63 protein-coding genes, 1 tRNA gene and 1 pseudogene (1 of these 65 cut by a window edge) are annotated in these 55027 nt (G+C 72.4%); 41 read left to right on the top strand and 24 right to left on the bottom strand.

From position 1 onward, the window contains the following. The 6 genes and pseudogenes from TOK_RS06720 to TOK_RS33835 all read left to right on the top strand — a co-directional run. Positions 1–580: the 3' portion of a long-chain fatty acid--CoA ligase gene (locus TOK_RS06720; RefSeq protein WP_098956927.1), read on the top strand. It extends 1247 nt beyond the left edge of the window; the window shows 580 of its 1827 coding nt (coding positions 1248–1827); its start codon lies beyond the left edge, outside the window; it ends in the stop codon at positions 578–580. A gap of 258 nt (positions 581–838) precedes the next feature. Next, positions 839–1867 (top strand): NAD(P)-dependent alcohol dehydrogenase, encoded by a 1029-nt coding sequence (locus TOK_RS06715; protein ID WP_098956926.1) that lies wholly within the window; start codon positions 839–841, stop codon positions 1865–1867. Positions 1868–1920: 53 nt separating this feature from the next. After that, positions 1921–2985, top strand: a complete 1065-nt coding sequence (locus tag TOK_RS06710) for an amidohydrolase family protein (RefSeq protein ID WP_098956925.1) — start codon at positions 1921–1923, stop codon at positions 2983–2985. Next, positions 2982–3695, top strand: coding sequence for an iron-sulfur cluster assembly protein (locus TOK_RS06705; protein ID WP_098956924.1), 714 nt, complete (start codon positions 2982–2984; stop codon positions 3693–3695). The genes TOK_RS06710 and TOK_RS06705 overlap by 4 nt, the downstream gene beginning before the upstream one ends. Positions 3696–3881: 186 nt before the next feature. Then, positions 3882–4142 (top strand): annotated as a pseudogene (locus tag TOK_RS33840) (haloacid dehalogenase type II); the annotation flags it as partial. Between the two features lie 64 nt (positions 4143–4206). After that, on the top strand, positions 4207–4374 hold the full coding sequence (locus TOK_RS33835; protein ID WP_253258225.1) for a hypothetical protein: 168 nt from the start codon (positions 4207–4209) through the stop codon (positions 4372–4374). A gap of 307 nt (positions 4375–4681) precedes the next feature. On the opposite strand, the gene TOK_RS06695 is transcribed toward TOK_RS33835, so the two are convergent. Together TOK_RS06695 and TOK_RS06690 are read right to left on the bottom strand one after the other, a co-directional pair. Then, positions 4682–5410: a bifunctional 2-polyprenyl-6-hydroxyphenol methylase/3-demethylubiquinol 3-O-methyltransferase UbiG gene (locus TOK_RS06695; RefSeq protein WP_098956923.1), complete on the bottom strand. Its 729-nt coding sequence runs from the start codon at positions 5408–5410 to the stop codon at positions 4682–4684. A 10-nt stretch (positions 5411–5420) separates the two neighbouring features. Then, on the bottom strand, positions 5421–6521 hold the full coding sequence (locus TOK_RS06690; protein WP_098956922.1) for a 5-methyltetrahydropteroyltriglutamate--homocysteine S-methyltransferase: 1101 nt from the start codon (positions 6519–6521) through the stop codon (positions 5421–5423). 70 nt (positions 6522–6591) lie between these two features. On the opposite strand from TOK_RS06690, the gene TOK_RS06685 reads away from it, so the two are divergent. Next, entirely contained in the window at positions 6592–7446 is an 855-nt protein-coding gene (locus tag TOK_RS06685; RefSeq protein ID WP_216361876.1) for an LLM class F420-dependent oxidoreductase, read from the top strand. Positions 7447–7456: 10 nt separating this feature from the next. Here TOK_RS06685 and TOK_RS06680 read toward each other — a convergent pair whose 3' ends face one another. Both TOK_RS06680 and TOK_RS06675 read right to left on the bottom strand, forming a co-directional pair. Next, positions 7457–8245, bottom strand: a complete 789-nt coding sequence (locus tag TOK_RS06680; protein ID WP_098956920.1) for an IclR family transcriptional regulator — start codon at positions 8243–8245, stop codon at positions 7457–7459. Between the two features lie 51 nt (positions 8246–8296). Then, positions 8297–8857: a carboxymuconolactone decarboxylase family protein gene (locus tag TOK_RS06675; protein WP_098956919.1), complete on the bottom strand. Its 561-nt coding sequence runs from the start codon at positions 8855–8857 to the stop codon at positions 8297–8299. 126 nt (positions 8858–8983) lie between these two features. Between TOK_RS06675 and TOK_RS06670 the strand changes: the two genes are divergently transcribed. Beyond that, positions 8984–9235, top strand: coding sequence for a DUF2630 family protein (locus TOK_RS06670; RefSeq protein WP_098956918.1), 252 nt, complete (start codon positions 8984–8986; stop codon positions 9233–9235). A gap of 6 nt (positions 9236–9241) precedes the next feature. Then, positions 9242–9901: a uridine kinase gene (locus tag TOK_RS06665; RefSeq protein ID WP_098956917.1), complete on the top strand. Its 660-nt coding sequence runs from the start codon at positions 9242–9244 to the stop codon at positions 9899–9901. On the opposite strand, the gene TOK_RS06660 is transcribed toward TOK_RS06665, so the two are convergent. Continuing rightward, positions 9880–9965 (bottom strand) — tRNA-Leu (locus tag TOK_RS06660). The two genes, TOK_RS06665 and TOK_RS06660, sit on opposite strands and share 22 nt — an antisense overlap. A 196-nt stretch (positions 9966–10161) precedes the next feature. Here TOK_RS06660 and TOK_RS06655 point away from each other — a divergent pair. The 10 genes from TOK_RS06655 to TOK_RS06610 all read left to right on the top strand — a co-directional run bounded on the left by TOK_RS06655 (position 10162) and on the right by TOK_RS06610 (position 22135). After that, the gene (locus TOK_RS06655; RefSeq protein WP_305775554.1) at positions 10162–11379 is read left to right on the top strand and encodes an FhaA domain-containing protein; all 1218 of its coding nucleotides are present in this window, start codon (positions 10162–10164) and stop codon (positions 11377–11379) included. A 57-nt stretch (positions 11380–11436) separates the two neighbouring features. Next, positions 11437–11895, top strand: a complete 459-nt coding sequence (locus TOK_RS06650) for an FHA domain-containing protein (RefSeq protein ID WP_098956915.1) — start codon at positions 11437–11439, stop codon at positions 11893–11895. Between the two features lie 115 nt (positions 11896–12010). After that, positions 12011–13396 (top strand): PP2C family serine/threonine-protein phosphatase, encoded by a 1386-nt coding sequence (locus TOK_RS06645; protein WP_098956914.1) that lies wholly within the window; start codon positions 12011–12013, stop codon positions 13394–13396. After that, on the top strand, positions 13396–14862 hold the full coding sequence (locus TOK_RS06640) for an FtsW/RodA/SpoVE family cell cycle protein (RefSeq protein ID WP_098956913.1): 1467 nt from the start codon (positions 13396–13398) through the stop codon (positions 14860–14862). The genes TOK_RS06645 and TOK_RS06640 overlap by 1 nt, the downstream gene beginning before the upstream one ends. Continuing rightward, positions 14859–16325, top strand: a complete 1467-nt coding sequence (locus TOK_RS06635; RefSeq protein ID WP_098956912.1) for a penicillin-binding protein 2 — start codon at positions 14859–14861, stop codon at positions 16323–16325. The genes TOK_RS06640 and TOK_RS06635 overlap by 4 nt, the downstream gene beginning before the upstream one ends. Continuing rightward, positions 16322–18496, top strand: a complete 2175-nt coding sequence (locus TOK_RS35255; RefSeq protein WP_374754861.1) for a protein kinase — start codon at positions 16322–16324, stop codon at positions 18494–18496. The genes TOK_RS06635 and TOK_RS35255 overlap by 4 nt, the downstream gene beginning before the upstream one ends. Before the next feature lie 108 nt (positions 18497–18604). Further along, positions 18605–20527, top strand: coding sequence for a Stk1 family PASTA domain-containing Ser/Thr kinase (gene pknB, locus TOK_RS06625; RefSeq protein WP_098956911.1), 1923 nt, complete (start codon positions 18605–18607; stop codon positions 20525–20527). Position 20528: 1 nt separating this feature from the next. Further along, positions 20529–21167 carry an aminodeoxychorismate/anthranilate synthase component II gene (locus tag TOK_RS06620; RefSeq protein ID WP_098956910.1) on the top strand — a complete coding sequence of 213 codons (639 nt, stop codon included), beginning with the start codon at positions 20529–20531 and terminating at the stop codon, positions 21165–21167. Between the two features lie 151 nt (positions 21168–21318). Then, positions 21319–21582 (top strand): cell division protein CrgA, encoded by a 264-nt coding sequence (gene crgA / locus TOK_RS06615; RefSeq protein ID WP_098956909.1) that lies wholly within the window; start codon positions 21319–21321, stop codon positions 21580–21582. Positions 21583–21664: 82 nt separating this feature from the next. Beyond that, entirely contained in the window at positions 21665–22135 is a 471-nt protein-coding gene (locus TOK_RS06610) for a PH domain-containing protein (RefSeq protein ID WP_098956956.1), read from the top strand. A 35-nt stretch (positions 22136–22170) separates the two neighbouring features. Here the strand turns inward: TOK_RS06610 and TOK_RS06605 are convergent, their stop codons facing one another. Together TOK_RS06605 and TOK_RS06600 are read right to left on the bottom strand one after the other, a co-directional pair. Continuing rightward, positions 22171–23043, bottom strand: a complete 873-nt coding sequence (locus TOK_RS06605) for a rhomboid family intramembrane serine protease (RefSeq protein WP_098956908.1) — start codon at positions 23041–23043, stop codon at positions 22171–22173. A 33-nt stretch (positions 23044–23076) separates the two neighbouring features. Continuing rightward, positions 23077–23616: a peptidylprolyl isomerase gene (locus TOK_RS06600; protein ID WP_098956907.1), complete on the bottom strand. Its 540-nt coding sequence runs from the start codon at positions 23614–23616 to the stop codon at positions 23077–23079. Positions 23617–23675: 59 nt separating this feature from the next. Between TOK_RS06600 and TOK_RS06595 the strand changes: the two genes are divergently transcribed. Beyond that, complete coding sequence (locus TOK_RS06595) at positions 23676–24101, top strand: hypothetical protein (RefSeq protein WP_141566285.1); 426 nt, start codon at positions 23676–23678, stop codon at positions 24099–24101. Here TOK_RS06595 and TOK_RS06590 read toward each other — a convergent pair. Continuing rightward, positions 24086–25231 (bottom strand): S9 family peptidase, encoded by a 1146-nt coding sequence (locus TOK_RS06590; RefSeq protein WP_253258218.1) that lies wholly within the window; start codon positions 25229–25231, stop codon positions 24086–24088. The two genes, TOK_RS06595 and TOK_RS06590, sit on opposite strands and share 16 nt — an antisense overlap. A gap of 225 nt (positions 25232–25456) precedes the next feature. Between TOK_RS06590 and TOK_RS06585 the strand changes: the two genes are divergently transcribed. The 4 genes from TOK_RS06585 to TOK_RS06575 all read left to right on the top strand — a co-directional run bounded on the left by TOK_RS06585 (position 25457) and on the right by TOK_RS06575 (position 27470). Next, the gene (locus TOK_RS06585; protein ID WP_098956905.1) at positions 25457–26050 is read left to right on the top strand and encodes a hypothetical protein; all 594 of its coding nucleotides are present in this window, start codon (positions 25457–25459) and stop codon (positions 26048–26050) included. Between the two features lie 228 nt (positions 26051–26278). Further along, positions 26279–26431: a hypothetical protein gene (locus TOK_RS32405; RefSeq protein ID WP_172457445.1), complete on the top strand. Its 153-nt coding sequence runs from the start codon at positions 26279–26281 to the stop codon at positions 26429–26431. A 106-nt stretch (positions 26432–26537) separates the two neighbouring features. Further along, positions 26538–27206, top strand: coding sequence for an MT-A70 family methyltransferase (locus tag TOK_RS06580; RefSeq protein ID WP_253258217.1), 669 nt, complete (start codon positions 26538–26540; stop codon positions 27204–27206). Between the two features lie 48 nt (positions 27207–27254). Continuing rightward, positions 27255–27470 carry a helix-turn-helix domain-containing protein gene (locus TOK_RS06575; protein WP_098956904.1) on the top strand — a complete coding sequence of 72 codons (216 nt, stop codon included), beginning with the start codon at positions 27255–27257 and terminating at the stop codon, positions 27468–27470. A gap of 14 nt (positions 27471–27484) precedes the next feature. Here TOK_RS06575 and TOK_RS06570 read toward each other — a convergent pair whose 3' ends face one another. From TOK_RS06570 to TOK_RS06560, 3 genes are all read right to left on the bottom strand, one after another. Then, a complete protein-coding gene (locus tag TOK_RS06570; RefSeq protein WP_098956903.1) occupies positions 27485–28567 on the bottom strand; it encodes a zinc-binding dehydrogenase in 1083 nt (360 codons plus the stop codon). A 69-nt stretch (positions 28568–28636) separates the two neighbouring features. Continuing rightward, a complete protein-coding gene (locus TOK_RS06565; protein ID WP_098956902.1) occupies positions 28637–29077 on the bottom strand; it encodes a hypothetical protein in 441 nt (146 codons plus the stop codon). A gap of 37 nt (positions 29078–29114) precedes the next feature. Next, positions 29115–29651: a MaoC family dehydratase gene (locus TOK_RS06560; RefSeq protein ID WP_253258216.1), complete on the bottom strand. Its 537-nt coding sequence runs from the start codon at positions 29649–29651 to the stop codon at positions 29115–29117. A 127-nt stretch (positions 29652–29778) separates the two neighbouring features. On the opposite strand from TOK_RS06560, the gene TOK_RS06555 reads away from it, so the two are divergent. Further along, on the top strand, positions 29779–30546 hold the full coding sequence (locus TOK_RS06555; RefSeq protein ID WP_098956900.1) for a FadR/GntR family transcriptional regulator: 768 nt from the start codon (positions 29779–29781) through the stop codon (positions 30544–30546). Positions 30547–30690: 144 nt separating this feature from the next. Continuing rightward, complete coding sequence (locus TOK_RS06550) at positions 30691–31242, top strand: dihydrofolate reductase family protein (protein ID WP_098956899.1); 552 nt, start codon at positions 30691–30693, stop codon at positions 31240–31242. A gap of 116 nt (positions 31243–31358) precedes the next feature. On the opposite strand, the gene TOK_RS06545 is transcribed toward TOK_RS06550, so the two are convergent. From TOK_RS06545 to TOK_RS06525, 5 genes are all read right to left on the bottom strand, one after another. Further along, the gene (locus TOK_RS06545; protein ID WP_098956898.1) at positions 31359–31619 is read right to left on the bottom strand and encodes a hypothetical protein; all 261 of its coding nucleotides are present in this window, start codon (positions 31617–31619) and stop codon (positions 31359–31361) included. A 129-nt stretch (positions 31620–31748) separates the two neighbouring features. Continuing rightward, positions 31749–32354 carry a trimeric intracellular cation channel family protein gene (locus tag TOK_RS06540; protein ID WP_141566284.1) on the bottom strand — a complete coding sequence of 202 codons (606 nt, stop codon included), beginning with the start codon at positions 32352–32354 and terminating at the stop codon, positions 31749–31751. 283 nt (positions 32355–32637) lie between these two features. Next, a complete protein-coding gene (locus TOK_RS06535) occupies positions 32638–33924 on the bottom strand; it encodes an RNA polymerase sigma factor (RefSeq protein WP_098956896.1) in 1287 nt (428 codons plus the stop codon). Between the two features lie 39 nt (positions 33925–33963). Continuing rightward, complete coding sequence (locus tag TOK_RS06530; protein ID WP_098956895.1) at positions 33964–34383, bottom strand: YciI family protein; 420 nt, start codon at positions 34381–34383, stop codon at positions 33964–33966. 102 nt (positions 34384–34485) lie between these two features. Then, positions 34486–34821, bottom strand: a complete 336-nt coding sequence (locus TOK_RS06525; RefSeq protein WP_098956894.1) for a VOC family protein — start codon at positions 34819–34821, stop codon at positions 34486–34488. A gap of 87 nt (positions 34822–34908) precedes the next feature. On the opposite strand from TOK_RS06525, the gene TOK_RS06520 reads away from it, so the two are divergent. Then, complete coding sequence (locus TOK_RS06520; protein WP_098956893.1) at positions 34909–36261, top strand: cation:proton antiporter; 1353 nt, start codon at positions 34909–34911, stop codon at positions 36259–36261. Here the strand turns inward: TOK_RS06520 and TOK_RS06515 are convergent, their stop codons facing one another. After that, complete coding sequence (locus tag TOK_RS06515) at positions 36262–36831, bottom strand: GNAT family N-acetyltransferase (protein ID WP_216361875.1); 570 nt, start codon at positions 36829–36831, stop codon at positions 36262–36264. Positions 36832–36956: 125 nt separating this feature from the next. On the opposite strand from TOK_RS06515, the gene TOK_RS06510 reads away from it, so the two are divergent. The 8 genes from TOK_RS06510 (at position 36957) to TOK_RS32395 (ending at position 43029) form a co-directional block, all read left to right on the top strand. Further along, positions 36957–37643, top strand: coding sequence for a phosphatase PAP2 family protein (locus TOK_RS06510; protein WP_253258223.1), 687 nt, complete (start codon positions 36957–36959; stop codon positions 37641–37643). A gap of 140 nt (positions 37644–37783) precedes the next feature. After that, positions 37784–38773, top strand: coding sequence for an acyl-CoA desaturase (locus tag TOK_RS06505; RefSeq protein ID WP_098956891.1), 990 nt, complete (start codon positions 37784–37786; stop codon positions 38771–38773). Between the two features lie 115 nt (positions 38774–38888). Then, positions 38889–39335: a DUF5994 family protein gene (locus tag TOK_RS06500; protein WP_098956952.1), complete on the top strand. Its 447-nt coding sequence runs from the start codon at positions 38889–38891 to the stop codon at positions 39333–39335. A gap of 80 nt (positions 39336–39415) precedes the next feature. After that, complete coding sequence (locus tag TOK_RS32400; RefSeq protein WP_172457444.1) at positions 39416–39565, top strand: DUF6307 family protein; 150 nt, start codon at positions 39416–39418, stop codon at positions 39563–39565. Between the two features lie 156 nt (positions 39566–39721). Then, positions 39722–40738, top strand: coding sequence for an alpha/beta fold hydrolase (locus TOK_RS06495; RefSeq protein ID WP_098956890.1), 1017 nt, complete (start codon positions 39722–39724; stop codon positions 40736–40738). Positions 40739–40912: 174 nt separating this feature from the next. Then, on the top strand, positions 40913–41761 hold the full coding sequence (locus TOK_RS06490; protein WP_098956889.1) for a GAF and ANTAR domain-containing protein: 849 nt from the start codon (positions 40913–40915) through the stop codon (positions 41759–41761). A 4-nt stretch (positions 41762–41765) separates the two neighbouring features. Beyond that, positions 41766–42563 (top strand): GAF and ANTAR domain-containing protein, encoded by a 798-nt coding sequence (locus TOK_RS06485; protein WP_098956888.1) that lies wholly within the window; start codon positions 41766–41768, stop codon positions 42561–42563. Between the two features lie 289 nt (positions 42564–42852). Continuing rightward, a complete protein-coding gene (locus TOK_RS32395; protein ID WP_172457443.1) occupies positions 42853–43029 on the top strand; it encodes a hypothetical protein in 177 nt (58 codons plus the stop codon). 18 nt (positions 43030–43047) lie between these two features. Here the strand turns inward: TOK_RS32395 and TOK_RS32390 are convergent, their stop codons facing one another. Further along, positions 43048–43221, bottom strand: a complete 174-nt coding sequence (locus TOK_RS32390; RefSeq protein ID WP_098956886.1) for an RGCVC family protein — start codon at positions 43219–43221, stop codon at positions 43048–43050. A 424-nt stretch (positions 43222–43645) separates the two neighbouring features. Here TOK_RS32390 and TOK_RS06470 point away from each other — a divergent pair, with 424 nt between their 5' ends. Both TOK_RS06470 and TOK_RS06465 read left to right on the top strand, forming a co-directional pair. Then, positions 43646–44818: a DUF1611 domain-containing protein gene (locus TOK_RS06470; protein ID WP_216361874.1), complete on the top strand. Its 1173-nt coding sequence runs from the start codon at positions 43646–43648 to the stop codon at positions 44816–44818. Then, on the top strand, positions 44815–45963 hold the full coding sequence (locus TOK_RS06465) for an alanine/ornithine racemase family PLP-dependent enzyme (RefSeq protein ID WP_098956885.1): 1149 nt from the start codon (positions 44815–44817) through the stop codon (positions 45961–45963). The genes TOK_RS06470 and TOK_RS06465 overlap by 4 nt, the downstream gene beginning before the upstream one ends. Before the next feature lie 200 nt (positions 45964–46163). Here the strand turns inward: TOK_RS06465 and TOK_RS06460 are convergent, their stop codons facing one another. From TOK_RS06460 to TOK_RS06435, 6 genes are all read right to left on the bottom strand, one after another. Continuing rightward, positions 46164–47282, bottom strand: a complete 1119-nt coding sequence (locus TOK_RS06460; RefSeq protein ID WP_141566282.1) for a hypothetical protein — start codon at positions 47280–47282, stop codon at positions 46164–46166. Positions 47283–47332: 50 nt separating this feature from the next. After that, on the bottom strand, positions 47333–47878 hold the full coding sequence (locus tag TOK_RS06455; protein ID WP_141566281.1) for a hypothetical protein: 546 nt from the start codon (positions 47876–47878) through the stop codon (positions 47333–47335). Between the two features lie 197 nt (positions 47879–48075). Continuing rightward, positions 48076–48687 carry a HAMP domain-containing protein gene (locus TOK_RS06450; RefSeq protein WP_098956882.1) on the bottom strand — a complete coding sequence of 204 codons (612 nt, stop codon included), beginning with the start codon at positions 48685–48687 and terminating at the stop codon, positions 48076–48078. Positions 48688–48845: 158 nt separating this feature from the next. Beyond that, positions 48846–49400, bottom strand: a complete 555-nt coding sequence (locus TOK_RS06445; protein WP_098956950.1) for a DUF2231 domain-containing protein — start codon at positions 49398–49400, stop codon at positions 48846–48848. Between the two features lie 67 nt (positions 49401–49467). Next, the gene (locus TOK_RS06440) at positions 49468–50763 is read right to left on the bottom strand and encodes a cell wall metabolism sensor histidine kinase WalK (RefSeq protein WP_098956881.1); all 1296 of its coding nucleotides are present in this window, start codon (positions 50761–50763) and stop codon (positions 49468–49470) included. Next, the gene (locus tag TOK_RS06435) at positions 50760–51494 is read right to left on the bottom strand and encodes a response regulator transcription factor (RefSeq protein WP_098956949.1); all 735 of its coding nucleotides are present in this window, start codon (positions 51492–51494) and stop codon (positions 50760–50762) included. The genes TOK_RS06440 and TOK_RS06435 overlap by 4 nt, the downstream gene beginning before the upstream one ends. Positions 51495–51973: 479 nt before the next feature. Here TOK_RS06435 and TOK_RS06430 point away from each other — a divergent pair, with 479 nt between their 5' ends. The 4 genes from TOK_RS06430 to TOK_RS06415 are packed head-to-tail and all read left to right on the top strand — an operon-like array spanning position 51974 to position 54973. Continuing rightward, complete coding sequence (locus tag TOK_RS06430; protein ID WP_098956880.1) at positions 51974–52909, top strand: FAD:protein FMN transferase; 936 nt, start codon at positions 51974–51976, stop codon at positions 52907–52909. Beyond that, positions 52882–53451, top strand: a complete 570-nt coding sequence (locus tag TOK_RS06425; RefSeq protein WP_253258215.1) for a ferric reductase-like transmembrane domain-containing protein — start codon at positions 52882–52884, stop codon at positions 53449–53451. Before TOK_RS06430 ends, TOK_RS06425 begins: the two co-directional genes overlap by 28 nt. Continuing rightward, positions 53448–54725, top strand: a complete 1278-nt coding sequence (locus TOK_RS06420; RefSeq protein WP_098956879.1) for an NADH-ubiquinone oxidoreductase-F iron-sulfur binding region domain-containing protein — start codon at positions 53448–53450, stop codon at positions 54723–54725. The genes TOK_RS06425 and TOK_RS06420 overlap by 4 nt, the downstream gene beginning before the upstream one ends. Next, positions 54722–54973: a ferredoxin gene (locus tag TOK_RS06415; protein WP_098956947.1), complete on the top strand. Its 252-nt coding sequence runs from the start codon at positions 54722–54724 to the stop codon at positions 54971–54973. Before TOK_RS06420 ends, TOK_RS06415 begins: the two co-directional genes overlap by 4 nt. Positions 54974–55027: the final 54 nt, after the last annotated feature.

The following is a 55027-nucleotide window of genomic DNA, read 5'->3' as shown; positions in this document are numbered from 1 at the left end:
CGGTGAGGACGGCGAGGTCCTGCTCCGCAGCCCCAGCGTCATGACCGGATATCACAACCTGCCCGACCAGACCGCCGAAGCGCTCGACGACGACGGCTTCCTGCACACCGGCGACATCGGCGAGCTCGACGACGACGGCTACCTGCGCATCACCGACCGCAAGAAGGACCTCTTCAAGACCTCCGGCGGCAAGTACGTCGCACCCCAGCCCATCGAGGGCCAGGTGCTCGCGGTGTGCCCGTACGTCAGCCAGGTCGTCGTGCACGGCGAGGGCCGCAACTACTGCACCGCGCTGCTCACCCTCGACGCCGACGCGCTGCGCGGCTGGGCCGACAACAACGGCCTCGCCGGCCGCGACCACGCCGCGCTCGTCGCGAGCCCGGAGGTCCACGCGATGGTGCAGGGCTACGTCGACACCCTCAACGCCCGGCTGAACCGCTGGGAGACGATCAAGAAGTTCACGATCCTCGACCGCGAGCTCTCCCTCGAGGAGGGTGAGCTGACGCCGAGCATGAAGATCCGGCGCAAGGACGTCGAGAAGCGCCACCGCGCCGCCCTCGACGCCCTCTACGCGGGCTGACCCGCGGCCCGCGATCACGCCTCACCCACCGGACGGGGTGATCGTCCGGCGGCGCGGGTCGCGTGCCGTCCCGCGTCCTCGCGCGCGCTCCACCCCTCACGACCTGCGGAGTTCCGCTTTCGCGTACCCGACGGCTGTCGCAACCGTCTCATGTCCGTTCAGTCCGTTTTCTCGCTCCGTGGAAACCGACCCCTTGTGACCTCACGCACGCCGCAATGGAATCGGAGGCCGAACCCCGAGACCAAGGGAGGTACGGGTGTGAAGGCCGTCCGGGTGCACGAGTATCACTCCGACCCGAAGATCGACGACATCCCCGAGCCCACGCTGCAGGGCCCCCTCGACGTCATCGTCAAGATCGGTGGCGCCGGCGTCTGCCGCACCGACCTGCACATCATCAACGGCGACTGGGCCGAGGCCCAGAACCCGGAACTGCCCTACGTGATCGGGCACGAGAACGCCGGATGGATCGAGGCGATCGGCGACGGAGTCACCAACGTCGCTGTCGGTGACACCGTCATCCTGCATCCGCAGCCGTCCTGCGGCCTCTGCCTCGCCTGCCGGCGCGGCCGCGACATGCAGTGCGAGAACGCGTTCTTCCCCGGCCTGTCGAACCACGACGGGGGCATGGCCGAGTACCTGCGCACCACCGCTCGCGCCTGCATCAAGCTCGACCCGAGCACCAACCCCGCCGACGTCGCCGCACTGGCCGACGCCGGTATCACCGCCTACCACGCGGTGCGCAAGGCCGTTCCGGACCTCTTCCCCGGCACCACCGCGGTGGTACAGGGCGCAGGCGGCCTCGGTCACATCGCGATCCAGGCGCTGGCGGCGATCACCGGCACGCGGATCGTCGTCGTCGACAAGAACCCCGATGCGCTCGCCCTGGCGAAGCAGATCGGTGCCGACGAGACCGTCCTCGCGGACGGCACGCACATCGACGCCGTCAAGGACCTGACCAACGGCCTCGGCGGCAACGTGGTGTTCGACTTCGTCGCCGAACAGGGCGCCGAGCTCGACGCCTGGCAGATGACCGCCCCCGCCGGGTCGCAGTACGTCCTCGGCTACGGCGGCACCTTCACCGCCCCGACGCTCGACTTCGTCGGCGGCGAGAAGAACGTCATCGGCAACATCGTCGGCACCTACGCCGACCTGAGCGAGCTGATGGTCCTGGCCCAGGCCGGGAAGGTCACGCTCCACACCAAGCAGTACCCCCTCGATGCAGCGCTCGACGCGCTGCACGACCTCGACGCCGGCCGGGTCCGCGGCCGGGCGATCCTCGTCCCGTGAGCTTCTGAACAGCGGTTACCAGCACTGACGCTGAGAGAAAAGGACACCACCACATGTACGAGAAGGATGGCGAGAAGTACTTCATCGTCGACTCCCACAGCCACTTCTGGGATGCGTCGAAGGAGAACTGGGTCGAGGGCGCCGAGCAGTACGCCAAGGGCTGGATCGACTGTTTCTACGGCTACCACCAGCTCGGCCCGCCCGAGACCCACTGGGACTGGGAGCACTACCTCAAGCCCTCCGCGGAGGACTTCGAGCGCGACATGTTCGTCGAGGGTCACGTCGACTACGCGATCTTCCAGTCGACCTACCTGCGCGAGTGGTACAAGGACGGTTTCAACACCGCGGCCCAGAACGCGGCGCTCCTCGAGAAGTGGGGCGAGAAGCTGATCGTCAACGGGCGTTTCGACCCCCGTGACGGCCAGAAGGGCCTCGACGAGTTCGACGCCGACATGGCGAAGTACAACCACAAGGGCATCAAGCTCTACACCGCGGAGTGGAACGGCGACTCCCGCGGCTACAAGCTGACCGACCCCGAGTGCTACAAGTTCCTGCAGCACGCGCAGGACGCCGGCGTCAAGAACGTCCACGTCCACAAGGGCCCGACGATCTGGCCGCTCGACAAGGACGCCTTCGACGTCGCCGACGTCGACCACGCCGCGACCGACTTCCAGGGCCTCAACTTCATCGTCGAGCACGTCGGTCTGCCGCGCATCGAGGACTTCTGCTTCATGGCGGTCCAGGAGCCCAACGTCTACGCCGGCCTGTCCGTCGTCGTCGGTGGCCTCATGCACGCCCGTCCCAAGTTCTTCGCGAAGGTCATGGGCGAGCTGCTGTTCTGGGTCGGCGAGGACAAGATGCTCTTCGGCGGCGACTACAACATCTGGACGCCGAAGTGGCAGGTCGAGGGCCTCGTCGACTGGCAGATGCCCGACGACGACCAGTTCTCCGACTACCCGCGCCTCACCACCGCGTCGAAGAAGAAGATCCTCGGTCTCAACGCCGCCAAGCTCTACGACATCCCGGTCCCCGAGGGCCTGGGCCTGCCCACCGAAGCCGGCGAGAACCTGCAGCCGGGCGAGGAGCTCGTCGAGGGCACGGCAGGTGCGCAGGCATGATCGAAGCCCCCGAGGGGGTCTCGCCCGAGATCTGGGCCGCGTTGGACACGGTGCTCGACCCGGAGCTGGACGAGCCCATCACCGGACTCGACTTCGTCGAGTCGTGCACCGTGACCGCCGCACCCGACGGTGACATCGTCACCGTCGGGCTGCGGTTGCCCACGTTCTTCTGTGCGCCGAACTTCTCGTTCCTGATGGTCGCCGACGCCTACGACGCGGTGTCGGCGGTCCCGGGAGTGGCGCGCGCGGAGGTGACGCTGGTCGACCACCACGCGTCCGCCGAGATCAACGGTGGGGTCGCCGCACACGCGGGCTTCGTCGACACCTTCACCGGCGAGGCCACGGCGGAGCTCGACGAGCTGCGCCACATATTCCTCACGAAGGCCTCCGTCGCCGGTCAGGACCGCCTCGCGCGGCCCCTGGTCGACGCGGGGGCGGGACCCGACGAGTTGGCGAGGACGACACTGGGTGAACTCCCGGAGTCCGACGAGCTGACGCGGCTCCGCCGCCGACGCGAGGGCATCGGACTGCCCTTCGACGACGACGCCCCGCTGCTGATCCATGCGGACGGCAGCCGGCTCACCCCGGAACAGGTGCCGCTGCACCTGCGCCGGGCCCGGCTGCAGCGGGTCGGTATCGAGACCAACGGCGAGTACTGCAAGAGCCTGCTGGCTCTCCGGTACGCACCCGGGGCGGCCACCGCGCCCTGAGGGTGACGAGGAACGGCCCCGGCCATCACAGCCGGGGCCGTTTCGCGTGCGCGATCCGAGCGTAGGTACCGAGGTCGGCGCGCTGCTTGGCGGGTCGGCGTCCGCGTTGCCGGGGGTGCGGCGACCGGACAACCTGCGTGACGACGGTGCAGAGCGCGACGGTCGCGCATCGGAACGGTCCTCGACGTGCTGCACCGCGAATCCCTCGACGAGCTGCTCGCCGAGCGCGCCCCCGCCCCCTCCGAGGAGGTCCGGACGGCGCTGGTGCTGGCGTGGCACCGGCTCGACCCGTGGCCCGACGTCGTCGAGGGCCTGACCCGGCTCACGGAGCGGTTCACGATCGGCCCGATGTCCAACGGCAACGTCGCACTGCTCGTCGACATGGCCAAGCGCGCCGGCCTGCCGTGGGACGTCATCCTGGGCGCCGAGGTGGCCCGGCACTACAAGCCCGACCCGGGCGCCTACGACTCCGCGCCCGCCCTGCTGGGCCTGCGCCCGGAGCAGGTGGGGGATGGTGGCCGCACACGTCGACGACCTGGCCGCCGCCCGCACCCGCGGCCTGACGACGTTCTATGTGCACCGTCCCCACGAGTACGGCGGCCTGTTCGTCCCACCGGCGACGGACCCGGCCGCCGCGCTGACGGTGTCGTCGTTCAAAGACCTCGCCGACCGCCTGTGACCGAACGCGTCCAAGCGAACGCGAACGGCGCCGACGCACTGACGACCGAGCGGCCGTCTCCAGGTGTCGGACCCCGCCGGACGACGAGCTGCCCGTCGTCCGCCTTCACGTCGAGTCCCCCTCGGGCACGATCTCATTGAGCCGAGCGGCGAGAGCCTCAGCCAGATCACGGGACGACACCACAACTCAGTCACGCAGAGGTCGAACGCTCCATCGAACAGGTGCCACGTCCACGATTCTCGGGCGAGCTCACACCGAGCCCTGCCCCGGTCATCTCGAACATCGCCCGGGGAAGGCTGCTCGCCACTCAACGAGGGCGTGCCGTCAGCACCCGGAACAGGTTGTCCAGGACGTAGGAGCCGTCGGGCCGGCGGAAGCGGGCCATGCCGTCGAGGATCGCGGTGCGGACGCCGCCGGGACCGCCGCGGCGGGCGGCGGTGCGGCCCAGCCCCGAACCGAGGACCGGTCCGACGAGCTCGTCCTCGTCGTCGTAGCGGAAGGGGCACACGACCTCGTCGACGGAGGAGACCGTGAGGCCGGCCATGCCGACGATCTTCTCCAGCCGGTCGGGCTCGGTGAGCGGGGGCGGCCCGCCGGGGGCCGGCCGGCGAGGGGGCAGCAGGCCGGCGAGGGACTCGCCGATCAGCCGGATGTCGCACTCCGACTCGCGTCCCCACACGGTGACGACGACGGTCCCCGACGACCGGACGACCCGCGCGGCCTCGCGCAACGCCGCGAGCGGGTTCGCGACATGGGTGACCAGCTGGACGAGGGCGACGGCGTCGTAGGAGGAGTCGGGCTGCGCCAGCGACTGGGCGTCGCCGACGGCGAAGACGCCTTCGGGGACGCGGCGGGCGGCGACGGCGACGGCGGAGGCGTCGGCGTCGACGCCCCGCACCGCGTGACCCCGGTCGACGGCAGTGCGCGCGAACTCCCCTGCGCCGCAACCGACGTCGAGCACCGTCGCCCCGGCGGGCAGGGCGTCGAGCACCCGCGCGTACAACGGCGTTCCCCAGCCCTGCGGTCCGTCCGACATGCCCCGAAACCTAGCCCCAGACGTCGCGGGCCACGTCGACGATCAGCCGCAGCTTCGCGACCTGCTCGTCCCGGGTCAGGGAGTTGCCCTCGACGGTCGAGGAGAACCCGCACTGCGGCGAGAGGCAGAGCTGGTCGAGCGGGACGTACTTCGCGGCCTCGTCGATGCGGCGTTTGAGGTCGTCGGGGTTCTCCAGCGCGCCGCGTTTGGTGGTGACGAGCCCCAGTACGACGCGCTTGCCGGGCGGGACGAAGCGCAGCGGCTCGAACCCGCCGGAGCGTTCGTCGTCGAACTCGCAGAAGAAGCCGTCGACGTCGAGCTCGCCGAACAGGGCCTCGGCGACGAAGTCGTAGCCGCCCTCGGCGGCCCAGCTGGAGCGGTAGTTGCCGCGGCACATGTGGGTGGTGATCCGCATGCCGTCGGGACGGTCGGCGACGGCGGTGTTGATCTGGCGGATGTAGCGCAGGTGGTCGGCGTCGCCGTGGGCTTCGCGCTGGGCGGGGTCGTTGAGGTAGGCGAGGCTGGTGTCGTCGAGCTGCAGGTAGCGGCAGCCCAGCTCGCCGATCGCGGCGATCTCGGCGGCGTAGGCGGCGGAGAGGTCGGCCCAGAACTCGTCGACGTCGGGGTAGACGTCTCTGTCGATCGCCGCGGTCCCGCCGCGGTAGTGGACCATGCTCGGCGAGGGGATCGTCAGCTTCGCGGTGGCGGTGGTGGTGAGGCCGGCGAGGAAGCGGAAGTCGTCGGCGAAGATCGGCTCGTCGAGGCGGATCTTCCCGTCGATCGCCAGCCCGGCCGAGGTGAACGCGTTCTCGCCCTCGGCGTTGACCATCCGGACGCGGATGCGTTCGTCGGTCGGGGAGACGCCGCCGAGGCGGTGGATGAAGTCCATGTGCCAGGAGGTCCGGCGGAACTCGCCGTCGGTGGCGGTGCGCAGGCCGAGGTTCTCCTGCATGGCGACGACGTCACGGATGGCGTCGTCCTCGACGGCGCGCAGCCCGGCGGCGTCGAGGGTGCCTGCGGTGTGCCGGTCACGGGCCGCGAGAAGGGCGGGCGGCCGGAGCAGGCTCCCGACGTGGTCCGCGCGGAAGGGAGGCTCTGACAGCGACGTCATGGCCCTGACGCTAGTGCCGACGGGCGGTTCGGTACTGCGGCTGCTTCCGTTGGGTGGAAGGCTCGCGCGTGTGGACACCGGCGTCGTCATCTTCCTCACCGACTACGGGATCGACCCCCTCGACCTGGCGCGGGCCGTCGAGGAGCGGGGTTTCGAGTCGCTGTTCCTGACCGAGCACACGCACATCCCGACGTCGCGGGAGTCGCCGTGGCCGGGTGGCGGGGAGCTGCCGGAGCGGTACTCCCACACCTATGACCCGTTCGTCGCGATCGGCGCGATGGCCGCGGTGACGCAGCGGATCGTGCTGGGGACGGCCGTGTCGCTGGTGAACCAGCACAACCCGATCAACCTGGCGAAGCAGGTGGCCAGCGTCGACCGGATCGCGGGTGGGCGCTTCGAGCTCGGTGTCGGGCCGGGGTGGAACAAGGAGGAGATGGCCAACCACGGCGTCGACCCCCGCACCCGGACCGCGCGGATGCTGGAGACGATCGAGGCGATGACGACGATCTGGACGGCCGACGAGGCCGAGTACCACGGGAGGTTCGTGGACTTCGACCCGATCTGGTCGTGGCCGAAGCCGACGCGGGTGCCGCCGGTCCTGATCGGGGGCGGCGGACCGACGGTGCTCGACCGGGTGCTGTCGCACGGCGGTGGCTGGGTGCCGTTGCGGGTGCCGGTCGACGGGCTGGCGCAGTTCGGTGAGCGGGTCGACGAGCTGCAGCGTCGCGCCGCCGACGCGGGCCGCGGACACATCCCGGTGTCGATGTACGGGGCCGCACGCAGGCCGGAGGCGATCGAGACCTACCGGGAGGCAGGCGTCGACCGGATCCTGTTCGAGCTGACCGACCGGAGCGGCCCCGGGGCCCGCGACGCCGTGCTCGCGGAGCTCGACGAGCTGGGCACGCTGGCGGACCGCGCGCGCTGACCTAGCCCGCTCAGGGCGCGTGCGCGGCGCCCGGCGCCACCATCAGGGCCCGCGACGCACGCACCGCGGCGACCCGGACGGCGTCTTCCAGGTCCCAGCGCCGCGACGCGAAGTCCGACCGCGCGACGACGACGCCGATCGCGGAGGCCGTGTCGCCGCCGGGCCCGCGGACCGGCACGGCGACACCGGCGACGCCGCGCTCGTGCTCCTCGACCTCCACGGCGGCCCCCGCCGACCGCACCCGCATCAGCTCGCGGTCCAGCGCCCTGCGCTCCGAGAGCGTCCGGCGGGTGCTGCGGCCCAGCCCGCTGTGCGCGACGACGACGGTCAGCCGCCCCGGGTCGAGGCCCGCGAGCAGGACCTTGCCGCCCGCGGTGGCGTGCGCCGGCACCGGCTCCCCCACGCGCAGGCCCGGTCCGGGATGGGCACCGCAGTGCTCGACGTGGGAGACGACGACGTCGACGTCGCGGAACGTCACCAGGTAGGCGGCGGCGCGAGCCTCGGAGTGCAGCTCCTGCAGGATCGCGACCACCGCCGGGGACGGCGCGACCTGCGCCGCGAGGACCCGGTGCAGGGCCGAGACCCGGTAGCCCAGCCCGTATCCGCGCACGTCCTGCATGCGGACGAGGTAGCCCTCCTCGACCAGCGTCGCGAGCACCCGGTAGATCGTGGGCAGCGGGCTGCCGAGCCGGCGCGCGATCGCCTTGGCCGTCACCCCGTCGCCGGCGGCGGCCACGGCGTCGACCACCCGCAGGGCGCGCAGCACGGAGCTCCCTGCGCTCGCCTCCTCACGTGCCACGGCTGACAGTCTCGAACAGACGGGCGGCGTCCGCATTGCGCCGATCGGGGGTCACCCGACCCGGAAGACCCGCATCTGCAGTGCGAGCGTCGCGTAATAGCCGACGAGCGTCGTCAGCTCGAACAGTCCCGGCTCGCCCAAGGCGCCGGTCGCGGCGGCGTACGCGGCGTCGTCGAGGTCGCCATCGACGGCCAGCGCCCGCGCGGTGGTGAGCAGGACGGCCTCGCGGTCGTCGCCGAGCTCGGGGCCGGATCCGTCGCGCAGGGCGGCGAGCTCGTCGTCGGTGAGCCCGGCGGCCCGGCCGGCTGCCTCGTGGGCGCGTTGCTCGAAGGCCGACCGCCAGTGCGTGGCGACGACCAGGATCGCCATCTCGCGCTCCCGGCCGGACAGGCCACCGCGGAACCGGATGCCGGCGCCGAGGTTCTGCAGCGCGTCTCCGATGCCGGGGGCGCGCAGCATCGCGTCGAAGGGGCCGCGCAGGGCGCCGTCGTCGTCGGTGATGGGCGCGGCGTTGCCGGTGCCCGGTCCGCGGCGGGACCCGACGATGCGGTCGTACAGGTCACGCTGTTCGTCGTCCATGTCGGCGGGCCGCAGCCCGGTCAGACGGGACACACTCTCTCCCTACGCCGGTGGTGGTCGGCCCAGCATCGCCGACGCCGCCCGCGGCCGGGCGCGCCTATCGTGTTCCCGGATGCCCGGGCGCGAGCCGCCCGGCGCCCACCGACGAGAGGACCGGTCGTGAGCCAGGACCCCGATGCCCCGCTGCGTCACCAGATCACCGAGCTCGTCGAGGAGGAGCACCGGCTCGAACGCGCGCACGTCGGCAAGGCGCTCGACGGCGACGAGAAGTCCCGCCTCGACGCGCTGGGCGTCGAGCTGGACCGGTTGTGGGACCTGTTGCGCCAGCGGGACGCCCGCCGCCGCGCCGGACAGGACGTCGACGGGGCCGAGGAACGGTCGGCGCGGGTCGTCGAGGGCTACCAGCAGTAGGGACCGATGAGCGCCGCGATCACCCCGACGACCCGCGACGCTCTCGCCGCGCGGATCGCCGAATCCGTGCTGAACCGGACAGGGCGGGTACGGCTCGTCGTCGACGGCCCACCGCCCACAGATCCGCTCGGCCTCGCCGGGCTGGCCGCGGACGTGCTGCGCGCCGCCGGACGGCCCCCGTTGGTCGTCGACACCGACGACTGGTTGCGGCCCGCGTCGGTGCGGCTGGAGTACGGCCGGACCGACCCGGACACCTACCTCGACGGCCGGCTCGACGAGGACGCCCTGCGCCGTGAGCTGCTCGACCCCGCCGGCCCGACCGGGTCGGGCCGGGTGCTGCGCCGGTTCCACGACGCCGCACGCGGCCGTGCCTTCCGCGACGGCTACATGGAGCTGACCGACGGGGCGGTCGTCCTGGTGGCCGGCACGTTGCTGCTGGGCCGCGGGCTGCCGTTCGACATAGCCGTCCACCTGCGGATGTCGGCGGCGGCACTGCGGCGGCGGCTGCCCGCTGGTCTGGAGTGGACGGTGAGCGCACACGAGCGCTACGAGACGGAACGGTACCCCGCCGAGGACGCAGATCTCGTGGTGCTCTCGGATCATCCGGAGCGGCCCGCGATACGCGGAGATGTGCAGGTGGATCGTGGTGGGCGAGGAGGGAGTTGAACCCTCACGTCCTTTCGGACACACGGACCTGAACCGTGCGCGTCTGCCATTCCGCCACTCGCCCGAGCGACGTGGAGAAAGCTAGCACGCACCGTCCCGCGCCCCTGCACGGGGTACCCGGACGATCACGCCCGGCACGCCCACGCCGTCGATCACGGAGCTGATCACGGAGCGGTCACGAGGCCGCGCCACACCGCGGCGGTAGCACAGTTACGATCGGCCTCACATCGAACACGCCGATGCGATCGGAGGAACAGCGGTTGGGCCGCGTCGAGCGATTCGAACGCCGTCTTCAAGGGATGGTGGGCGATGCGTTCGCGCGGGTCTTCGGAGGCAGTGTCGTCCCGCAAGAGGTCGCACAGGCACTGCTGAGGGAAGCCGAGGACAACATCGAGCAGCTCGCGGGAGGGCGTCGCCTCACGCCCAACCGGTACGTCGTGCTGCTCGGGCCGTCGGATCTCGAACGCATGGCCGGCGACGAAGGCCGAATAGAGGAATCGCTGTCCGGCTACGTCACCGCACAACTCGCCGACCAGGGATGGGACACCTACGGCGACGTCGTAGTCTTGCTGGAGCGCTCCGAGGCGCTGCACACGGGACAGTTCCGCACCCGCTCGTCAGTGGACCCCGACGCTTCCCGTCGACCCACCCGGGCACGCATCGCAGGAGAAGCACCCATGAGCCAGCAACCGGGCCACCCCGAGGAGAACGGGCAGTACGGCTACGACCGGGCCGCCCCCGGCTACGGCCAGCAGACCTACGCTCCCCCACAAGGCCAGGACCAGCGCGGAGGCCGTGAGAACTACGGCCAGTACGACCAGCAGCAGGGCGGCTACGACCAGGGTTACGGCCAGCAGGGCGGCTACGACCAGGGCTACCAGCAGGGCGGCCAGCAGCAGGGCTACGGCCAGCAGCAGGGCGGGTACGACCAGGGCTACGGCCAGCAGCCCCAGCAGGGCGGCTACCAGCAGGGTGGCTACGACCAGGGCTACCAGCAGGGCGGCCAGCAGCAGGGTGGCTACGACCAGGGCTACCAGCAGGGCGGCTACCAGCAGGGCGGCGGGTACGACCAGGGCTACGGTCAGCAGCCCCAGCAGGGCGGCTACGACCAGGGCTACCAGCAGCAGGGCTACCAGCAGGGTGGCTACGACCAGGGCTACGGCCAGCAGGGCTACGGCGGCTACCAGGCGCTGCAGGCGTCGCTGAGCCTCGAGGACGGCTCGGGTCGCAACTACCAGCTGACCGAGGGCACCCACGTCATCGGTCGCGGGCAGGAGTCCCACTTCCGGCTCCCCGACACGGGCGTCTCCCGCCGGCATCTGGAGATCAGCTGGGACGGCCAGGCCGCCACGCTGTCCGACCTGGGGTCGACCAACGGCACCACGGTCAACGGCAGCCCGGTCCAGAGCTGCCAGCTCTCCGACGGCGACATGATCCGGGTCGGCCACTCGAGCCTGGTCTTCCGAGCGCACGGCTGAGTCGTTCCGCGCCGGTGACGGCGCGGAACGAACGGAACAGAGCGGAGACCACGGCACGTGCCCGAGTTGGTGCTGCAGCTGACCAGGGCGGGTTTCCTGGCCCTTCTCTGGCTGTTCGTGCTGTTCGCGATGCGCATCGTGCGGTCGGACCTGTACGCGGCGTCGGGTCTTCGGGCGATCATGCCCGGTGGGTCCCGCGCCGCGCGGCGTTCGGGGCGCGGCCGGGTCGCACGGCAACTGCTGGTCACGCAGGGGCCGCTCGCCGGGAGCCGGATCACGCTGGACTCCCGGCCGATCCTCATCGGCCGGGCAGACGACTCCACCCTCAAGCTCGACGACGACTACGCCTCGACGCGCCACGCGCGCATCGCTCCCCAGGGCGAGGACTGGTACGTCGAAGACCTCGGGTCGACGAACGGCACATACCTGGACCGGGCTAAGGTCACCGGACCCACCCGGGTTCCCCTGGGGGTGCCGGTCCGCATCGGCAAGACGGTGATCGAGTTGCGCTCATGAGGGCACAGTCGCATGCCGAGCCGGGCGTACCGGGCCGTTCCCGCGAGACCTGCGTGCCGGACCGAGAACGTCGCCGCGCGTGGGGTCGAGCCGATGGTGCCGACGGAGTCGAACGATGACCCTGGTCCTGCGCTACTCGGCCCGCAGCGACCGCGGGCTGGTCAGGCAGAACAACCAGGACGCGGTCTACGCGGGCCCCCGCCTGCTCGCGCTGGCCGACGGCATGGGCGGCCATGCGGCCGGTGAGGTCGCGTCGTCGCTGGTCATCTCGGCGCTCGCCCCGCTCGACGAGGACGACCCCGGCAACGACCTGCTCGGCCGGCTCAGGGACGCCACGTTCGAGGGCAACGCCGCCATCACCCGGCACGTCGCCGACGCCCCCGATCTCGAGGGTATGGGCACGACGCTGACCGCGATCCTGTTCGCCGGCTCCCGGCTCGGGATGGTGCACGTCGGCGACTCGCGCTGCTACCAGCTGCGTGGCGGCGAGTTCAGCCAGATCACCAAGGACGACACGTTCGTCCAGTCGCTGATCGACGAGGGCCGCATCACCGAGGAAGAGGCCCACACGCATCCGCAGCGGTCCCTGCTGCTGCGGGCGATCACCGGCCAGGACGTCGACCCGTCGCTGACGATGCGCGAGGCCCGCGCGGGCGACCGCTACCTGCTGTGCTCCGACGGCCTGTCCGGCCCCGTCAGCGACGAGACGCTCGCGCAGACGCTGGCCGACTACCAGGACCCCCGCGAGTGCGCCGACCGGCTCATCGACCTCGCGCTGCGCGGCGGCGGGCCCGACAACATCACCTGCATCGTGGCCGACGTGGTCGACGTCGACTACGGCGAGGTCGCGCCCATCGTCGGCGGCGCCGCGGGCGACGGCAGCGACGACGACCGGCCCGGACCCGACACCTCGGCGGGCCGCGCGTCGGCGACGACGCTGCCCCGCACCGCGCCCCGCCGCACGGAGGCCGCGCCGGTCCCGGAACCGAAGAAGCGGCGCAAGGGGCTGATCATCGGGCTCGCGGCCGCCGTCGTCGTCATCGTCGCCGGGGTGCTGCTCGGCGGCATGTGGGTCATGCAGCAGTACTACGTCGCCGCGTCGGCCGACCGCGTCGTCATCTACCAGGGCGTCCACGGCAACGCGCTCGGGATCCCGCTGCAGCGCGTCGAGCAGCAGACCGACATCGCGCTCGCCGACCTGCCCGAGGACTACCGCAACCGGGTGCAGGACGGGATCGTCTCCTCCGACGGGCTCGCCGGCGCCCAGGGCACCGTGCAGAAGCTCCGGGACAACCGGCTGCCGGTCTGCGCACCGCCCACCCCGGTGACGACGCAGCCCCCCGTCCCCAACGGTGACCCCGCCCAGCCGGGAGCCACCGGGGCACCGACCACCGCCGCGCAGCCCCCGGGTCAGGTGACCGCGCCCGACGCGCAGGTCCCCGACACCACGCTGCAGACCGAAACGCCCGTGCCGGGGCTGACCTGCCGGCCGGGGAACTGATGGCGGCGCCCCCACAGGTACAGGGCAGGAACCCTGCTCCGACGCTCCCCACCGGGCGCGGGATCGAGCTGTTGCTGCTGGCGTTCGCCGCAGTGATCGTCACCGGCGCGCTGGTGATCGTCGAGGCCAACCAGGAGCAGGAGCTCACGACCACGCTGCTCTGGCTGGGCCTGGCCTACCTCGGGCTCTTCGCCGGCGCACACTTCGCGGTCCGCCGCTGGGCGCCGTACGCCGACCCGCTGATCCTCCCGTCGGTCGCGCTGCTCAACGGGCTCGGCCTGGTCATGATCCACCGCCTCGATCTCGCCGACGCCGCGCGCGCCGAGCAGCTCGGCAACGACGCACCGGCGTCACTCGTGCTGCGGCAGGTCGCCTGGACGGCGATCGGGCTGGCGCTGTTCGTCGTCGTGCTGTGGCGGGTGTCCGACCACCGGATGCTGTCGCGGTTCGGCTACACGGCGGGGTTCGCCGGGATCATCCTGCTGGCGCTGCCGGGCGTGCTGCCGTCGTCGATCTCCGAGGTCAACGGCGCGAAGCTGTGGATCCGGTTCGGTGGGGTCGGCATCCAACCCGGTGAGTTCGCCAAGATCCTGCTGATCATCTTCTTCTCGGCGTTCCTCGTGCAGAAGCGCGAGCTGTTCTCCACCGCCGGGCGGCGCTTCCTCGGCCTGGAGTTCCCCCGCGCCCGCGACCTCGCCCCGCTCGTGGTGGCGTGGGGGCTGTCGGTCGGCGTCCTCGTCTTCGAACGCGACCTCGGCACGTCGCTGCTGTTCTTCGGCGTGCTGCTGATCCTGATGTACGCGGCGACCGAGCGCGTGTCGTGGATGATCGTCGGCCTGCTGTTCTTCGTCGGCGGCGCCGTGCTGGCCTACCACCTGTTCGGTCACGTGCGGGTCCGCGTGCAGATCTGGCTCGACCCGTTCTCCGACTTCCAGGGCGGCGGCTACCAGCTCGGCCAGGCCCTGTTCGGGCTCGGGACGGGCGGGGTCGGTGGTACCGGTCTGGGCGCAGGCCGGCCCGACCTCGTGCCGTTCGCCGAGAGCGACTTCATCTGGTCGTCCCTCGGTGAGGAGCTCGGCCTCATCGGGCTGGCCGCGATCCTGCTCGTCTACCTCGTGCTCATCACCCGCGGCCTGCGCAGCGCGCTCGCGGTGCGTGACAGCTTCGGCAAGCTGCTCGCGACCGGGCTGTCCTACGCGATGGCCCTGCAGATCTTCGTCGTCATCGGCGGCGTCACCAAGCTCATCCCGCTGACGGGCCTCACGCTGCCGTTCCTGTCCTACGGCGGATCGTCGCTCGTCGCGAACTACGCGCTGGTCGCGATGCTGCTGCGCATCTCCAACGCCGCGCGCGCCCCGCTCCCCCGGCGCCCGTCGGTGCCGCAGCCGCCGATCGCGCAGGCCGCGACCGAGCTGGTCGAGCGGCCCGAGCTGTCCCCGGACGAGGCCCGCGGGGCGCAGACGTGAACAACCCCGTCCGCAAGATCGCCGTCTCCGTGATGGTCATGATCCTGCTGCTGTTCGCGAACCTGACCTACGTGCAGGTCGTGAAGGCCGACGACTACCGCACCGACTCCCGCAACCAGCGCACCGCCTACGCCGAGTACTCCCGCCAGCGCGGGCAGATCACCGCCGACGGCAAGGTCCTCGCCCAGAGCGTCGCCACCGACGACCGGCTGCGCTACCAGCGCCAGTACCCGGGCGGGCCGGCGTTCGCGTCGGTGACGGGCTACCTGTCGCTGTCGTTCGGCCGCACCGGCATCGAGGGCGCCGCCGACTCCGTCCTCAACGGCACCGACGACCGGCTGTTCGTCCGGCGGCTGTCCGACCTGATCACCGGCCGGGACCCGCGCGGCGGCAACGTGTCGCTCACGATCCTGCCGACGGTCCAGCAGGTCGCCTACGACCAGCTGACGCAGAAGGGCTACGCCGGCTCGGTCGTCGCGCTGCAGCCGCAGACCGGCGAGATCCTCGCGATGGTCTCCACGCCGGCGTTCGACCCGAACCTCCTCGCCAGCCACAACGACAAGACCGTCCAGGACGCCTGGAACGCCGACAACGCCGCCCAGCCGCAGGTGCTGCTGAACCGGGCGATCAGCGTGCCCCAGCCGCCCGGCTCCACGTTCAAGGTCGTCGACACCGCGGCCGCGCTTCAGAACGGGTCCACCCCCGACACGCTCCTCACCGCCCAGGGGGACAGGTTCCTCCTCGACGACGGCGTGACGACGATGGACAACTACAACAAGACGCAGTGCGGGACGGGCACCACGACGACGCTGCGCGACGCCTTCGCCCGCTCCTGCAACACGGCGTTCGCAGACCTCGTGCGGAGCGTCGGCGTCGACGGGCTGCGCAAGCAGGCCGAGGCGTTCGGGATCGGCCAGTCCGGCCTCGCGGTCCCCATGAAGGTCACGCCGTCCACGATCGGCAACATCACGAGTGTGACCGCCCTGCAGCAGTCGGCGATCGGCCAGAAGGACGTCAAGCTGACGCCGCTGCAGAACGCGATGGTCGTGTCCGCCGTCGCCAACGGCGGCCAGCTGATGGCGCCCTACCTGATCAAGGAGATCCAGGGGCCGGAGCTCGACACGGTGGACACCACCGAACCGGACAGGATCGGTCAAGCCGTACCCGCGGGCGTGGCTGCGACGTTGACCGACTTGATGATCGGCTCCGAGAACCGCACCCAGGGCGGCGGCAAGATCGCCGGCATCCAGATCGCGTCCAAGACCGGCACGGCCGAGCTGAACAGCAAGGCCGACTTCCCGCTCACCTGGTACGTGGCGTTCGCCCCGGCCGAGAAGCCGACCGTCGCCATCGCGGTCCTGGTCGAGGACGGCGGCGACCTGGGCCTGGAGGCCACCGGCGGGTCGATCGCCGCGCCGATCGGCCGGGCCGTCATCGCCGAGGCACTCAAGGCGGGCCGGTGACGACACTCGCCCCCGGCCTGCACATCGCCGACCGCTACCGCCTCGACCGGCGCATCGCCGTCGGCGGCATGGGTGAGGTGTGGGAGGCCTCCGACACCCGCCTCGACCGGGCCGTCGCCGTCAAGGTGCTGCGCCCCGAGCTGTCCGGCGACGAGGAGTTCCTGCACCGCTTCCGCATCGAGGCCCGCACCGTGGCCTCCCTCGACCACTCGGGGATCGCGCTCGTCCACGACTACGGCGAGGACGACGCCACGATGGGCGACCGGCGCACCGCCTACCTCGTGATGGAGCTCGTCCGCGGCGAGCCGCTGTCCAGCCGGATCAGCCGTGGCCGGATGGACGCCGACGAGACCCTCGAGATCCTCGAGCACGCCGCCTGGGCGCTGGAGGCCGCGCACCAGCGCGGGTTCGTCCATCGCGACGTCAAGCCCGGCAACATCCTCCTGCGCGAGGACGGCGTCGTGAAGCTCACCGACTTCGGCATCGCCAAGGCCGCCAACGCCGTCCCGGTCACGCGGTCCGGGATGGTCATGGGCACGGCCCACTACATCGCGCCGGAGCAGGCCAGCGGCGGCGAGGCGGGTCCGGCGGGCGACGTCTACTCCCTGGGCATCGTCGGCTACGAGTGCCTGGCGGGAAAGCGTCCGTTCCGGGCCGAGAACCCCGTGGTCGTGGCGATGATGCAGGTCCGCGACGCACCGCCCCCGCTGCCCGAGGACGTCCCGGAGAACGTCCGCATGCTGATCGAGGCGGTGCTGGTCAAGGACCCGATGCACCGCTACCGCGACGGCGCCGAGCTGGCCAGGGCGATCGCCGCGGTCCGCCGGGGCGAGCCGATTCCGCGGCCGTCCCGGATGCCCGACGACGTCGAGCTGCCCGGCGCCTCGCTGCTGCCGCGTGGGTCCGGGTCCCGCTCCGCGGACGAGACCGCCCCCGAGGCCGAACGCTGCCGCCGGCGCGTCCTCGGTGCCGTGTCGGCGGCCCGCCGCAGCGACTCCCGTACCGACGCCCCGGCCGGGCGTCGCGCCGGCGACGAGAGCGTCGGCGGTCGGCGGGCACGCATCCGGGGGCGGGCCGCGCACCGCGCCGAGGACGCATCCGTGAGCCCCGGAGCCGGACCGGCCGCGGTCCCGCGCGACATCCCGGAGACACCCTCGGTGCCTGCCGCCGCGGCGCCCGCGGACAGTGGGACACGCGCGCCGTCGTGGCCGTCGCACCCCGTCACCGACGACCGTGCCGCACCCGAGTCGCCCGCCGTCGCGGCTCAGCCGGCCGTGTCGCGGCCGACATCTGTCCCGTCCACTGTGTCGCGGCCGACACCTGTCCCGCCCACTGTGTCGCGGCCGACACCTGTCCCGCCCACACCCGTTCCGCCGGCGCCGCCCGCACCGGTGCCGCACGAGGCGCCGCCGACCGGATCGCACGCGCTGATCCCGCCGGGCACCCCGCCACCGGGCGCGTGGCACGACCCCGCGCCGCGGCGTCGCGGCACACCCGTCGACGGTCCCCGGCACGCCGCGTCCCACGCGTTCCCCGGTTCGCTCCCGCCCGGCTCCCTCGCTCCCGTGTCGTCCCCGTCGTCGCCCGGGTCCCCGTCGTCGCCCGGATCCCCGTCGTCGCCCGGGTCCCCGTCGTCCCCGGTGCCTCCCGCACCCGGCTTCCCGTCGGGCCCGGGTTCGGTGCCGGAGCTGCCGCCCGCCTCGTCGGTGGAGACGACCGTCGAGACGACGGCGACGTCGGCCAGAATCCTCGCCACCGGCCCGGTGGCGACACCGGACCGACCCGCGGGCGCCCAGGGCGGCGCGCACCGGCTGTCCGACGACCGGCAGGCACCCGAGCTGCTCGACAACGGGGACGGGGACCTCGTCCTCGACAAGATGGACCCGCCCGACACGCCGCCGCGGGCCGCAGGTTCGGAGCCCGTGTCGCTCACGCCGTCGTCGCGGTCGCGCAGCACGGCGCTGATCGTGTTGTTCGTCGTGCTCGCGGTGGCGGCGGTCCTCGTGACGTTGCTGCTCCTGCTGCCGCGGCTCATGGGGTCGACCGGCGCGATGTCCGAGCCGTCCGGGTTCGGCCCGGGTAGCGTGTCCCGCCAGGAGGGCGTCGCGATGGGTCGGGCGGCGCTTCGGGTCGGCGGGACCGGGGACCATGACACGGAGACTGTCCGGTGAGCCCCGGGAACACGCTGTCCGGCGACCGCGCGCAGTGCTCGCGGCCCGACGGACGGTCCGACCAGGCATGATGATCCGACCCTCGACACGACTCAGGAACCGGCACCGATGACCACCCCCCGCCTGCTGTCCGAGCGCTACGAGCTGGGCGACACGCTCGGCTATGGCGGCATGTCCGAGGTCCACCGCGGCCTGGACACCCGGCTGAGCCGGGACGTGGCCATCAAGGTCCTGCGTGCCGACCTCGCCCGTGACCCGCAGTTCCAGCTCCGGTTCCGCCGCGAGGCGCAGAACGCCGCGGCGCTCAACCACCCGGCGATCGTCGCGGTCTACGACACGGGTGAGACGGTCGGCGAGTTCGGTCCGCTGCCGTACATCGTCATGGAGTTCGTCGACGGGCAGACGCTGCGCGAGATCGTGAAGACGCAGGGGCCGATCCCGCAGGACCGGGTCGTCGACGTCATGGCGGACGTCTGCGCGGCGCTCGACTTCAGCCACCGGCACCAGATCATCCACCGCGACGTCAAGCCCGCCAACATCATGATCAACACCCAGGGCGCGGTGAAGGTCATGGACTTCGGCATCGCCCGTGCGCTGGGCGAGGGCCAGAACGTCACGCAGACCGCGGCCGTCATCGGCACGGCGCAGTACCTCTCCCCCGAGCAGGCGCGCGGTGAGGCCGTCGACGCGCGCAGCGACGTCTATGCCGCCGGCTGCGTGCTGTTCGAGCTGCTCACGGGCGACCCGCCGTTCACCGGCGACACCCCGGTCGCGGTGGCCTACCAGCACGTCCGTGAGGACCCGCGGCACCCGTCGCAGCTCAACCCCGACGTGCCGCCGGAGCTCGACGCGATCGTCCTCAAGGCGCTGAGCAAGAACCCGGTCAACCGCTACCAGTCGGCGGCGGAGATGCGGTCCGACCTGATCCGCGTGCGCAACGGGCAGCGCCCGCAGGCACCGCTGGTGATGAGCGACGACGAGCGCACCGCCATGCTGGCCTCCGAGGACGGCGCCACCCGCCGGATGAGCTCCGCGGGCGGCGGCCGGCACACGATCCCGCCGGGCACCGTCCCCGTGTGGCGCGACGAGGACGAGTCGGGCAGCGGCACCGGCCGCAAGGTCGCGATCGGTCTCGGGATCGCCGTGGTCCTCGGGCTGATCGTGTTCGTCGCGTTCCAGTTCTTCGGCAGCACGTCGGTCACACAGGTGGCGGTGCCCAACGTCGTCGGGCAACCGCAGGACACAGCACGCTCCGCGATCGTCGCGGCGGGGCTGCAGGTCAACATCCAGCAGGACGAGTCGAGCGTCGACCAGGTCAACAAGGTCGTCCGGACCGATCCGGCCGGTGGCACCCAGATCGACCAGAACAAGACCGTCACGCTGTTCATCGGAAAGGGTCCCGCGCAGGCCGCGGTCCCCCCGCTGGTGGGGCAGACGGTCGACCAGGCCCAGCAGCTGCTCACCGAACGTGGCCTGACCCTGGGCAAGCAGACCGACCAGGAGACGTCGGACTCGTCGATGGTCGGCAAGATCATCTCGTCCGACCCGCAGGCCGGTGCCAACGCGCCGGGCGGCAGCGCGGTCAACGTCGTCGTCGGCAAGGAGCCGTCGACGGTGTCGGTCCCCGACGTGACCGGCCAGAGCGCCGACGCCGCGACCACCGCACTCAAGCAGGCGGGCTTCCAGGTCAAGGTCTCCGGCGACACGGGCAACAACGCCACGGTCGCGAGCACAAACCCGTCGGCGGGCACGAAGGTCGCCAAGGGCACCACGGTGACGCTGACGATGAGCGGCAGCTCGAACGGCGGCCAGGTCCAGGTGCCGAACTTCGTCGGGATGGACCTGGTGACGGCGCAGGCCGCCGCCCAGCAGGCCGGCCTGACGCGGGTGAACCGGCAGAACGTCACTGTGACCGACGCGAGCCAGGTCGGCAAGATCGTCTCGCAGACACCTGCGGCGGGGTCGAGCGTCGACCCGGACGAACAGGTCGTCGTGGGAGTCGGCAGGCTCGGCGTCGGGGGCGGTAACTGAGGTGCGGGTCCTGGTCGTCGACAACTACGACAGCTTCGTCTACAACCTGGTGCAGTACCTCGCCCAGCTGGGCGCCGAGAACACGGTGCGCCGCAACGACGAGGTCGAGCTCGACGAGATCGACGACGTCGACGGCGTGCTGATCAGCCCGGGCCCCGGCATCCCCGAGGAGGCCGGGCGCAGCGTCGACGTGATCAAGGCGTGTGCCGAGCGCAACGTGCCGCTGCTGGGGGTCTGCCTGGGCCACCAGGCCATCGGGGTGGCGTGGGGCGGGGTGGTCGATCGGGCGCCGGAGCTGCTGCACGGCAAGACGTCGCTGGTGCACCACGACGGCGTCGGTGTGCTGCGCGACCTGCCGGACCCGTTCGTCGCGACGCGGTACCACTCGCTGTCGATCCGCCCGGAGACGCTCCCACCGGAGCTGGAGGTCACCGGCCGGACCGACGGTGGGGTGATCATGTCGCTGCGGCACCGTGACGCCCCGCTGGAGGGCGTGCAGTTCCACCCCGAGTCGGTGCTCACCGAGGGCGGGCACCGGCTGCTCGCCAACTGGATGAGCTCGGCCGGTCACCCGGTGCCCGAGCCGCTGGTCACCGAGCTGACGGCCGAGGTCGCGGCGCTGGGCGCCCAGCAGACCTGAGCGTCGCCCCTGCACGCCCGAGCGGCCCGGAACCGGTCACGAACAGGCCTCTGGAACGGGCGTTCGCGCACTCCAGGGGCCCTGCACGTTACGGTGGTGGCACGCCCGGGCGCGCCGTCCCGGACGCGCACAACCGTCTCGTGAGGTTCTGATGCCCAAGTCCAAGGTCCGGAAGAAGGCCACCACCGCCTACACGCCGCCGGCGCAGCGCTCGGCCGCGAAGGAGGCCGGTCCCACCAGCCCGGTCTACGTGGTCGTGATGCTCGGACTGATGGTCATCGGGCTGGCGTGGCTGGTCGTCAACTACATCGCGGGCGACAAGATCGCGCTCTTCGCCGCGCTGGGCTCCTGGAACTTCCTCATCGGGTTCTCACTCATCGTAGTCGGCTTGCTGATGACCATGAGATGGCGCTGACCTGCGGAAATACACGGTTGTAGGCAGTCCACACTGTGGATGAACGCTGTGGACAACCTCACAAGAACTACTCTTCGTGATCATGAGTGACGCCGAGTCCGCAGGTGACGACCTCGATCTGCCCGCCCGTTCGTGGAGCACCTCCGCGGGCCTGGTGGCGGTCTCATGGCTGTGCACGGTCGCGGCAGCAGGCTGGTTGGCCGTGTTGATCGTCACCCACGCGGACCCCACCGGTTCCCTTCTGGCCGCCGTCGCCACTCTCGGTCTCCTCGTGACATCGGTATGGAGCAGTCGGGCGCGGCCGCGGCTGGCCGTCGGACCGGAGGGCGTGGCCGTGCGCGGGTTGTGGCACCGCCGCCGCTATCCGTGGTCGGCGGTCACCGACGTGCGGGTGGTGCAGGCGCGCAGGCTCGGCCGCGAGACGTTCCTGCTGGGCGTCGACGTGCGCGACGAGACCGCGCTCGACGGGGAGCGGCTTCTCGTGTTCGGCCGGTTCGACCTGGGCGCCGACCCCGTCGACGTGGCCGCGACGGTCATGGCCGCCCGCCACTGACCACGCCCGGCCCGGACCGGCGCGAACCGGGTCGGTCAGACCGCCACGAACATGAGGATGATCGAGAGCACGGCGAGCGCGCCGAGGGCCCCGGCCTGGATGGCGACGCGGTTGCGGGCCGGCGCGTAGACGACGGCGGCAGTCGCGACGGCGCCGACCACCAGCCCGCCCACGTGCCCGATCAGCGAGACGCCCGGCAGCGTGATGCTGAGGACGATGTTGACCGCGATGACGACGACGACCTGCGTGGCGGGGATGCGCATCCGGCGCAGCACCACCGCGAGGCCGCCCATCAGCCCGAACACGGCACCGGACGCACCGGCGACCTGTGCGGTCGGGCCGTAGAACAGCAGGGCCGCGGCCGAGCCGCCGAGCAGCGCGACGACGTAGATCCCGAGCAGCCGGCCACGCCCGAGGAACACTTCCATGTCGCGGCCGATGACCCACAGCGCCAGCATGTTGAACAGCAGGTGCAGCGGGCCGAAGTGCAGGAAGCCCGCGGTGACGACGCGCCACCACTCGCCGCCCGCGACGGCCGCCGGGATGAGCGACCAGTCACGGAACAGCGGGGACGAGCTGTTCTGGTTGACGCTGCCGGACTGCACGACCGTCAGCAGGAACACAACGACGTTGACCGCGATCAGCGACGTCGTGACGACCGGGACGCGGGAGGCCCGCGCCGCCGGCCGGACGGTGCGCCGCGCGGCCGGGCGGCCCTCCGCGACACAGTCGACGCACTGGTAGCCGACCGATGCCTCCCGCAGGCACTCCGGACAGGCCGGCCGGTCGCAGCGGGCGCACCGCAGACCGGTGGCACGGTCGGGGTGCCGGACGCACACCGGGGGTGCGGGTGCGTTCGGCGGCGGCCCGTACCTGTCGGGGGGCTGTGGGCCGGCGGGGTCGGTCACGTCGCGCCTCTCCGACTGGTGGGTGAGCTGTTGCTAGGAGACCTCGATGGTCTGGATGACGATCGGGGTGAGCGGCCGGTCCGAGCGGTCGGTCGAGGTGCCCGCGATGGCGTCGACGATGGCGCGCGACTCGGCGTCGGCCACCTCGCCGAAGATCGTGTGGCGCCGGTTGAGGTGCGGCGTCGGGCCGACGGTGAGGAAGAACTGCGAGCCGTTGGTGCCCGGACCGGCGTTGGCCATGGCCAGCAGGTACGGCCGGTCGAACTGCAGCTCCGGGTGGAACTCGTCGCCGAACTGGTAGCCGGGGCCGCCGCGACCGGTGCCGGTCGGGTCACCGCCCTGGATCATGAATCCGCTGATCACGCGGTGGAAGACGGAGCCGTCGTAGAACGGTCCGCTGTCGCCACCGCTGGCGTTGGGCTGGCTGTAGTCCTTGGTGCCCGTCGCGAGACCGACGAAGTTGTCCACGGTCTTGGGAGCGTGGTCCGGGAACAGCGTGATCCGGATGTCGCCCTCGGACGTCCGCAGGGTCGCGGTCTGCTTCGAGTTGCCTGGGTCAGTCACATACCCCATCGTGCCAGCACCGGAAACGGACGCCCACGCGGGAAGCAGGTCGGTGGATGATGGCGAGCATGAGGACGACCAGGAATGCCCCGGATCACCTCGCCGCGATCGGCGGGTCCCTCGGCGAGCTCGCGTCGGACGCGGTCGCGGACGTGCGGGACCGCGTGGAGGTGGGGGGCGGCGCCGTCGCCGAGGGAGCGCGCCGGCTGGCGGAGGTGGCGGCCGAGGCGTTGACCGAGGTCCGGCAGGAGCTGGCCTCCCGGATCGAGCCGGAGCCGCCGTCCCGGAAGTGGCGCTGGTTCGTGGCCGGGGGCATCGCCGCGGCGGTCGCGGTGGGGCTGTGGGCGGTCCTGTCGCGGCGCCCGCAGCAGGTCGACGAGCCGGTCCGTGCGGTGCCGGGGACCCCCACGGCGGGCGGCGAGGGTGCGACGCAGGCCGCTCCGGCGACGCCGACACCGTCGGCGGCCGCCCGCAACGGTCACTCGTCGAGCTGACCGGCCTGCCCGGGTCCCAGCCGCCGTCGTAGGAACTCGACCACGGCCCGCTCGTAGCGCGCCGGGTCGGCGTTCCACGACGACGTGTGCTCGACGCCGGGCACCTCCAGCAGCTCGACGTCCCAGCCGATGGCCGGGGCCGCTTCGACGAGCATCCGGCTGGACGCGATCGGCACGGCGGTGTCGGGCGAGCTGTGCACGATGAACGTCGGCGGCCGGACGGCGGGCGGGCTCTCGCGCAGCGCGAACCGGTCGAAGTCGATCCCGATGCGGCGGCGGGTCCAGCCGGCGGCCACGGGGGTGAGCGCGGGCGGGAGCTTCCGGTTGCGGGCCTGCTGGCGCAGGGTGGCGCGCCAGTCGACAAGGGGGGCGTCCCACACGGCGGCCTCGATGCGTCCCGCCTCCGACGACCGGTCGAGGAAGGCGCCCGAGATCGCGGCGCCCATCGACCAGCAGAACAGCGCGACCCGCGACGCCCCACCGGCGACGAGGTGGCGGACCGCGGCCTCGAGGTCCTCCCACTCGGTGTCGCCGAGGTGGTAGTGGCCGTCGGGGCTGGGCGGGGCGACGTCGTCGTTGCGGTAGGAGATGACGAGCTGGGACCACCCGGCGCGGTGCAGCGCCGGCAGGATGCGGAGTGCTTCGCGGCGGGCGCCGCCGCGGCCGTGGACGTGGACGATCCAGGGAGCGCCGGGATCGGCGGCCGGGACCGACCATGCCGGGGCGGCTCCGAGCGGCGTCGGGATCGCGACCTCGGTGAACGCGAGTCCGCGGGCGCCGGGGTCGGGGTCGTAGGGCCCGGTGTCGACGACGGCGGCCGTGCCGGGCGGCGGGACCGGCCCCTCCTCGAGGGTCCGGACGACGCGGTCGCGCTCGGTGCGCAGCACGGGCCCCATGACGGCGAGGCCGTCGGCCCAGCGCAGGCCCCACACACCGGGCTGCTCGACGAGCCGTGACCGGCGCAGCGTCACGGTGCCGTCGCCGACGTCGAGGACCAGCTCGGGCAGCACGAGCCGCTGCCGGGTGTCGAGCAGGACGCTCGAGTAGAACCAGCCGACGCCGAGTACGCCGGCACCCAGTCCCGCGCCGACGCCGGCGATCCCGGCCCGCAGCCATCCGTTCCCCCGCACACCCAGATGATGGCGCAGTCGGACCCGAACGGTCTTGTGGATCTCCGAAGGTCAAGTCGCACACAGTCATCCGGATCGGTGAAAACGCTCCGACCTGCGCTTTCACTGCCACCGGAACGGGTGAAAACCAACTTGCCGGGACAACCGTATGCGCGGGGGTTCGTTGGGTGTGCAGATCACCGTCGCAAACGTCCGAGACCCCCCGATCGGAAGGATCCACCTGCGATGAGCAGCCTCGCTCGGCGCACCCTGCGCACCACCGTGACCGCCGCGGGCATCGCGGCGCTCGGTGCGGCCCTCGCTGCCCCGGCCTTCGCGGCCCCGGCGCTCCCGGCCCTCCCCGCGCTTCCCGGTGCCGACGCCCTCCCCGGCGCCGACGCTCTTCCCGCTCTCCCCGGCACCGACGCACTCCCCGGCGCCGACGCACTGCCGCCGGCCTTCTCGTTCGAGGCGCCGACCGTCGACACCTCGGCCGATGACGCCGACGCCGACTCGTCCGACGACGCTTCCTCCGACGACGTCGCCGTGAACAGCGCCCTCCCGGGCGTCCCGCAGCTCCCGCCGGTTCCGGGCACGGACGCGCTGTCGTCGCTGCCCGGCCCCGCCGACGCGCTGCCCGCGCTGCCGCCGCTCCCGACCGAGGCCCTTGCCCCGGTCGCGAACACGCAGGGCACCGGCCTCCCGGACCCGACGGCGATCAGCCCGGCTGACTTCGTGAACAGCAATGCGGTCGTCCCGGCCCCGCCGACGGTGGACCCGGCCCAGGTCGCCGCGCTGGCGTCCAACCCGACGCAGGTCCAGGGCCTCGGGGTCAGCTGACCCACGGTTCCACCGACGGCGCGTCCTGCCACCGGCCTCGACGAGGCGGCCTGTGGAGGGGCGCGCCGTTTCGCGTGTCGGCGTCCGAGCGATGAGTTCGGGCACTCCGGATCGACGGCGTCGTCCGCCACTCCGACCAGCGGGTCGCGGTGGCGGTCGGCGTGATGGAGCCGATCGCGGCCGCGCCGGCGCATCTCGACGCCCGCGGGCCGGCGCAACCTGCGGGTCGTGTCGTCGGCGGGCACGACGTTCAACCATGACCACCGGGCCGAGACGCCCGACGGCGCGCAGCAGCTGCCGATGCTCGACGTGTTGCGCCGCGACCCGCGGGACGGCGACGCGGCGGACGGCGCGACCCGGCACTTCTGGGCTCCGAGCTGATGTACGTCGTCGCCGCCGGAGATCCGGGAGCAGCTCGGCTCACTCGCACAGCGGCTCGCCGCGCTCGCATCCCCCGCCCGCTCCGGATCTCGGTGACAATCGAGCGGTGACGACCGTCGACGATCCCACCGCCGGCCGGCGTCGGGCCGCGCCGCTGCGCGTCGACACAGGCCCCGCCGCGATCGCCGCACTCCCGTCGGTCGGCGGCGGCTGGGCCACCGTCTACGCCGACCCGCCGTGGCGGTTCGCCAACCGCACCGGGAAGGTCGCGCCCGAGCACCGCCGCCTCGACCGCTACGACACGATGAGCACCGCCGACATCGAGACGCTCCCCGTCGTCGACGTCGTCGCCGACAACTCGCACCTTTACCTGTGGGTGCCCAACGCGCTGCTGCCCGACGGCCTCGCCGTGATGGAGGCGTGGGGCTACCGCTACGTGTCGAACATCGTGTGGGCCAAGCGGCGCAAGGACGGCGGCCCCGACGGGCGGGGCGTCGGGTTCTACTTCCGCAACGTCACCGAGCTGATCCTCTTCGGGGTGCGCGGCTCGCTGCGCACTCTCGACCCCGGCCGGCGGCAGGTCAACATGATCGAGACGCGCAAGCGGGAGCACTCCCGCAAGCCCGACGAGGCGTACGGGCTGATCGAGGACTGCTCCCCCGGCCCGTACCTGGAGCTGTTCGCCCGTTACCCGCGTCCGGGATGGACCGTCTGGGGCAACGAGTCGGACGCGGGGGTCACGCCACGCGGCCGTGTCTACCCGGCATACCGCTGACCTCGCCGAACACTGGATCCCCGCTCGTCACGGGAGGAAGATCCGCACATGGCCAAGACTCCGGACCTGAAGCGCGGCCAGCGCCTGTCGGACGCGCAGCGTTCGACGCTCGGCGCCGAGCTGCGAAAGCGGTACGAGACCGGCAAGAGCGTCCGTGAGCTGTGCGCCGAGACCGGCTACAGCATCGGCCGGGTCCGCCGGCTGCTCGAGGACGCCGGCGCCACCTACCGCCCGCGAGGCGGGGCAGGCCGCCGCCGGACCTGACCCCGCCCGCCACGTCAGGACGTCATGGTCAGAGCGGCGCGGTTGACCTTGCGCGCCTTGGAGTCCTCCAATGCCTGCGCGACGTCGTCGAGCGGGTAGGTCGCGTCGATGAGCTGGTCGAACGGCAGCTTGCCGACGTTGCGCGAGATGAAGTCCAGACCGCCCTTGAGGAACCGCTGGTGGTACCGGATGACCGGGTGGATCGTCACCGCGCGCCGCGTCATCGAGCCGATGTCGAGGGTGATCTCGACACCGGGCATGACGTTGCCGATCTCGATGTAGGTGGCGCCGGGGCGGACCATCTCGATGCCCTCGACCACCGCCGACCCGACTCCGGTGAGTTCCAGCGCCACGTCGGCGCCGCCGTCGGTGAGCTCCCGGACCCGCGCGATCCGGTCGGCGGCCTCGGGCGCGTCCTCGAAGGACACGGTCTCGTCGGCACCGAAGGCCTTCGCCGCGTCGAGGCGGCGCTGCACCGCGTCGACGACGATCACGCGTGCCCCGCGCTCCTTCGCCACCGCGACGCCCCACAGCCCGAGGCCACCCGCACCCTGGATGACGACAGTGTCCCCGGCCGTGACCTTCCCGCGGTCGATGCCGGCCGAGACCTGGGCGAGCGCGCAGTTGGCGCTCACGGCCGCGAGCGGGCTGACGTTCTCCGGCACCTTGAACACGTGCTGGAACCGTCCGACGTAGTAGTGCGTGCCGAAGGTCCCGGTGAAGTGCGGGAAGTCGTCGGGCGAGGCGATCCAGTGGTTGTAGGAGTTCTCGCACAGGTGCGTCCGGCCGGCCCGGCACTGCCGGCAGTGCTGGCAGAACGCGAAGTAGACGACGGACACGAGGTCGCCGGGGTGCAGCTCGGCCCCGGCGGAGTCGGTCGGCCGCGTCGACGGGTCGACGACGCGCCCGATCACCTCGTGGCCCAGCACGATCGACTTGAGGGGGTGCTTGTCGGCGAACATGTGAACGTCCGAGCCGCACACGCCGGCCGCGACGGTCTCGAGGAGCAGGGCGCCCTGTTCGGGCGTGGGCAGGTCGTACTCGCGGAGCTCGACGCTCCCGGGTTTCGGCATGTAGGCCAGACGTCCCGTGGTCATGCGTCACGTCCTTTCCGGTCGTGGCCGACGTCGTCGTCGGCCGGGACACCTCAGCTGTTGTCGCTCAGCTCACGCAAGAGTGCGTCGCGGGCGGCCCGCTCGCCGGGTGAGGCGGGCCAGTCGTGGGTGACCGACCGGAACGGCGGCCAGTTGTCCGCCTCGGTCGGCCGCTCGACCTTCAGCGAGGTCGGGCACTTCTGGCACGTCGTCGCGATGCGCGGCCCGAGGTGGTTGGCGATCGGGTAGCGCCTGATGTCGTCGCTGCCGCAGTTCGGGCAGGTCAGACAGGCCCTCGGTCGCGGTCTCGTCGACCTCCAGGGTCTGCGGGTCGATCACGACGCCGTAGGCCCTGCGCGCGAAGTCGACCGAGATGCGCTCGTTCCACACGTCGTTCCAGCACGGTTTGCCGAGGTAGGGGTTGATGCTCTCGACGGTGCCGCACTCCTTCGCCGGGACTCGCTCCCCGTCGATGTAGAGCAGCTCCTCGACCAGCTCACCGGTGGCGGTCATCGTCGATCTCCCTCTCGGCGTCGAAGTCGGGGCCGGCCTACGACCGGGGTTCGGCCCGAATCAAGGGCATCGGTTCCTCGGCGGTCGGGAACCGGGACGCGCCACGGGCCGCGCCCTTCTTGTGCACGTAGAACGTCCGCTCGAACGAGCAGACGACGGCGCCGTCCTGGTTGAGCGTGCGGGTGTAGACCTCGACGATCCCGGCATCGGGTCGTGACGCCGACTCCCGCGCCGCGACGACCTGCGACTCCGACCAGAGGGTGTCACCGGCGAAGACCGGGTGGCTGAACTTCACGGCGTCGAGGCCGAGGTTCGCGAAGGCGTTCTGGGTCAGGTCGGTGACGCTCTGTCCGATGGCGATGGCGAGCGTCAGCGTGGAGACCACCAGCCGCTGTCCGAACTCCGAGCCCTCGCCGACCTGCGCGTTGAAATGGGCCTGGTTCGTGTTCATCGTCAGCAGCGTGAACCAGGTGTTGTCGGCGGTCTCGACGGTGCGCCCCAGCGGATGCCGGTAGACGTCGCCGATCTCGAAGTCCTCGTAGAACCGGCCCTGCCACCCTGCCCTGACCGTCACCCTCGCGCCCCGTCCCACACCCTTGTCGTCGGCCCACGCTCGGCAATCGACGCTAAACGTCTGACTTTTGTTCGTCAACACTCGTGCATGAGTTCGCTCGACCGGGGGTCGGCTAGCGTCTGTGCCCATGTCCGCGCCGGGGAGCAGGCGGCTCGAGTACGAACGGGTCGCCGACGAGCTCCGCACGATGATCGTCACGGGCGAGCTCCGCCCGGGTGACCGGCTGCCGTCCGAGGGCGAGCTGACCGAGCGGATGGCCGTCAGCCGCGGCACGCTGCGGGAGGCGCTGCGCGTGCTGTCGACGCAGAAGCTGCTGACGTCGGCGCGAGGGGTGGGTGGCGGGACCTTCGTCGCCGAACCGTCGACCGATGACGTCGCCGACTACCTGCAGACCTCGATCAGCCTGCTGTCGCGCAGCCGGCTCTCCGTCGGTCAGCTGCTGCAGGTACGCACGATGATCGAGGTCCCGGGCGCGGGCCTGGCGGCGCGGCACCGCAGCGAGGCCGATCTCGACCGGCTCGCCGCGACCGTCGTCGTGGCCGGCGACGCCGCCGACGGCAAGGAGGTCGACTGGTCGACCAACAGCCGGTTCCACGTCCTGCTGCTGCAGGCGACCGAGAACCCGCTGCTCGAGGTCGTCGCCCGGCCCATCTTCACCGTGATGCGCGACCGGTTCCTGCGCGACCGCGCGGGCGCGGACTTCTGGCGCCGCGTCGCCGACGAGCACGCCGAGATCCTCGAGCACGTCCGCGACGGCAACCCCGCCGCCGCGAGCCGGGCCATGCGGGTGCACCTCACCGCGCTGCGCGACACCTACACCCGGATCGACGTGTCGGACCTCGACGCGATCGCCGGCGACGGGATCTACGGCGACGGGATCTACGGCGACGACTGACGCGATGGACACATGAAACATCGAACCTTTGATCGAGTTCCGGGCAGGCTTCGCGACGGCCGATGAGTTCGCCGGCCGGCCACGGTCTCCCCTGACGACACACTTCGCCCCCCGACGGCATCAGAGAGACGAAGGAGCACTCCCATGGGCGCCATCAAGGTCCACGAGTTCATCACCCTCGACGGCTGCATCGGTGCTCCGATGTGGACGTTCGAGTACCCGTTCACCGACGAGATGATGGCCTCGCTCGCCGCGATCACCGGCAGCGCGAGCGCGATCCTGCTCGGCCGCACGACCTGGGTCGAGATGGGCCCGGCGTGGTCGGCCCGCAGCGACGCCGACGACCCCGGCGTCCCGTTCTTCAACAACTCGCCGAAGCACGTCGTGTCCGGGTCGCTGACCAGCAGCGAGGGCTGGGACAACTCACACCTGATCGGCGCATACGACGTCGACACGCTGCGGGGCCTGAAGGCCGATACCGACGGCGACATCTACGTCAGCGGCAGCGGCACGTTGGTGCGGGCCATGCTCGCCGACGGGCTCGTCGACGAGCTGCACCTGTTCGTCTACCCGGTTGCGCTGGGCACCGGCCCGAAGCTGTTCCCGGAGGGCACCGAGAACGCGCTGAACCTGCTCGGGTGCGAGGCGTACACCAACCAGGTCGTGCACCTGACCTACGGCCCGCGCAGCGCCTGACCTGCACGCACAGCGACGCGCATGGTGGATGTCTCCCCCGCCGGGTCCCTCCCGGTGACCGGCACCCCCCACGGATGCCCGACCACCGGTCCGTCCCAGCACCCGAACCGTGTCGCTCAGTTGTAGACGTAGTCGTCCTTGCCGCCGCAACCGCTGTCCCACTTGTCGTTGCAGTCCTCGTACCTGCCGTACTTGTCGTCGCAGTCGTCGTACTTGCTGTACTTGTCGTCGCAGTCGTTCCACTCGCCCTTGCCGCTGCCGTAGCCGCCGCCCCACTTGTCGTCGCCCCACTTGTCGTTCGTGCCGCCGTAGCCGCCGTCCCACTTGTCGTTGTCGTAGTCGTCGCGGGACTTGGAGGGGCAGGTGCTCTTGAACATGTCGGGGGCTCCTTCTCGGTTTGTGTCGTTCCTTCGCTGAGAAGAACTTTGCCCGTTTGCTGCCACGACGTGGATCGAGCAGACCCCCGGACCCGAGGGTGCAGACCCCACTCCTGCGGAGGGGTGCGGTCAGCCGGTCATCGCCGGGAGCCGCCAGCCCAGGTACGTCGCGACCAGCGACAGGACCGCGCACGTCACGACGCCCGACACGGCCGCCAGTGGGCGCGGCGCCCGGCATCGCAGCGCCACGACGGTGACGGTCGCGCCGGCAGCCGTGGCGACCGCGCTGACGTCGTGGTGCAGCGCCACCGGGACCGCACCGGTCATCATGTCGCGGATGACGCCCCCACCGACGGCGCTCACCGTCCCGAGGAGCACGGCACCGAGGGTCGACATGTGCCGGTCGAGCGCGATCACCGCCCCGGTGACGCACAGCAGGCCGAGCGCCGCGGCGTCGAACGGTGCCCGGGTGTCGGGCAGCAGCACCGCCAGCGGCTCGTGGGCGAACGCAGCGACCAGCCCGCCGGCCAGGGCGGTCGCCGGGTAGACGACGGACCCCAGCGCGGCCGGCGGGTGCCGCTGCACGACGAGGTCGCGGACCAGGCCGCCGCCCAGCGACGACACGAACGCGACGGCGAGGACGCCGACCAGGCCGAACCCGGCCGCGACGGCCATCACCCCGCCCTCGACGGCCAGCAGCAGCACGGCCGCGAGGTCGCACCCGACCAGCCACACCGGGCGGTCCCGGACGGCGCGGTCCCGGACGGCGCGGTCCCCGACAGCACCGTCCCGGACAGTGCGGTCCCCGGCAGCGCGGTGCCCGGCAGCACCGTTCCGCAAAGGGCGGTCGTCGCGGCGCGGGAGCGGGGCCGGAGAGCGCAGGGTCGAGGTGATCATGGCGGGTCTCCCGGTCGGATCGGTTGCGTCGACCCTCTCCCGGCGACAGCCCGGACACGGTCGGGCGGCCGGCCGATGCCCGGGACGACCCCTGGGTCGGCCGACCGGGGGACGCGTCCCGTCAGCCCAGGTCGGCGAGCTTGCGTTGCAGCACCGCACGCTCCCGCTCGTTGCCGCACGATGCCACCGCGCGCACGAGCTCTGCGCGCGCCTCGCCGGTGCGCCGGAGGCGGATGAGCAGCTCGCCGCGGACCGTCGGCAGCAGGTGGGAGCCGTCCAGCGCACCGCCCGCGGCGAGGTCGTCGACGATCCGCAGCGCGACGGCGGGACCCTGCGCCATCGACACCGCCACCGCCCGGTTGAGCTCGACGACCGGTGACGGCGCGAGCCGCCCGAGCGCTTCGTAGAGCACGACGACGCGGTCCCAGTCGGTGGCCGTGACGGATCCGGCGACGGCGTGGCACTCCGCGATCGCCGCCTGTACCCCGTAGGCGCCGAGCCCCTTCCCGACCTGCCCGGCCCGGGCCAGCGCCGCCCGGCCACGGCGGATCGCCGACCGGTCCCACCGTCGGCGGTCCTGGTCGGCGAGCAGCACCGGCTCGCCGTCGGGACCGGTGCGGGCGGGGAACCGTGCCGCCGTCAGCTCCAGCAGAGCCAGCAGGCCGTGCACCTCCGGCTCGGCGGGCACGAGCCGCGCCAGCACCCGGGTGAGGCGCTGGGCCTCGGCGGCGAGGTCGAGCCGGATGAGGTCGTCACCTGAGCTGGCCGACGAACCCTCGGTGAAGATCAGGTAGACGACGCTGAGCACCGACCCCAGCCGAGCTCGGCGCTCGTCGGCGCCCGGGACCTCGAAAGGAACCCGCGTCGCCCCGAGCGTCTTCTTGGCCCGGGTGATGCGGGCCTGCACGGTCGCCGTCGGCACCAGGAACGCCTTGGCGATCTCGTCGCTGGTCAGCCCGGCCACCACCCGCAGGGTCAGCGCGACCTGCGCCTCCCGCGACAGCACCGGATGGCAGGAGACGAACATGAGCGCGAGGACGTCGTCGTCGATCTGGTCGGGGTCCCACAGCATGTCGTCGGCCTCCCCGGCCGGGTCGGTGGGCTCGCCGCCGGTGACGACGCCGCCCTCGCCGAGGCCGTGTGCGAGGGCTGCGTAGCGCTCGTCGCGGGCCGAGCGGCGGCGGAACGCGTCGATCGCGCGGCGCCGGCCCGTCGTCAGGAGCCAGCCCGCCGGGTTGCGGGGCACCCCGTCGCGCGGCCAGGAGACGAGCGCCTCGGCCAGGGCCTCCTGCGCGAGGTCCTCGGCCAGCGCGAAGTCGCCGGTGTACCGGGTGAGCGCACCGACGATCCGCGCCGACTCGATCCGCCAGACCGCCGTGACGGCCTGGCGGCCCGTGGGGTCAGCCATCCGGTTCGACCCCGGAGACGATCTCGGCGGCCGGCCCGGTCAGCGCTGGCCGGTGGCCTCGCGCCACGCCTTCTCCTTCTGGATCCACTCGTTGTCCTGCGGGAACTCGTCGATCGACGTCACGCGCCGGATCTCGGTCTTGACGCCCGGGCCCTGCATGGGGGCGCGCGTGGCCCATTCCACGGCCTCCTCCTTGGAGGCGACGTCGACGATCCAGAAGCCGCCGAACAGCTCCTTGGTCTCTCCGTAGGGGCCGTCGGTGACGACCGGCGGCTGCGACGAGTAGTCGACGACGACGCCCTGCGCCGCGTCGTCCAGACCCTCGGCGGCCACGAGGACCCCGGCGCGGATCATCTCGTCGTTGTAGCGGCCCATCGTCGCGATGATCTCGTCGAAGTCGATGTCGCCCATGGCGGCCCAGGACTCGTCGGTGGCCCGCATGATCAGCATGTACTTCACGGTGGTTCTCCCTGTTCGTCGGGTCCCGTCCGGACCCTCGCACCCACAGGTCGAACGGCGCCGACCCGGATCGACAACCACCCGGAAAATCCTGCGACGACGTCAGACCGGTCCGCCGCCGACGCCGATCTCGTTGCCGTCCGGGTCGCGGTAGACCACCTTGCGGACGTCGTTACCGTAGGTCTCCCGTGAGTCCGGCTCGACCCCCCGGCCCGCGGCCGCCTCGACGAACCCGTCCAGGTCGTCGACGAACAGGGTCACGATCGCGTGGCCCGCGGCGTCGGCCCGGACCACGACGTAGACGTGCCGGTGCTCGGCGATCGTCCACACGTGCTCGGTGTCGTTGGGCTCGAACGTCTCCACCTCGCCCAGCAACCGGTCGAACCAGGCGACGGCGAGCCCCAGATCGCTGACGGCGACCCCGGCGAACAGGTCCACGGGCCCCCTCCCCCTAACACCGGCGTGTCGTTGTGCGACCTCCAGGTGGCCACCCAGGATGACCCAGGGCCCCGACAGGAGGACGCAGTGCTCGCGCTCGTCATCATCATGCTGATCCTGCTGGCGTGGTCGCTCATCGCCGGCCGCCTCGCCCGGATCAGCGTGACGATGCCGCTCGCGCTGCTCGTCGCCGGCATGCTGCTCACCGCCGGCTCCGACCCGATCTTCACCTTCGTGATCGACTTCGAGTCCGGCGAGCACATCGTCGAGGCCATCCTGGCGATCCTGTTGTTCGTCGACGCCACGGAGGTCCCCGGCGGGCTCCTCGGCCGCGAACCGCGCATCACGCTGCGGCTGCTGCTCATCGCGCTGCCGCTGTCGCTGATCCTCGCGTGGGTGGCCGGGTTCGTGCTGCTCGGTGGGGCCGGCCTGTGGCTGCTCGCCGTGCTGGCGACGATCGTCATCCCCGTCGACCTCGCCCCCGCCACCGCGTTCATCCGCGACCGCCGGGTCCCCGAACGGCTACGCCGGCTGATCAACGTCGAGAGCGGCCTCAACGACGGCCTCGTCGCGCCGATCTTCCTGATCGCCATCGCCGGGGCATCCGCCGCCGGGGAGGAGAGCGTCGTCGACGCCGCGGCCGGCGCCGTCCCGTCCCTCGCCGTCGCGATCGTCGTCGGCGCGGTCGTCGGGGCGCTGGCGGCGCGCGTGCTCGGGAAGGCCCTCGACGCCGGCTGGACCCAGCCGATCGCGCTGCGGATCGGGGTGTTCGCACTGCCCCTGCTCGCCTACGGCGCCGCGATCGAGCTGGGCGGCAACGGGTTCGTCGCCGCATTCGTCGCCGGGGTGTTCTTCGAACCCGCGGCGCGCCGGCTGCCGAAGGGCACCCTGAACCTCGTCGAGGACATCGGCGAGATGCTCTCCCTCGCGCTGTGGTTCATCTTCGGCGCGATCGTCAACCAGACGATGGCCCGCGGCTCGATCACCTGGCAGGTCATCGTCTACGCGCTGCTCGCGCTGACCGTCGTGCGGGTGCTGCCGGTCGCGGTGTCGCTCGTCGGCACCGACGTCCCGACCCGCGACCGGCTCACGATCGGCTGGGTCGGGCCGCGCGGGATCGCGACGCTGGTCTTCGGGATGCTCGCCGTCGTCCAGCTGCCGGGGCCGGAGAAGGACCTCGTGCTCGCGGTCACGGTCGTCGTCATCGTGGCGAGCATCGTGATCCACGGCCTCTCGACGGGCATCGTGATCCGGCTGTACGGCCGGTCGGCGACGGTCACCGGCCCGGACGTGCCGACCCCCACCGAGACCTCGCCCACGGAGACCTCGCCCACGGAGACCTCGCCCGCCGAGACCTCGCCCGCCGAGACCTCGCCCGCCGAGACCTCGCCCGCCGAGACCGACCCCGACGGCGCTCCGGGAGGCGGGTCGGACAGGTGATCACCGTCCGCGGGCCCACTCGTCGGCCAGCAGCGCGTAGGTCATCCCGTCGAGCCACCTGCCGTCGCGGTGCAGCGAGTCGGCCCGGGAGTACTGCTCGCGGCGCATCCCGAGCCGTTCCATGAGCCGCCACGACGGCTCGTTGGCGGCGAAGCAGATCGCGAAGACCCGCCGCACCCCCAGCCCCTCGAAGCAGATCCGCAGCAGCTCACGCGCGGCCTCCGTGGCGAGGCCCTGCCCGCCGGACCGGGGGTCGAGCGCCCAGCCGATCTCCGCCTCCGCGGCCACCGCCCGCTCCTTGACCTCGTGCTGCGCCCACGCGTCCTGCACGCGGACGAACAGGTCGCCGACGACGGCGCCGTCGCGCTCGACGACGATCGCCGTCGGCAGCCGCTCCGCGAACCGCACCCGCCACGCCCCGGGATCGCGCGGGAGCCGTGTCAGCCACTGCCCGACCTCGTCGAGGGTCCGGTAGGCGAAGACGGCCGCGGCGTCGTCGACCGTGGCCGGCCGCAGCGACAGGCGTTCGGTCGTCACCGGCCAGGACAGTTCCGCGATGGTGCGTCCCACGCCCGCATTCTGGCCGACGCCGCCGGCCTCACGTGTCGGCGGACGCCGGTACTTCTTGCGCGGCGTTGGCCTTCGCCTGGGCCGCTGCTTCCCGGCCGCTCCCTACCGTGGTGACCGTGATCGTCATGTCCGCGCAGGCCCCACCGTCCACGACCGGCACCCCGCTGCTGCCGACGGGCCTGCGGCGTCCCGCCGCCGTCGCCACCGCCCTGTGCGCGGCCCTGCTCGTCACCCTCGCCGTGCTGGTCGACCACACCGCCGTGCCGACGTCGTTCGACGCGTGGGTCCAGCAGTCGGTCGCGGGCCACCGCGTGCTGCGGGGGCGGTGGCCGAACCTGGCGGTCGCCGCGGGCGAGCCGATCACGGTGATCGCCGTCGCGGTCGTGGCGGCCGCCTGGTGCGCCCGGCGGCGGCAGTGGCGCCTCGCGGTGCTGGCAGTGTCGGGACCGGGCCTCACGGGGCTGGCCGAGACGGTGCTGAAGCCGCTGGTCGGGCGCACGATCCCGACCGGGGAGCTCGCGTTCCCGAGTGGCCACACGGCCGGGGCGACCGCCATGGCGCTGACGCTCACGTTCGTCGTCGCCGGGATGGTGCGGCAGCGGCGGGAGCTGGTGGTGGGTGCCGGAGCACTGGTGACGGTCGTCGTCGCCGGAGTCGTCGCGGTGGGGCTCGTCGCGGAGCACGCGCACTACCCGACCGACACGATCGGCGGCTTCTGCCTGGCCGTGGTGGTCACACTGACGGCGGCGTACGCCGTCGACCACGTGCGGAGACCGGTGACACAAGGGGTCGGGCGACACACGGATGACTGAGACGCCGGGTTCCGGGGTAATACTGGAGAGGCATGCGCAGGCCCTTTTCCGGCCCGCGCCGAGCCATCCGCTCCGGACCACGGCGGAATCACCGCCGCGACGCATCAGCGTCATGGTCCCGTTGAGCGAAACGAGTGTGCATGACCCTCAGCCCGTCGATGCCCGCCCCGTCCCGGACGGACGCGGCCGACCCGCCGCCGGACGTCCCGATCGACCGGGCGCCGGTCAAGCCCGTCCTCGCCCCTCCGCGGCCGCGCGCCGAGGCGGTGCTGGTCTACGGGTTCACCCTGATCCCGATGCTCGCCCTGTTCGCGGCCGTACCGCTCGCGTGGGGCTGGGGGCTGTCCTGGCTCGACGTCGGCCTCGCCATCGGCTTCTACTTCCTCTCCGGCCTCGGCGTGACGGCAGGGTTCCACCGCTACTTCACGCATCGGGCCTTCAAGGCCAACCGCGCGTTGCGGAACGGGCTGGCCGTCGCCGGCAGCCTGTCGATGCAGGGCGACGTGATCACGTGGGTGGCCGACCACCGTCGTCACCACGCGTTCACCGACAAGGAGGGCGACCCGCACTCCCCGTGGCTCTTCGGCACCACCCCGGCCGCGCTCGCGAAGGGCTTCTTCCACGCGCACCTCGGGTGGCTGTTCGGCCGTGACCGCACCAATGCCGACCGGTTCACCCCCGACCTGGTCGCCGACCGGGACATCGCCCTCATCAGCCGGCTGTTCCCGCTGCTGACGGTCGTCACCCTGCTCGGCCCGGCGCTCATCGGCGGACTCGTCACCATGTCCTGGTGGGGCGCCCTCACCGCGTTCTTCTGGGCCGGCCTCGTCCGGGTCGCGTTGCTGCACCACGTGACGTGGTCGATCAACTCGATCTGCCACATGGTCGGCGACCGCCCGTGGGACGCGCCGGGCAGGGCCACCAACGTGTGGCCGCTGGCCGTCCTGTCCATGGGCGAGTCGTGGCACAACCTCCACCACGCCGACCCGACGTGCGCCCGTCACGGCATCGGTCGCGGCCAGGTCGACATGACCGCCCGGCTCATCTGGGTGTTCGAGAAGCTCGGCTGGGCGGACGCCGTGCGCTGGCCGACCCCTCGCCGCGTCGCGCGCCTCACCGCCCGCAGCTGATTCGCGGAGTACCGTCGGTGGTGCCGAGAGCATGCTGCATGTGGCGGTCTGGCCCACGTCGTCCTCGGTGACATCCGACACCGGTCGCGAGAGCACCGGGAACGGGAGCCCCGACATGTCGTCGGCATCCATCTCACCCACCGTCAGGCCCGCGTCGGCCCGGCCCGAGTCGCCACGCGTCGAGCTCAAGGACCTGGCCGCGAACCACACCGGCCAGGTGGACGGCGCGTGGTGGCCCCGTTCCGACGACCTCGCCGACGAGCTGCGGAGCCTGCTGCCGGTACTGGCCGACCAGCTCGGTCCGGTGGAACGGGTCAGCTACCACCTCGGTGACTGGAGCACGACCGCCCGCAGCGTCGTCGTCGACGGCTCCGTCGTGCGCGCCGGCGGCTACACCCATCAACCGACGCGGACCATCGACGTCGCCACCCGGCGTCACCGCATCACGCTGCTCGTCCTGCCGGTCGACGAGTCCGCCGACCGTGCCGCCGCCGTGATGACCGCGGCCGCGCGGCCCGCGAACGCGGACACCGTCGCGGACCTCCTGTCCGTCCACTCCTGACCCCGGCCGCCGGCCGCCGGCTCCATCCCGAGCCGACCCCGGCCCGCCACCTCGGCGGGCCACGACCACGAAGAGGCCACATGAGCGCCATGTCCGAGTACCGCACCCCCTACGAGCAGCGGATCGACCTCGTCACCGCCGTCGTGACGGCCAACCCGTCGCTCCCGGCCGGCGAGCTGGCCACCGCGATCCTCTACGCCCTGGACCACATCCCGGAGAAGGTGCGCTGACCCCCTCCCACCGAGTGTGACGCGATGGTGGGCCCGGTCGCGGCTGTCGATCAGCGGAACGGGCTACCCCCTGGGACGTCCTTCCGCCGGCACCCCGCGCGGTGGGTCCACCACGCGTCGCCGGTCGTCCCGGCGCGTCCCATCTGAAGGGGAGCCGTGCTCACGCTTCTCCGCCACCTCTGCGGCCCGGCCACCGCGTCCGACACCGACGGCGCCCGCCGTGCGGTGGTCCGGCGTCGTGAGATCACGCTGCACGACCAGCAGGTCACCTTCCTCGAGACCGGAACGCCCGGCGCGGGCCCGACCGTCGTGCTCCTGCACGGTCTGGCCAGCAGCTCCGCGACGTGGGCCGCGGCGCTGCCCCTGCTCGGGCGCGACGCGTACGTGATCGCGCCGGACCTGCTCGGGCACGGCGAGTCCGCGAAGCCCCGCAGCGGTGACTACTCCCTGGGCGCGTACGCCGCGGGCCTGCGCGACCTGCTCGTCGCACTCGGGCTCGACCGGGCCACCGTCGTCGGGCACTCCTTCGGGGGCGGGGTGGCGATGCAGTTCGCCTACCAGTTCCCCGAGCACACCGAGCGGCTCGTCCTCGTCGCCAGCGGCGGTCTGGGCCCCGACGTCACGTTCGCCCTGCGGGCCGCGACGCTCCCGGGCGCCGCCCTCGTCCTGCGGTGGGTCGCGGCGATCACGCCCGCACGGGTGTCCGACGCCGTCCACCGCACCGCCCCCTTCCTCCCGGGCCTGCCCGTGGCCGACATCGACGGGGTGTCCTACGCCCTGACCTCCTTCGCCGACCACGACGCCCGGCAGGCGTTCGTCCACACCGTCCGCAGCACGCTGAGCTGGTCCGGCCAACGTCTCGACGGCACCGACCGGCTCTACCTGCTCGCCGACGTCCCGGTCATGTTCGTCGCCGGAGGCACGGACGCTGTCATCCCGGTCGCCCACACCCTCGCCGCGCACGAGATCCTCACCGGCAGCCGCCTGGAGCTCTTCGACGACAGCGGACACTTCCCGCACTCCGAGCACCCGGCACGGTTCGCCGCCGCGCTGCTCGACTTCGTCCGGACCAGCCCGGCGGCGCGACCCGACGTCGAGTCGCTCCGGCGTTCCCTTCGCCGGCCCGGCGGGCGTCGCGACGAGCCGACGACGATCGGCGACACCGCGGGATGAGGTCACGGCCCGCAGCCCTGCCGTCAGCCCTTCCGGCGGTACGGCGGCCCACGAGCGGGTAGGTTGCCCTCGAGTCGGCGCCCGGTCGCGTCCCCGCCTCGTCCACCCATCGGCAAGGGCGGGAGACCACCGTGAACCGCACCGGACCACCCCGCCGGAGCATGCGGTCCCCGCGTGGCTGAACGTGGCGCGGTCACCGGGCGCATCGCCCGCCTGGTCGCCGAGGACCTCGACGAGGAGACCCTCGCCCGCCTGGTCTGCCAGGCCTGCGTCGACGACCTCGACGTCGACGGGGCCGCGATCTCGGTCCTGCCCACGCGCCCCTCCCGGCGCACGCTGTGGGCCACCGACGAGACCGCACTAGCCCTGGAGGACCTCCAGTTCACCCTCAACGAGGGCGTCTGCATCGAAGCCGCGACGACCGGCCTCCCCGTCTCGGTGTCCGACCTGGCCCGCACCACCGCGCACACGTCCTGGCCGGTGTTCGCCGCCGAGGTGGCCACCCGTACACCGGCCAAGGCCCTCTACGCGCTGCCGCTGTACTGGGGAGCGGTGACGATCGGCGTGCTGGACCTGTACCGGCGCCGCGCCGGTGCGTTCCCCACCCGGCAGTGGCAGGACCTGCTCGGCGTCGCCGAGGTGACCGCACTCCTGCTGCTCCGGCGACGGACCCGTCCCGGTTCCCGGCCGCCTCCGGTCGACGACCGCACGAGCGCCGGAATCGGCATGGACAACGCCATCGGGGATGGCACTCTCGACGGTGTCGGCGACAGCCGTCGGGGGAACCCGGCGGCGGACGGCGGCCACCGCGGACACGGCCCGGACACGGCGATGGGTGACGGTGTCTTCGGTCGGCCCGAGATCCATCAGGCCGTCGGGATGGTGCTGGTACAGCTGGGGATCGGTCCCGAAGAGGCGCTCACCCGGATGCGGGCCCGGGCGTTCGCCGAGCAACGCATGCTTGTCGACGTCGCCAGGGACGTCGTCGAGCGGCGGTTGGTGTTCACCGAGGAGATGAGGTAGGCCGATGCAGTTCGAGCCCCAGGACCCGGCGGCGCGCGCCCTCACCGGAGAGAGCCGCGAGCAGCAGATCTCGCGGGCCTTCGTCGAGCTCGCGGACACCCTCGTCGACGACTACGACATGCTCGACCTTCTCGACCGGCTCGTCGCGCACAGCGTGCTGCTGCTCGCCGCCGACGCCGCGGCCATCATGATCGTCGACCCCGACGGGGAGCTGCGCACCGTCGCGGCCTCGAGCGAGGACGCCCAGCTGATGGAGCTGCTGCAGCTCCAGTCCGGTGAAGGGCCGTGCGTCGAGTGCGTGCGGACGTCGACCCCGGTGTCGGTGGAGGACCTCGCCGCCACCGACCGGTGGCCGACGTTCGTCGCCGCGACCACCGCGGGACGCACGTACCGGTCCGTCCACGCGATTCCCCTGCGCCTGCGCGGTCAGGCGATCGGAGCCATGAACCTGCTGCACCGCGTACCGGGCCCGCTGCCCGGGAGCGACCTCGCGCTCGCGCAGGCGCTGGCCGACGTGGCCACGATCGGCATCCTCGCCGAGCGCACCATCCGCCGCGGCGAGGTCGTCGCCGAACAGCTGCAGACGGCACTCAACAGCCGGGTCATCATCGAGCAGGCCAAGGGCGTCATCGCGCAGTTCGGGGCGCTGCCCATGGACCAGGCCTTCGAGCGTCTCCGCAGCTACTCCCGGCGGAACAACCTGCGCCTCGTCGAGGTGGCACGCGGTGTGGTGGACGGCCGGCTCGACCCGCGTCCGGTGGTCGCCGGAGCCCGGACGAGCGGCGCCGACCGGCCGCGCTGACCACCGGATCGGACGTTTCGTCTGGCCCACCCACCGGCCCGTCCGTAGACTCCCGATCTCCGGGACGCACCACGCGCCCGGACCGACGGCACTCCTGACCCCGGCGCCGGCACCTCACGCTGGGGGAGCCATGAGCGGGCGAGGCGCGCACCGGGGCGGGGACCACCACCGGCAGGCCCCGCGTCCACCGGACGCCTTACAGCCCGGTCCCGGCCGCAGCGCCGCGGCACGGACCCGTCTGCACTCGTTCGCCGAGCTCTACGACCGGTCCGCCTCGACCGTGTACGGGGTGCTCCGACACCGGCTCGGCCCGCGGCGGGCCGAGCTCGCCACCGAACGGATCTATCTCCAGCTCTGGCGGTCGGCCGACTTCGACGTCACGGGCTCCGTCGCGACCCTCCTGCTCGAACTCGTCCGCCGGCACCTCACCGATCCGGTCGAGCAACCGCGGGCGCCGCGCCGGTGACCGCGACGACCGATCGGGTCAGCCTGTGCTGCAGGCGCAACCGCGGTCGAGCGAGCGCTCGGCCGTGACGGCGCAGAAACGCAGGCCGATGCGGTCGTGGGCCGCCACGTCGTGCGGGCAGGCCGGGCAGGTCACCCGGGAGTCGTCGATCACGGGTCGGGTCTGCTCGACGGTCGGTACGGAGTCGTTCATGCGTTCCCGTTCTACGAGGGCCACGTGGGGTGCGGACCGGGAGCCGAACGGAGGGCGTCGTGCCCGTCCCGGAGGGCGCCTGATGGCGCACCGGAGTCACGGGCGGAGCCACGTCGCACGAAGGCGACCGTCTCCAACACTATTCGCCTCGGCCTCGAAACGCCCGGCCGACCCGTTCACGTCACCCGTCCGTCCATCGAATCCGGGTGCGCTGCGCCGACGTCCGGGTGACGCGAGCCACGTCGCGGGAGGGGTCTCGAGCGGGCTCAGGACGGCCGGAACGAGGAGCGGGTAGGTTCCGATCGGGTAGAGTTGACATGTCGGTAATCTTGCCGACCCTCAGGGCAGACCACTCGCTGACCGTCGGGCTCCTCGCCCCGCCACGAACCCGTCGCCTTCTCTGAGACTTCTCAGAGGATCTGCATTGTCTTCGCTCATCGGTGGTATCCCGTTCTCCGACGCGTCCGAACAGAGCGAGTCGACCGCCCCCGCGGTCGCATTCGCGCTCCCCGTCGGATCTTCGGCGATCGTCTACTGCGAGGCCCTGTTCGGTGAGCAGGACGGCAAGACCGCGAACGGCCTGGTCCGGCACTCGGAGAAGTACGAGATCCTCAGCGTCATCGACAGCCTCCGGGCCGGAGCCGACTCCGGGCAGTTCCTCGACGGTGTCTCGAACGGCATCCCGGTGCTGGCGTCGCTCGTCGAGGCCATCGCGCACGCCGGCCACGTGCCCGACTACCTGATCTGCGGGCTCGCGCCCGCTGACGGCCTGCTCTCGGACGCCCAGCGGGTCGTGCTGCTCGACGGCATCGCCCGCGGGATGCACATCATCAACGGCCTGCACGAGTTCCTCAACGACGACGCCGAGTTCGTCGCGGCAGCAGTGATCGCGGGCGTCACCATCACCGACGTGCGTCGCCCGAAGGACAAGCGCGACCTGCACCTGTTCTCCGGGCGGATCTTCGACGTCACCTGCCCGAGAATCGCGGTCCTCGGCACGGACGGGGCGATCGGGAAGCGCACCACGGCCACCCTGCTGGTCCAGGCGCTGAACGCGCGCGGCATCCGGGCGGTGATGGTCGGCACCGGTCAGACGACGCTGATCCAGGGCGGGAAGTACGGGGTCGCGCTCGACGCACTGGTCCCCCAGTTCTGCTCCGGCGAGGTCGAGAACCAGGTCGTCGCCGCGTTCGAGGGTGAGGACCCCGACGTGATCGTGGTCGAGGGCCAGGGTGCGCTCAGCCACCCCGCCTACCTGACCTCCGCGCACATCCTCCGCGGCAGCCGGCCCGCCGGCGTGATCGTCCAGCACGCGCCGAAACGCACCATGCTCGGCGACTTCCCGATGGTGCCGATGCCGACCGTGGCCGGCGAGATCGCCCTGATCGAGGCGTTCGCCGACACCCGCGTCATCGGGGTCACGATCAACCACGAGGATATGATCGACGACGAGCTGAGCACCTCGATCGCCGAGCACCACCACAGCCTCGGCCTCCCGGTCACCGACCCTCTGACGCGACCCGCCTCGGACCTGGTCGACATGGTGCTGGCCGCGTTCCCCGCACTGGCGACGGCCGACCCGATCATCGCGGGGTGACCGCGCCTCGGATCGAGGCCGATCTCCACAAGATCGAACGGAACACCCGGATCCTGGTCGACCGGCTCTCCGCCGTCGGCATCCGCGTCACGGGGATCACGAAGGCCGCGCTGGGCTCGCCCGGGATCGGCGCGGCCATGCTCCGCGGTGGTGCGAGCGGCCTCGGTGACTCCAGGGTCCCGAACCTCGCGCGGCTCGCCGGGTCGGACACCTCGTCACGGCGCACACTGATCCGCTCCCCCATGCTCAGCCAGGTGGCGCACGTCGTCGGGGTCGCCGACGTCAGCCTGAACACCGAGTCCGTCGTCCTCGACGCGCTGGACCGTGCGGCGTCCGGTCAGCGGCGGACCCACGGGATCGTCCTCATGGTCGAGCTGGGCGACCTCCGCGAGGGCATCGCACCCGACGACGTCTCCGAGGCCGTCCGCGCGGTCCTCGGGCATCCGTCGCTGCGGCTCGTGGGGCTCGGCGGCAACCTCGCCTGCCAGAACGGTGTCGTGCCCGACGACCGGAACATGGGCGTGCTCACCGCGCTCGTCGACACCGTCGAGGTCCGCCACCACATCTCCCTCGACGTCGTCTCCGGCGGCAACTCGGCGAACCTCGGCTGGGCCCTGGCCACCCACGAGATCGGCCGGGTCGACGAGCTCCGGCTCGGCGAGGCGATCCTGTTGGGCGTCGATCCGTTGTACCGGACACCGATCCCGGGTCTGCACACCGATGCGTTCTCCCTCGTCGCCGAGGTCATCGAGGTCGCGGTGAAACCGGCCCGGCCGTGGGGGGACCGTGCCCAGGCCGCCTACGGCGAGCCGCCCGCACGCACCGGCACCGGCACCGTGCGCCAGGCGATCCTGGCGATCGGCCACCAGGACGTCGACCTCGACGGGCTCCAGCCACCCGCCGGCATCACGATCCTCGGGATGAGCAGCGACCACCTGGTCGTCGACCACGGCGACCACGCGATGGCCGTCGGGGACGAGATCGACTTCGGGGTCGGCTACGGGGCGCTCGTGCGCGCGATGACGTCGCCGTTCGTCACCAAGGTCGAGCAGGCGGGGCGGCACGTGCCGCCGGCCGAGCCCCGTTCCCGACCACGCCCGGACCCGTCCGTTCAGCGTGATCGTCCGGTCCTGCGCTCGTCGTGACCGGCACCCTGCGGCCGTCGCCCACGCCCTGATCGACGGCGCAGCGGGCGACCGTCCCGCACGCGGGCGGGCGGAGAACGGCTTCGCGCTCACCTACCGGCGCTGACGTGGCGGGTCCCTCGATGCTGCGGATCGGCCGGCGCGCTCCTCGACGACGCGGCGGCCGACGGTGCAGGAGCACCGTCGGCCGCTGATCCCCCTCACGAGAGGCCGACCGCCGCCGTGCGGTCGCCCTCGGTGGCCTGCACGTCGGGGTCGAACCCGTTGCCCGGCTTGTACTTGACGAGATCCTCCGGGGTCATCGGTACGGCCTGCTTGACGTAGATCACGGGCCGGGTCAGGTCCGGGGAGTCGAACGAGACGCCGTGGAGCTTCCAGGTCGTGTTGCCCAGCGTCACCGTGAAGTCGCCGGTATCGCGGACCACCGGGTCCCGGACGTCGAGCCAACCCTTGTGGTACGCGGGGAGGTTCAGCGTCTGCGAGATCGAGAACTGGTGCTCCTGGGTCCAGGTGTGGCCGTAGGTCGCCGAGAGCGAGACCTCGACGATCTTCAGCAGCGTGGCCTGCACGCTCGCGCTGAGCTCGACACTGTGGGTGACGCTCGCGGTGTCGGTCCAGGTGTACTGGTCGAACTGCTCGAGAGGGGTGTTGTTGTAGACGATCCCCTTGGCCGGGTGCATCCCGGTGTAGGCGTTCTTGTCCCGCCCGGTGGGGACGAACGTGCAGGTGGCCGAGGGGTTGCCGGCGCAGAACCGGTCGAGGATCTCCGCCTGCTGCTGCCCTTGCCCTGCCGGGACGTCGACGACGGTGCCGGGCATGTCGAGCACGGTGAGCTGGTCGCGGCCTGCCTGCACCTCCCCGAGGCCGGGTGAGATCGCCGCCTCCGAGGCGATGGAGGGCCCGACCGGGTTCGTCTGGAAGACCTTCATCGTCGCGTGGTAGGTGCCGATCGGGGTGCCCTGCGCATCGAGCACCGCGAACTGGGCCTTGATGTCGCGGTACGCGCCGTAGAGCCAGGTCACCTCGAAACGTGTGGAGAAGCCCGGCTCGACCGTGCTCCCGATCGTCGGCACCCCGTCCTCCTGGTGGGTGTTCCCGGCGACGGACAGCAGCTTCAAGGGATGGCTGCTGAGGTTGGTGATGGTGAAGCCTCGGGTGTAGGTCGCCGACAGCTCGCCGTCGCCCGGGGTGTCCGACCGGGTGGCAACCGCCACCGATGTCGTGGACCCGGCCGCGGCGGCGGTGCCGGCAGCCAGTGGCGCGAACAGGAGCGTGGAGGCAGTGACCGTTCCGAGGAGGACGGTTCCAAGGGTTCTCATGGGAGATCGGCTTTCTCGTGGGATGGACGACGAGTGGGTTTCCCGGGCGGTCAGAGGTGCTGCGCGTCCGCCGCCGCGGGCACGCGGTCGAACACCTCCGAGAACTGCGGCTCCCCGTACACGTGGTCCGGCTTGATCAGGCCGAGCTGGTCGGGGATCTCCCGCACCTCGAAACCGGTCAGGCCTGCGCCGCCGTCCACCCGCAGGACCGGGCGGTAGAGGCCGATGTTGTGACCCTGCGGATTCGAGACCGTGAAGTACACCTGCAGCTCGCGCTGCTCGAAGAACCGGTAGGTGACGTTGAAGGCGATGGCCTTGCCGGGAGCGACGACCGCGTCGGGCAACGGCAGTTCGTCGTCGTCGTGCGTCCCGTCGTAGCCCGCGAGCGCCATCGTGTAGCTGCTGTTGTTGATGATGACGAAGGTGCGGTGGTAGACGGCCTGGGACGCCGAGGCGTCACCCTCGACGGCTGCGGTCGTCGGGGAGACGGCCGCGGCTGTGGTCGACGGTGTGGCAGCGGCGGCGGTCACGCCGACCGTCCCGAGGAGCGCGGCCGCCGTGACCGTGACGGCGGTGAGCTTGGCGATCATGTGCATGATGTCTCCCGGCTGAGGCGTCGGATCGCGGTGCGTCCGGCGGCGGTGTGGTGTGCGTCGGTGCTGCACCCACCGTGCCGTCGCCGGCTGCCGCGACCGGTCGGTCCACCGACGGACGCAGCGGTGGATGCGCACCTCCGCCGATCGGGGGACAGCCGTCCGTCACCGGGATGCGAGGACCCACGCGGTACACCGGCTCATGTGGCCTGCACGTCGGCGACAGCACCGCGCGAGCAGGTCCTCCACGGTGTGCTGCAGCCCGTCGGCCGAACGAACCGCGTCACCGATCGCGGCGCGCAGTCTGCGGCCGGGTCGTCGAGCGCGGTCTCCAGGGTCAGCCGCAGGCCGGCCAGGGCGTCCGCAGCTGGTGTGACGCGTCGGCGGTGAACGAGCGTTCGCGCGCGACGAGCGTCCCGAGTCGGTCGGGCCGTGGTGTCCAGGTCGGCGCCGACGGAGTCGATCTCCGGGATGCCGACACGTCGCGTGCGCGCGGTGAAGTCCCCCTCACCGAGGCGGCGAGCGGCCGACGACGGCTGCTCCAACGGGCCCGCGAGCCGTCCCGCCTGCTGCCTGGCCACCACCCAGACCGCGACGAGGGCCGCCACCGCGGGAGTGGTCATCGCCGCCCACACCAGGACGCGCAGGTACACCTTGGCGCGCGGCCCGGCGACACGGATCGCACCCGCACGCGTGTACGTAGGCGGCCTGGCCGATCTGCTGCCCCACTCATGGGTGCCGCCGCTGGCGCAGGTCGGGTCTAGCACACCGCCGTCGACCACGACCACGACCACGACCACGACCACCAGCACCGCACGCCCGATCCCGCGGCGTCGCCGGTGCCGCCCGCGGGCCGGCGTCGGCCAGGTGCCGTCGAGGATCTCGGCCGACCGGGTGGCGTCGGGGCCGGCGGTGCGCGGCGAGGGCCACGGGGAGCTCCGGCGGGACGTCGGACGGCGCGGGACGGAGCTCAGTCGGCAGGCCGACCGGCGGGCCGCGGTTGGGGCGCGTAGGTGACCTCACCCCAGGCCGCGCGGGCTCCACTGTCGCCGATCCGGACGACCTGCACCGCGGAGACGACGGCGAACACCACGGTGAGGACGGCGAGGACGGCGATCCCGATCCGGGCCTGTCCGTCACGGATCCGGGGCGCGGCCATCGTGCCGGGACCGGCGTGGCGTGCGGTCGCGGTGACGGCGTCGGCGGACCGGCGGCGCAGGTGGTCGAGGAGGACGAGGCCCAGCACGAAGATCAGCATCGGCGCGACGAAGATCAGCAGCTCGTCGCCGAGCTGGGTGTGGGTCTCCATCGCCGCCGTGCGGGGGAGGTTGTGCTCCAGGCCCTCGCCCGTGCTGGTGGCGATCGGGATCGCGAGCGTTCCCAGCGCCGTCACCACGACGACCGGCCATCCCCAGCGGGGGCGGAGCCTGGGCCACACCGCGACGAGCACCGCTCCGATGACTGCGGCCGGGACCAGGACGACGACCGCGTGTACCACCAACGGGTGCAAGGGGATTCCGAACATGAACGTGGGCAACGATCGGCCTTCCACACTGCGGTCGGGGGACGTCGCCGATCGTCGCGGTCGATTCTCAGAGATTCCTTGGAGCGCCGGGTTCCGGGACGGCCTCGTCGGCACCCGGGTCGGTCGCGGTGGGGAACGTGAGCCGGAACGCCGCCCCCCGCGCCGTCGCGCCGGCCGGATCGGGACCGGGTGTGACGAGGGCCACGCGACCGCCGTGGGCCGACGCGATCTCGGCGACGATCGCCAGGCCCAGCCCGTAGCGGCGCCTGCCGGGATCGGCGGGCCGCGACGCGGTGGCGAAGCGGTCGAACAGCCGCGGCGCCAGTGCGGGGTCCACCCCGGCCCCGTCGTCGGCGACCTCGACCACCGCAGTGCCGTGGTCGTCGCGCACCGCGACGGTGACGACCCGGCCCGCGTGCCGGACGGCGTTGTCGGCCAGTGCCGTGACGGCACGGCGCAGGGCCGCGGCCGAGCCCAGGACGTACACGGGCCCCGCTGCGTCGAGGCGCAGGTCGATCTGGTGATCGGCGGCATCGGCCGCGGCGGCGGCGAGCACACCGCGACACAGGCCGGTGAGGTCGACGGGCTCGCGCGGGCGGACACCGAGCGGGTCCGCCGCGAGCAGCAGATCCTCGAGGATCGCGGTGAGCCGGCCGGTGTCGGCGACGACGCCCTCCACCTCGGCCAGCAACGCCGGGTCCGCGTGCGGGTCCCGGCGGAGCCTGCGGCGCAGCAGCTGCGCGCGGGTGTCGATCAGCGTCAGCGGCGTGCGCAGCTCGTGGCCGGCATCGGCGACGAACCGGCGCTGCAACGACAGCGCCGCCGAGAGCGGCGTCAGGGCGCGATGCCCGAGCCACGTCCCGGCAGCCCCGGCGACGAACAGGCCTGCGATGCCCGTCGCGAACATGGTGGCCAGCAGCCGGTTGCGGGCGGAGTGGTTCGCGGTCAGGTCGAGGATCGCCTGCACGGTGACGCCGTCGTCCCGCAGCTCGGTGGCGATCTCGTACTGGACCTCGTCCACATTGCGCTCGACCGTCGGGGGTGCGCCGCCCGCTGCCGCCTCGGCCACCGCCCTCAGGTCGGCGACGCCGTCGTGGAGTCCCGGCGACGTGGTGATCTCGCCGGTCTGCTCGCGCAGGACCAGGTACATGCCGGACGGCGGGTCGGCGACGTCGTCCGCACGGTCGATCGCGTGCTGCAGCTGGGCTGCCACCTCCGATCGCTGGGCCCCGAGGAGCACCGCGACCGCCACCGCGGTCAGTGCGACGACGATGAGCCCGGCGAGCACCGCGGCCTGCACGCCGAGCCGGACGGCGGCCCGTCGGGCCAGCACGGCCTCACCGGTCGGTCCGGTCCGGCTCACGCCACCGGCCCCTCGTCGGCCCGCACCGCCACGGTGCCGAGCCGGTAGCCGCGCCCACGCACCGTCTCCACCACCCCGCGGCCGAGCTTGCGACGCAGGTAGTGGACGTAGGTGTCGACGACGACCGGGTTCTCGGCCTCCGGGAAGGCGAGCGTGAGCAGGTCGTCGCGACCGAACACCTGCCGGGGCCGGGCGGCGAGGGTGGCCAGCAGATCGCACTCACGCTCCGACAGCGCCGTCCGGGTCGATCCGGAGACGACCTGGCGGGAGTCGAGCTCGAGCCGCGCGTCGCCGACAGGCAGTGCACGCGCGGTGTCGAGGTGGCGGCGGCGCAGCGCGCGCAGCCGGGCGAGCAGTTCGTCGATGTCGAACGGCTTGGCCAGGTAGTCCTCCGCCCCGGCGTCGAGCCCCGCCACCCGGTCGGCCGGGTTCCCCAGCGCGGACAGCACCAGCACCGGAGTGGTGAACCCGCTGCGCCGCAGGCGGGCGAGCAGGTCGAGCCCCTCGACGGCGGGCAGCCCGCGATCGAGCACGGCGACGTCGTAGCGCCTGGTCAGGCCCAGGTGCAGGCCGGTGTGCCCGTCGGCGGCGACGTCGACGACGTAGCCCTCCTCCCGGAACAGTCCGGCCAGCATCGCCGCCAGCTCGGCCTCGTCCTCGACCAGCAGGACCCGCGTCGCGGTGGCGTGGCCGGCCGCATCGGGCCCGGGGTGGGTGCTCACAACGGCCATCATGGCCAACGGCACGCCCGCACGGTTGCGACCCACCCGCCACGACAGCCCACGAGGCCCCGGCGGCCTCCCAGGAATCTCCAAGAACACGAGCGTTGTGTGGGTGGCGTGCACCCCTCCCTCCACGCCCGTGCCGAAGCCCGCGACCGCGGACTCCGGCGGGCATCCACCGCCACCGGTTGGGCAGCGTTCGGCGGCCTCGCCGCCACTGCCCTCGCCGCGTTCGTCTTCGCCCAGAACCCCGCGGCCGCAAGCACCGCCGACGACTCGGCGATCGGCAGTGTGACCACACCGGACACGGCCCCTGCATCCTCAGCCCCGACGACCGCCCAGCCGGACCCGACGACATCCACTCGACACGCACGCGCTTCGCACCGCGCGGCGGCGGGGTCGGCGCAGGGGCTCCAGCCACCCACTGCACCGGTCGCGCCCGTCGCCCCGTCCTCGGGTGGGCACTCGCACGCGACGTCGGGAGCGTCGTGACCGGAACGCTCGTCGTGGACCCGGCAGCGACCGAGTCGTTTGCGGCGATCGGAACCACCGCGACCGTCGTGGTCACCGACCGCACCACGTTGCCCGCCGCGGTCACGCTCCTGCGTGCCGACCTGGACGACCTCGACCGGACCTGTTCTCGCTTCCGCTCGGACTCGGAGATCCGCGAGGTCCAGCGGCACGCAGGGCGTCCGGTCCAGGTCGGCGCGCTGCTCGCAGCGCATCTGGACGCCGCGATGCGGGCCGCGGCACTCACCGATGGTCTCGTCGACCCGACCGTCGGAACCTGCATGGACGCACTGGGCTACGACCGCGACTACGCGGAGGTGGCCGACTCCGACGCCGCCCTCGACGCGGTGCCCGCCGCCGGCTGGTGGCGACTGCTCTGGAACCCGGATGACGCGACGCTCGTCGTCCCCCGCGGCGCGCGGGTCGACCTCGGGTCGACTGCCAAGGCACTCGCCGCCGACCACGCGGCGGCCCGGATCGCCGACCGGACCGGCAGCGGTGTACTCGTCGCCCTGGGCGGGGACCTCGCCGTCGCCGGACCGCCACCGCCGGGCGCCTGGCGCGTCCGCGTCACCGACGACCACGCCACCGACGGTCCCGGTCCGGTCGTCAGCATCTCCTCCGGAGGGCTGGCGACGTCCGGCACCCTCCGCCGACGGTGGCGGCGCGGCGGGGCGCAGTGCCATCACGTCGTCGACCCGCGGACCGGCCTGCCCGTCCGGGGAGGATGGCGGACGGTCAGCGTCGCCGCCGGGTCGTGTCTCGACGCGAACATCGCCACCACGGCATCGCTCGTGATGGGGCGAGCTGCGCTGCACTGGCTGTCGACGGCGTCCCTGCCCGCGCGCCTGGTCGACGACGGCGGCCGGGTCACGACCGTCGGCTCTTGGCCGGCGGACCCCGGGCGGCGCTGATGTGGACCTGGTACGCCAGCCGCGCCGCCGGCCTCGTGTCCCTCGTGCTGCTCACCACCACCCTGTTACTGGGTGTGTCGGGCATCGCCCGCGCCGCGACGACCCGCTGGCCGCGCTTCGCCCTGAACCGGCTGCACCGCAACGTCTCGCTGGTCGCGGTCGTGTTCGTCGCGCTGCACGTGGTCACCGCGGTCCTCGACGGCTACGTCCCGATCCGGTGGATCGACGTCGTCGTCCCGTTCATCTCGGCCTACGAACCGTTCTGGATCGGGCTCGGCGCCGCCACTCTCGACCTGCTGCTCGCCCTGGTCGTCACCAGCCTGCTGCGCACCAGGATCGGACTGCGCGCCTGGCGCGGCATCCACTTCGCGGCGTACGCCTGCTGGCCGCTCGCCGTGGTGCACGGCCTCGGTATCGGCGGCGCCGACTCGACCACCGGCTGGGTCCTCGTCCTCACCCTCGGCTGCGTGGCGCTGGCCGCCATCGCGCTGCTCTGGCGGGCCCTGATCTGGTCCGACGACACCCGGGAGCCGACACCGTGACCACCTCGCCCGACGTCTCTCACGCACACCGCCTCCTCGCACCCTGGTACGTCGACGGGGGCCGCGACGACCTCACCGCGCACCGTCGCCGTCACGGCCCCCTCCCGGCCCCCGACGTGCGCACACTCGTCGACTCGATCGCGGCCGCGGGCCTGCGCGGCCGTGGCGGCGCCGGGTTCCCGACCGCCGCCAAGGTGCGCGCCGTCGCCGCGTCCCGGTCCCAGCGGGTCCGGCGGCGTGCGCCCGTCGTCGTGGCGAACGGCTGCGAGGGCGAACCCGCGTCCCGCAAGGACTCCGTACTCCTGCTGCACTCCCCCCACCTGGTGCTGGACGGCGTCGCCGTCGCCGCCCGGGCGCTCGGCGCGACCGACGCGTACCTGTGCGTCCACGCCGACGACCCCGGGCTCGACGCCCTGCAGGCCCAGGTCGCGAACCGGGACGACGCGGTGCCGGTGCACGTGGTGGCTGTACCCGCGCGCTACGTCGCGAGTGAGGAGTCCGCGCTGGTCCAGTACCTCTCGGGTGGTCCCGCACTCCCGACCACGACCCCGCCTCGGCCCGCCGAACGCGGCGTCGGCGGCCGTCCCACCCTCGTCGACAACGTCGAGACCCTCGCCGACCTCGCCCTGATCGCCCACCACGGACCGGAGTGGTTCCGCAGGACCGGGACGGCCGACCTGCCCGGGACGTTGCTGGTCACCACCGGTGGCGCGCTGCGCAGTCCCGGTGTCGACGAGGTCTGCGCCGGGACGACCGTCCGCGACGCGCTCGACCTCGCCGGCGGACCCACCGAACCCGTCCACGCGATCCTGAGCGGCGGCTACGGCGGCGCCTGGCTCGGGCTCGACGCACTCGACACCCCCCTCGACCACGGCCCCATGCGCGCAGCCGGATCGGTCCTCGGGGTCCCGGTGCTGCTCGCCCTGCCCACCCGCGTCTGCGGGCTCGCACAGACCGCCCACCTCCTCGACCACCTGGCCCGGGAGTCCGCGGGCCAGTGCGGCCCCTGCACCTTCGGCCTCCCCGCCGTCGCCGACGACCTCGCCGCCCTGGTCCGCGGCGGGCCCGACGCACCCGACGCCCACTCCCGGCTCGTCCGCAGGCTCGGCGTGATCGCCGGCCGCGGTGCCTGTTCCCATCCCGACGGCGCGGTCCGGCTCACCCGCAGCGCGCTGCGTGTCTTCCGGTCCGACGTCGACGACCATGTCCGAGGCCGCCCGTGTGCCGGAGCAGCCGCCCCGAGCGCCTTCCCTCTGCCGTGGACCGGCCGATGAGCGGTCACCGGACCCGGTCGGAGTTCGTCCTGCGCGTCGACCCCATCGCCTGCGCCGGGCACGGACTGTGCGCGCACCTGCTGCCCGAGCACATCGCCCTCGACGAATGGGGCTACCCGGTCATGGCCGGGCAGCGCGAGACCGGCCCACTCGAACCAGCCCTCGCCGGGCTCGGGCGACAGGCGGTCGAGGCCTGCCCGACACTGGCCCTCCGCCTGCGCCGCACCGTGATCGAGGTCCGGGACTGAGGGACTGTAAAACCAACGGTGTAACTCCGATCGAGGAGGAAGCACACGATGGCT

Source organism: Pseudonocardia sp. N23, from assembly GCF_002583555.1.
Taxonomy (GTDB): Bacteria; Actinomycetota; Actinomycetes; order Mycobacteriales; family Pseudonocardiaceae; genus Pseudonocardia.
The sequence above is the reverse complement of the archived record's forward strand: the minus strand, read 5'-3'. Positions and strand labels throughout refer to the sequence as shown.

What these genes read in the sequence shown, in the direction of transcription:
- TOK_RS06710 (WP_098956925.1), top strand. Translation starts at nt 1,921, where the DNA reads ATGTACGAGAAGGATGGCGAGAAGTACTTCATCGTCGACTCCCACAGC.
- TOK_RS06705 (WP_098956924.1), top strand. Translation starts at nt 2,982, where the DNA reads ATGATCGAAGCCCCCGAGGGGGTCTCGCCCGAGATCTGGGCCGCGTTG.
- TOK_RS33835 (WP_253258225.1), top strand. Translation starts at nt 4,207, where the DNA reads ATGGTGGCCGCACACGTCGACGACCTGGCCGCCGCCCGCACCCGCGGC.
- TOK_RS06695 (WP_098956923.1), bottom strand. Translation starts at nt 5,410, where the DNA reads ATGTCGGACGGACCGCAGGGCTGGGGAACGCCGTTGTACGCGCGGGTG.
- TOK_RS06690 (WP_098956922.1), bottom strand. Translation starts at nt 6,521, where the DNA reads ATGACGTCGCTGTCAGAGCCTCCCTTCCGCGCGGACCACGTCGGGAGC.
- TOK_RS06665 (WP_098956917.1), top strand. Translation starts at nt 9,242, where the DNA reads ATGAGCGCCGCGATCACCCCGACGACCCGCGACGCTCTCGCCGCGCGG.
- TOK_RS06645 (WP_098956914.1), top strand. Translation starts at nt 12,011, where the DNA reads ATGACCCTGGTCCTGCGCTACTCGGCCCGCAGCGACCGCGGGCTGGTC.
- TOK_RS06640 (WP_098956913.1), top strand. Translation starts at nt 13,396, where the DNA reads ATGGCGGCGCCCCCACAGGTACAGGGCAGGAACCCTGCTCCGACGCTC.
- pknB (WP_098956911.1), top strand. Translation starts at nt 18,605, where the DNA reads ATGACCACCCCCCGCCTGCTGTCCGAGCGCTACGAGCTGGGCGACACG.
- crgA (WP_098956909.1), top strand. Translation starts at nt 21,319, where the DNA reads ATGCCCAAGTCCAAGGTCCGGAAGAAGGCCACCACCGCCTACACGCCG.
- TOK_RS06610 (WP_098956956.1), top strand. Translation starts at nt 21,665, where the DNA reads ATGAGTGACGCCGAGTCCGCAGGTGACGACCTCGATCTGCCCGCCCGT.
- TOK_RS06600 (WP_098956907.1), bottom strand. Translation starts at nt 23,616, where the DNA reads ATGGGGTATGTGACTGACCCAGGCAACTCGAAGCAGACCGCGACCCTG.
- TOK_RS06595 (WP_141566285.1), top strand. Translation starts at nt 23,676, where the DNA reads ATGAGGACGACCAGGAATGCCCCGGATCACCTCGCCGCGATCGGCGGG.
- TOK_RS06585 (WP_098956905.1), top strand. Translation starts at nt 25,457, where the DNA reads ATGAGCAGCCTCGCTCGGCGCACCCTGCGCACCACCGTGACCGCCGCG.
- TOK_RS06575 (WP_098956904.1), top strand. Translation starts at nt 27,255, where the DNA reads ATGGCCAAGACTCCGGACCTGAAGCGCGGCCAGCGCCTGTCGGACGCG.
- TOK_RS06570 (WP_098956903.1), bottom strand. Translation starts at nt 28,567, where the DNA reads ATGACCACGGGACGTCTGGCCTACATGCCGAAACCCGGGAGCGTCGAG.
- TOK_RS06565 (WP_098956902.1), bottom strand. Translation starts at nt 29,077, where the DNA reads ATGACCGCCACCGGTGAGCTGGTCGAGGAGCTGCTCTACATCGACGGG.
- TOK_RS06555 (WP_098956900.1), top strand. Translation starts at nt 29,779, where the DNA reads ATGTCCGCGCCGGGGAGCAGGCGGCTCGAGTACGAACGGGTCGCCGAC.
- TOK_RS06550 (WP_098956899.1), top strand. Translation starts at nt 30,691, where the DNA reads ATGGGCGCCATCAAGGTCCACGAGTTCATCACCCTCGACGGCTGCATC.
- TOK_RS06545 (WP_098956898.1), bottom strand. Translation starts at nt 31,619, where the DNA reads ATGTTCAAGAGCACCTGCCCCTCCAAGTCCCGCGACGACTACGACAAC.
- TOK_RS06535 (WP_098956896.1), bottom strand. Translation starts at nt 33,924, where the DNA reads ATGGCTGACCCCACGGGCCGCCAGGCCGTCACGGCGGTCTGGCGGATC.
- TOK_RS06510 (WP_253258223.1), top strand. Translation starts at nt 36,957, where the DNA reads ATGTCCGCGCAGGCCCCACCGTCCACGACCGGCACCCCGCTGCTGCCG.
- TOK_RS06505 (WP_098956891.1), top strand. Translation starts at nt 37,784, where the DNA reads ATGACCCTCAGCCCGTCGATGCCCGCCCCGTCCCGGACGGACGCGGCC.
- TOK_RS06500 (WP_098956952.1), top strand. Translation starts at nt 38,889, where the DNA reads ATGTCGTCGGCATCCATCTCACCCACCGTCAGGCCCGCGTCGGCCCGG.
- TOK_RS32400 (WP_172457444.1), top strand. Translation starts at nt 39,416, where the DNA reads ATGAGCGCCATGTCCGAGTACCGCACCCCCTACGAGCAGCGGATCGAC.
- TOK_RS06485 (WP_098956888.1), top strand. Translation starts at nt 41,766, where the DNA reads ATGCAGTTCGAGCCCCAGGACCCGGCGGCGCGCGCCCTCACCGGAGAG.
- TOK_RS32390 (WP_098956886.1), bottom strand. Translation starts at nt 43,221, where the DNA reads ATGAACGACTCCGTACCGACCGTCGAGCAGACCCGACCCGTGATCGAC.
- TOK_RS06460 (WP_141566282.1), bottom strand. Translation starts at nt 47,282, where the DNA reads ATGAGAACCCTTGGAACCGTCCTCCTCGGAACGGTCACTGCCTCCACG.
- TOK_RS06455 (WP_141566281.1), bottom strand. Translation starts at nt 47,878, where the DNA reads ATGCACATGATCGCCAAGCTCACCGCCGTCACGGTCACGGCGGCCGCG.
- TOK_RS06445 (WP_098956950.1), bottom strand. Translation starts at nt 49,400, where the DNA reads ATGTTCGGAATCCCCTTGCACCCGTTGGTGGTACACGCGGTCGTCGTC.
- TOK_RS06435 (WP_098956949.1), bottom strand. Translation starts at nt 51,494, where the DNA reads ATGGCCGTTGTGAGCACCCACCCCGGGCCCGATGCGGCCGGCCACGCC.
- TOK_RS06415 (WP_098956947.1), top strand. Translation starts at nt 54,722, where the DNA reads ATGAGCGGTCACCGGACCCGGTCGGAGTTCGTCCTGCGCGTCGACCCC.